At 46.3% G+C, this 57671-nt stretch carries 58 protein-coding genes, 1 tRNA gene and 2 pseudogenes (1 of these 61 running past the window's edge); 21 read left to right on the top strand and 40 right to left on the bottom strand.

Features of this window, described 5'->3' with window-relative positions; all coding sequences use genetic code 11:
* On the bottom strand, positions 1-627 hold the 5' portion of the coding sequence (pfkA, locus tag PAEAM_RS24515) for a 6-phosphofructokinase (protein ID WP_100529303.1). Its footprint begins 345 nt before the window's first position; the window shows 627 of its 972 coding nt (coding positions 1-627); its start codon is at positions 625-627; its stop codon lies beyond the left edge, outside the window.
* A 53-nt stretch (positions 628-680) separates the two neighbouring features.
* Positions 681-1760: a tetraprenyl-beta-curcumene synthase family protein gene (locus tag PAEAM_RS24510; protein ID WP_017689390.1), complete on the bottom strand. Its 1080-nt coding sequence runs from the start codon at positions 1758-1760 to the stop codon at positions 681-683.
* A 179-nt stretch (positions 1761-1939) separates the two neighbouring features.
* Here PAEAM_RS24510 and PAEAM_RS24505 point away from each other — a divergent pair, with 179 nt between their 5' ends.
* A complete protein-coding gene (locus PAEAM_RS24505; protein WP_100529302.1) occupies positions 1940-3280 on the top strand; it encodes a polysaccharide biosynthesis protein in 1341 nt (446 codons plus the stop codon).
* 40 nt (positions 3281-3320) lie between these two features.
* Positions 3321-4493: an MFS transporter gene (locus PAEAM_RS24500; RefSeq protein ID WP_074094449.1), complete on the top strand. Its 1173-nt coding sequence runs from the start codon at positions 3321-3323 to the stop codon at positions 4491-4493.
* A gap of 155 nt (positions 4494-4648) precedes the next feature.
* Here the strand turns inward: PAEAM_RS24500 and PAEAM_RS24495 are convergent, their stop codons facing one another.
* Positions 4649-4846 (bottom strand): cold shock domain-containing protein, encoded by a 198-nt coding sequence (locus PAEAM_RS24495; RefSeq protein WP_017689394.1) that lies wholly within the window; start codon positions 4844-4846, stop codon positions 4649-4651.
* A 162-nt stretch (positions 4847-5008) separates the two neighbouring features.
* Here PAEAM_RS24495 and PAEAM_RS24490 point away from each other — a divergent pair, with 162 nt between their 5' ends.
* From PAEAM_RS24490 to PAEAM_RS24470, 5 genes are all read left to right on the top strand, one after another.
* The gene (locus tag PAEAM_RS24490) at positions 5009-5242 is read left to right on the top strand and encodes a hypothetical protein (protein WP_017689395.1); all 234 of its coding nucleotides are present in this window, start codon (positions 5009-5011) and stop codon (positions 5240-5242) included.
* 3 nt (positions 5243-5245) lie between these two features.
* The gene (locus PAEAM_RS24485; RefSeq protein ID WP_036609669.1) at positions 5246-5431 is read left to right on the top strand and encodes a hypothetical protein; all 186 of its coding nucleotides are present in this window, start codon (positions 5246-5248) and stop codon (positions 5429-5431) included.
* Positions 5432-5644: 213 nt separating this feature from the next.
* Positions 5645-7435 carry an oligoendopeptidase F gene (pepF, locus tag PAEAM_RS24480; RefSeq protein WP_036609671.1) on the top strand — a complete coding sequence of 597 codons (1791 nt, stop codon included), beginning with the start codon at positions 5645-5647 and terminating at the stop codon, positions 7433-7435.
* 132 nt (positions 7436-7567) lie between these two features.
* Entirely contained in the window at positions 7568-7948 is a 381-nt protein-coding gene (locus PAEAM_RS24475) for a LapA family protein (protein ID WP_100529301.1), read from the top strand.
* A gap of 113 nt (positions 7949-8061) precedes the next feature.
* A complete protein-coding gene (locus tag PAEAM_RS24470) occupies positions 8062-9102 on the top strand; it encodes a M42 family metallopeptidase (protein WP_100529300.1) in 1041 nt (346 codons plus the stop codon).
* Positions 9103-9221: 119 nt separating this feature from the next.
* Here the strand turns inward: PAEAM_RS24470 and PAEAM_RS24465 are convergent, their stop codons facing one another.
* From PAEAM_RS24465 to PAEAM_RS24425, 9 genes are all read right to left on the bottom strand, one after another.
* Entirely contained in the window at positions 9222-10163 is a 942-nt protein-coding gene (locus PAEAM_RS24465) for a hypothetical protein (RefSeq protein WP_100529299.1), read from the bottom strand.
* 161 nt (positions 10164-10324) lie between these two features.
* The gene (locus tag PAEAM_RS24460) at positions 10325-12256 is read right to left on the bottom strand and encodes an ABC-F family ATP-binding cassette domain-containing protein (protein ID WP_100529298.1); all 1932 of its coding nucleotides are present in this window, start codon (positions 12254-12256) and stop codon (positions 10325-10327) included.
* A 60-nt stretch (positions 12257-12316) separates the two neighbouring features.
* Positions 12317-12895, bottom strand: a complete 579-nt coding sequence (locus PAEAM_RS24455; protein ID WP_036609680.1) for a TetR/AcrR family transcriptional regulator — start codon at positions 12893-12895, stop codon at positions 12317-12319.
* A gap of 12 nt (positions 12896-12907) precedes the next feature.
* Positions 12908-13717 (bottom strand): DUF92 domain-containing protein, encoded by an 810-nt coding sequence (locus PAEAM_RS24450; protein ID WP_076326951.1) that lies wholly within the window; start codon positions 13715-13717, stop codon positions 12908-12910.
* Positions 13718-13945: 228 nt separating this feature from the next.
* Positions 13946-14719 carry an ABC transporter permease gene (locus tag PAEAM_RS24445; RefSeq protein WP_100529297.1) on the bottom strand — a complete coding sequence of 258 codons (774 nt, stop codon included), beginning with the start codon at positions 14717-14719 and terminating at the stop codon, positions 13946-13948.
* A gap of 17 nt (positions 14720-14736) precedes the next feature.
* Entirely contained in the window at positions 14737-15513 is a 777-nt protein-coding gene (locus PAEAM_RS24440) for an ABC transporter ATP-binding protein (RefSeq protein WP_100529296.1), read from the bottom strand.
* Between the two features lie 27 nt (positions 15514-15540).
* Complete coding sequence (locus PAEAM_RS24435; RefSeq protein ID WP_100529295.1) at positions 15541-16596, bottom strand: ABC transporter substrate-binding protein; 1056 nt, start codon at positions 16594-16596, stop codon at positions 15541-15543.
* A 12-nt stretch (positions 16597-16608) separates the two neighbouring features.
* Positions 16609-18057, bottom strand: a complete 1449-nt coding sequence (locus tag PAEAM_RS24430; protein ID WP_100529294.1) for an aryl-sulfate sulfotransferase — start codon at positions 18055-18057, stop codon at positions 16609-16611.
* A 59-nt stretch (positions 18058-18116) separates the two neighbouring features.
* Positions 18117-18674: a MarR family winged helix-turn-helix transcriptional regulator gene (locus tag PAEAM_RS24425; RefSeq protein ID WP_074094440.1), complete on the bottom strand. Its 558-nt coding sequence runs from the start codon at positions 18672-18674 to the stop codon at positions 18117-18119.
* Between the two features lie 386 nt (positions 18675-19060).
* Between PAEAM_RS24425 and PAEAM_RS24420 the strand changes: the two genes are divergently transcribed.
* Positions 19061-19468: a hypothetical protein gene (locus tag PAEAM_RS24420; RefSeq protein ID WP_100529293.1), complete on the top strand. Its 408-nt coding sequence runs from the start codon at positions 19061-19063 to the stop codon at positions 19466-19468.
* Positions 19469-19590: 122 nt separating this feature from the next.
* Here PAEAM_RS24420 and PAEAM_RS24415 read toward each other — a convergent pair whose 3' ends face one another.
* From PAEAM_RS24415 to hemE, 6 genes are all read right to left on the bottom strand, one after another.
* The gene (locus tag PAEAM_RS24415; protein WP_100529292.1) at positions 19591-20223 is read right to left on the bottom strand and encodes a fumarylacetoacetate hydrolase family protein; all 633 of its coding nucleotides are present in this window, start codon (positions 20221-20223) and stop codon (positions 19591-19593) included.
* Positions 20224-20269: 46 nt separating this feature from the next.
* Positions 20270-21022, bottom strand: a complete 753-nt coding sequence (locus tag PAEAM_RS24410; protein ID WP_047842367.1) for a glycerophosphodiester phosphodiesterase — start codon at positions 21020-21022, stop codon at positions 20270-20272.
* A gap of 24 nt (positions 21023-21046) precedes the next feature.
* A complete protein-coding gene (locus tag PAEAM_RS24405; RefSeq protein ID WP_100529291.1) occupies positions 21047-22468 on the bottom strand; it encodes a CapA family protein in 1422 nt (473 codons plus the stop codon).
* 185 nt (positions 22469-22653) lie between these two features.
* Complete coding sequence (gene hemY, locus PAEAM_RS24400) at positions 22654-24078, bottom strand: protoporphyrinogen oxidase (RefSeq protein WP_100529290.1); 1425 nt, start codon at positions 24076-24078, stop codon at positions 22654-22656.
* Positions 24078-25028 (bottom strand): ferrochelatase, encoded by a 951-nt coding sequence (gene hemH, locus PAEAM_RS24395; protein WP_100529289.1) that lies wholly within the window; start codon positions 25026-25028, stop codon positions 24078-24080. The genes hemY and hemH overlap by 1 nt, the downstream gene beginning before the upstream one ends.
* On the bottom strand, positions 25021-26085 hold the full coding sequence (gene hemE / locus PAEAM_RS24390; RefSeq protein ID WP_036609707.1) for a uroporphyrinogen decarboxylase: 1065 nt from the start codon (positions 26083-26085) through the stop codon (positions 25021-25023). Before hemE ends, hemH begins: the two co-directional genes overlap by 8 nt.
* A gap of 204 nt (positions 26086-26289) precedes the next feature.
* Between hemE and PAEAM_RS24385 the strand changes: the two genes are divergently transcribed.
* Positions 26290-27501: an MFS transporter gene (locus PAEAM_RS24385; RefSeq protein WP_036670103.1), complete on the top strand. Its 1212-nt coding sequence runs from the start codon at positions 26290-26292 to the stop codon at positions 27499-27501.
* A 105-nt stretch (positions 27502-27606) separates the two neighbouring features.
* On the opposite strand, the gene PAEAM_RS24380 is transcribed toward PAEAM_RS24385, so the two are convergent.
* Positions 27607-28809, bottom strand: coding sequence for a cytochrome P450 (locus tag PAEAM_RS24380; RefSeq protein ID WP_100529288.1), 1203 nt, complete (start codon positions 28807-28809; stop codon positions 27607-27609).
* 486 nt (positions 28810-29295) lie between these two features.
* On the opposite strand from PAEAM_RS24380, the gene PAEAM_RS24375 reads away from it, so the two are divergent.
* Positions 29296-30507, top strand: coding sequence for an asparaginase (locus PAEAM_RS24375; protein WP_100529287.1), 1212 nt, complete (start codon positions 29296-29298; stop codon positions 30505-30507).
* A gap of 520 nt (positions 30508-31027) precedes the next feature.
* Here PAEAM_RS24375 and PAEAM_RS24370 read toward each other — a convergent pair.
* On the bottom strand, positions 31028-31660 hold the full coding sequence (locus PAEAM_RS24370; RefSeq protein WP_036670998.1) for an O-methyltransferase: 633 nt from the start codon (positions 31658-31660) through the stop codon (positions 31028-31030).
* A 239-nt stretch (positions 31661-31899) separates the two neighbouring features.
* On the opposite strand from PAEAM_RS24370, the gene PAEAM_RS24365 reads away from it, so the two are divergent.
* The 4 genes from PAEAM_RS24365 (at position 31900) to PAEAM_RS24350 (ending at position 36581) form a co-directional block, all read left to right on the top strand.
* Entirely contained in the window at positions 31900-33054 is a 1155-nt protein-coding gene (locus PAEAM_RS24365) for a THUMP domain-containing class I SAM-dependent RNA methyltransferase (RefSeq protein ID WP_076249918.1), read from the top strand.
* Positions 33055-33267: 213 nt separating this feature from the next.
* The gene (locus tag PAEAM_RS24360; RefSeq protein WP_100529286.1) at positions 33268-35268 is read left to right on the top strand and encodes an LTA synthase family protein; all 2001 of its coding nucleotides are present in this window, start codon (positions 33268-33270) and stop codon (positions 35266-35268) included.
* Between the two features lie 76 nt (positions 35269-35344).
* Positions 35345-35773, top strand: coding sequence for a cytidine deaminase (locus PAEAM_RS24355; protein ID WP_100529285.1), 429 nt, complete (start codon positions 35345-35347; stop codon positions 35771-35773).
* A gap of 82 nt (positions 35774-35855) precedes the next feature.
* Entirely contained in the window at positions 35856-36581 is a 726-nt protein-coding gene (locus tag PAEAM_RS24350; RefSeq protein WP_076318403.1) for a DsbA family oxidoreductase, read from the top strand.
* A gap of 335 nt (positions 36582-36916) precedes the next feature.
* Here the strand turns inward: PAEAM_RS24350 and PAEAM_RS24345 are convergent, their stop codons facing one another.
* Positions 36917-37747, bottom strand: a complete 831-nt coding sequence (locus PAEAM_RS24345) for an aldo/keto reductase (protein ID WP_017689419.1) — start codon at positions 37745-37747, stop codon at positions 36917-36919.
* 174 nt (positions 37748-37921) lie between these two features.
* Positions 37922-38203 carry a hypothetical protein gene (locus PAEAM_RS24340; RefSeq protein ID WP_076326962.1) on the bottom strand — a complete coding sequence of 94 codons (282 nt, stop codon included), beginning with the start codon at positions 38201-38203 and terminating at the stop codon, positions 37922-37924.
* Positions 38204-38352: 149 nt separating this feature from the next.
* Between PAEAM_RS24340 and PAEAM_RS24335 the strand changes: the two genes are divergently transcribed.
* Positions 38353-38751 (top strand): hypothetical protein, encoded by a 399-nt coding sequence (locus tag PAEAM_RS24335; RefSeq protein WP_100529284.1) that lies wholly within the window; start codon positions 38353-38355, stop codon positions 38749-38751.
* A 100-nt stretch (positions 38752-38851) separates the two neighbouring features.
* On the opposite strand, the gene PAEAM_RS24330 is transcribed toward PAEAM_RS24335, so the two are convergent.
* The 10 genes and pseudogenes from PAEAM_RS24330 to PAEAM_RS24285 form a co-directional block, all read right to left on the bottom strand.
* Positions 38852-39073 carry a YuzB family protein gene (locus PAEAM_RS24330; RefSeq protein WP_017689421.1) on the bottom strand — a complete coding sequence of 74 codons (222 nt, stop codon included), beginning with the start codon at positions 39071-39073 and terminating at the stop codon, positions 38852-38854.
* 21 nt (positions 39074-39094) lie between these two features.
* Positions 39095-39397, bottom strand: a complete 303-nt coding sequence (locus PAEAM_RS24325; protein WP_036609727.1) for a heme biosynthesis protein HemY — start codon at positions 39395-39397, stop codon at positions 39095-39097.
* A 142-nt stretch (positions 39398-39539) separates the two neighbouring features.
* Positions 39540-39797 carry a hypothetical protein gene (locus PAEAM_RS24320; protein WP_036670081.1) on the bottom strand — a complete coding sequence of 86 codons (258 nt, stop codon included), beginning with the start codon at positions 39795-39797 and terminating at the stop codon, positions 39540-39542.
* Between the two features lie 196 nt (positions 39798-39993).
* Positions 39994-41205, bottom strand: coding sequence for a M14 family metallopeptidase (locus tag PAEAM_RS24315; RefSeq protein WP_100529283.1), 1212 nt, complete (start codon positions 41203-41205; stop codon positions 39994-39996).
* 228 nt (positions 41206-41433) lie between these two features.
* Positions 41434-42243 carry a glutamate racemase gene (gene racE, locus PAEAM_RS24310; protein WP_076249991.1) on the bottom strand — a complete coding sequence of 270 codons (810 nt, stop codon included), beginning with the start codon at positions 42241-42243 and terminating at the stop codon, positions 41434-41436.
* 221 nt (positions 42244-42464) lie between these two features.
* Positions 42465-42842 carry a YtxH domain-containing protein gene (locus PAEAM_RS24305; RefSeq protein WP_017689426.1) on the bottom strand — a complete coding sequence of 126 codons (378 nt, stop codon included), beginning with the start codon at positions 42840-42842 and terminating at the stop codon, positions 42465-42467.
* Positions 42843-43025: 183 nt separating this feature from the next.
* Complete coding sequence (locus PAEAM_RS24300) at positions 43026-43940, bottom strand: DUF4261 domain-containing protein (RefSeq protein ID WP_076249925.1); 915 nt, start codon at positions 43938-43940, stop codon at positions 43026-43028.
* A gap of 10 nt (positions 43941-43950) precedes the next feature.
* A complete protein-coding gene (locus tag PAEAM_RS24295; RefSeq protein WP_100529282.1) occupies positions 43951-44412 on the bottom strand; it encodes a DUF86 domain-containing protein in 462 nt (153 codons plus the stop codon).
* A gap of 173 nt (positions 44413-44585) precedes the next feature.
* The gene (locus PAEAM_RS24290; RefSeq protein WP_017689429.1) at positions 44586-44873 is read right to left on the bottom strand and encodes a Dabb family protein; all 288 of its coding nucleotides are present in this window, start codon (positions 44871-44873) and stop codon (positions 44586-44588) included.
* A gap of 285 nt (positions 44874-45158) precedes the next feature.
* Positions 45159-45542 (bottom strand): annotated as a pseudogene (locus tag PAEAM_RS24285) (phage holin family protein); the annotation flags it as partial.
* A gap of 448 nt (positions 45543-45990) precedes the next feature.
* Between PAEAM_RS24285 and PAEAM_RS24280 the strand changes: the two are divergent.
* Complete coding sequence (locus PAEAM_RS24280) at positions 45991-46587, top strand: helix-turn-helix domain-containing protein (protein WP_017689431.1); 597 nt, start codon at positions 45991-45993, stop codon at positions 46585-46587.
* 223 nt (positions 46588-46810) lie between these two features.
* On the opposite strand, the gene PAEAM_RS24275 is transcribed toward PAEAM_RS24280, so the two are convergent.
* Entirely contained in the window at positions 46811-47965 is a 1155-nt protein-coding gene (locus tag PAEAM_RS24275; RefSeq protein ID WP_100529281.1) for a sn-glycerol-1-phosphate dehydrogenase, read from the bottom strand.
* A gap of 158 nt (positions 47966-48123) precedes the next feature.
* On the opposite strand from PAEAM_RS24275, the gene PAEAM_RS24270 reads away from it, so the two are divergent.
* Positions 48124-48309 carry a hypothetical protein gene (locus PAEAM_RS24270; protein ID WP_036609735.1) on the top strand — a complete coding sequence of 62 codons (186 nt, stop codon included), beginning with the start codon at positions 48124-48126 and terminating at the stop codon, positions 48307-48309.
* Positions 48310-48416: 107 nt separating this feature from the next.
* On the opposite strand, the gene PAEAM_RS24265 is transcribed toward PAEAM_RS24270, so the two are convergent.
* Positions 48417-48500, bottom strand: a tRNA-Leu gene (locus PAEAM_RS24265).
* A gap of 225 nt (positions 48501-48725) precedes the next feature.
* On the opposite strand from PAEAM_RS24265, the gene PAEAM_RS24260 reads away from it, so the two are divergent.
* The gene (locus PAEAM_RS24260; RefSeq protein ID WP_100529280.1) at positions 48726-49718 is read left to right on the top strand and encodes a Gfo/Idh/MocA family protein; all 993 of its coding nucleotides are present in this window, start codon (positions 48726-48728) and stop codon (positions 49716-49718) included.
* A gap of 223 nt (positions 49719-49941) precedes the next feature.
* Entirely contained in the window at positions 49942-50304 is a 363-nt protein-coding gene (locus tag PAEAM_RS24255; RefSeq protein ID WP_036609739.1) for a winged helix-turn-helix transcriptional regulator, read from the top strand.
* A 51-nt stretch (positions 50305-50355) separates the two neighbouring features.
* On the opposite strand, the gene PAEAM_RS24250 is transcribed toward PAEAM_RS24255, so the two are convergent.
* The 5 genes and pseudogenes from PAEAM_RS24250 to PAEAM_RS24230 form a co-directional block, all read right to left on the bottom strand.
* Positions 50356-51867 (bottom strand): sensor domain-containing diguanylate cyclase, encoded by a 1512-nt coding sequence (locus PAEAM_RS24250; RefSeq protein ID WP_347707911.1) that lies wholly within the window; start codon positions 51865-51867, stop codon positions 50356-50358.
* A gap of 272 nt (positions 51868-52139) precedes the next feature.
* Complete coding sequence (locus PAEAM_RS24245) at positions 52140-52877, bottom strand: spermidine synthase (protein ID WP_100529279.1); 738 nt, start codon at positions 52875-52877, stop codon at positions 52140-52142.
* A gap of 159 nt (positions 52878-53036) precedes the next feature.
* Positions 53037-53939 carry a LysR family transcriptional regulator gene (locus tag PAEAM_RS24240; protein WP_017689438.1) on the bottom strand — a complete coding sequence of 301 codons (903 nt, stop codon included), beginning with the start codon at positions 53937-53939 and terminating at the stop codon, positions 53037-53039.
* Positions 53940-53998: 59 nt separating this feature from the next.
* Entirely contained in the window at positions 53999-54736 is a 738-nt protein-coding gene (locus PAEAM_RS24235; protein ID WP_100529278.1) for an SDR family oxidoreductase, read from the bottom strand.
* A gap of 24 nt (positions 54737-54760) precedes the next feature.
* Positions 54761-54877 (bottom strand): annotated as a pseudogene (locus PAEAM_RS24230) (Atu4866 domain-containing protein); the annotation flags it as partial.
* Between the two features lie 203 nt (positions 54878-55080).
* On the opposite strand from PAEAM_RS24230, the gene PAEAM_RS24225 reads away from it, so the two are divergent.
* Complete coding sequence (locus PAEAM_RS24225) at positions 55081-56016, top strand: AraC family transcriptional regulator (protein WP_100529277.1); 936 nt, start codon at positions 55081-55083, stop codon at positions 56014-56016.
* 64 nt (positions 56017-56080) lie between these two features.
* Here the strand turns inward: PAEAM_RS24225 and PAEAM_RS24220 are convergent, their stop codons facing one another.
* Positions 56081-56518 carry a MerR family transcriptional regulator gene (locus PAEAM_RS24220; RefSeq protein ID WP_100529276.1) on the bottom strand — a complete coding sequence of 146 codons (438 nt, stop codon included), beginning with the start codon at positions 56516-56518 and terminating at the stop codon, positions 56081-56083.
* A gap of 169 nt (positions 56519-56687) precedes the next feature.
* On the opposite strand from PAEAM_RS24220, the gene PAEAM_RS24215 reads away from it, so the two are divergent.
* On the top strand, positions 56688-57554 hold the full coding sequence (locus tag PAEAM_RS24215; protein ID WP_100529275.1) for an SDR family NAD(P)-dependent oxidoreductase: 867 nt from the start codon (positions 56688-56690) through the stop codon (positions 57552-57554).
* The last annotated feature ends 117 nt before the right edge of the window (positions 57555-57671 follow it).

Below are 57671 nucleotides of genomic sequence, written 5' to 3'. Positions count from 1 at the left end.
TTTCATCCGATCTGCTACTTCGTCCATGTCAAACGGAACTTCTGGGACAAGAATCGTTTCAGCACCCGAAGCAAGTCCGGCATGCAGAGCGATATCTCCACAGTGACGACCCATAACTTCAACGATGGAAGAACGTTCGTGTGAAGACATCGTATCACGCAATTTGTTTACTGCATCAACTACTATGCTTACAGCTGTATCAAATCCGATGGTATAGTCGGTGAATGAAACATCGTTATCAATCGTTCCTGGCAGACCCATGGTGTTAATGCCCAGCTTGCTGAGTTTGTTTGCTCCGTTGTAGGAACCATCCCCACCGATCACAACCAGACCGTCAATGCCACGCGCACGCAGAATGTCCGCACCTTTTTGCTGACCTTCAGCGGTGTAGAACTCCTTGCAACGTGCCGATTGAAGAACCGTTCCCCCACGTTGGATGATATCCCCTACACTCCGCAAATCCATTGGGAAAATGTCATTATTCAAAAGACCCTGGTATCCACGTTGAACTCCAAATACTTCGAGACCGTGAAACAGTCCGCTGCGAACAACCGCACGAACAGCTGCGTTCATCCCCTGTGAATCACCACCGCTCGTTAATACTGCGATTTTCTTTACTGCTGTCATGATGTTTCTTCCTCCTCTAGTTTCACTTCAGGCTCCGCAATATCACACCTGACTTACATATTTTTCCGTATCCAGCGACTGAAAATGAAGAAAAATATTCTTGTGATCGGACTATTTTTCAGCAGACGTTTGGATACAACGCGAACTTCCTGTTGTTCGCTGACTTTGGGATCAGACAGGTAAATGGCAATCAGTCCTTCGATGATCATCCGGTGAAAGGAGCTACCCGGAATCTTCTGCACATCGCTGCGTGCCATCTCCACAATAAAAGCAATTCGGTCCAGCATTGTCTCTACATTCTCATAATAGTTGCAGAAGTTGAGATCTCCCCCGATGCGGTCCTCATCCTGATCAATTAAATAATCGAGCATAATGTGCAATGCGCATACATGTGGGAAATAGGCCGTGTGGATCGAGGCCGCTTGCTCTTCAGTCAACTGATCGTCACTCGCAGCCAGAAACAGCATGAAAACGCCCAGTGTAGAGCCAGTTGCAGCAGCAAATTCGTTCCAACGAAACTGAGGTGTGCGATGACGATGCTCCGACCACCATTCGAGCAGTGCCGTTTCTCTCAGTTCCGGCTTGATATGCTTATATACCTGCAGGTCCGTGTATAGGCCTGCCAGATCCTGAATTTGGGGCTTGGCGGACGTATAGCCTGGTAACTGACGGGTCAGTTCCTGACATGTGGTCACCAGATTCCGCAGATATCCACCGTCATCCTGCTCCTCACGGAGGGCATAATAATTGACGGGAATTGCTTCGGGATCTACCGCATCAAGCATGGATTGATGGAGAAGACGAAAGTCATCCGGGTCCATCGACGTGCTGCGGTCGCACAGATTGTCCAAATAATCACTAATAGTTTGATATGAAACGATCAGCGGAATCAGAATGTGTCTGTTGGGCAAATCAGCCAATGCGTAGACGGTTCCGCCTTCACAGTGAAACTGTTTATCCTTCAGACTGGCAAGTGCCTGTGTACGCAACTCCTCATTCGGAATCGCCTCAGCTTGAGCACGCCATCCATTCAGTGCCTTCCGTGTTTCCGGAATGGTGTATTTGTACACCCCTCTCATCAATGCCAACGGTCCACGCGGATATTGATGACGTTTTCGATTTGATTGGCTCAAAATAAATGTGCCTCCACTTGGTTGAATACGTATTAGAGCGATTTTTAACCATTCCTATTATAATATGATCCCCTTAATTGTACAAATGATCTGCCGCATATTCCGCATAAAAAATCGCATCCGCGCCCAAAGCTTTGTGATATACTAGGCATATTTCATCCATCAAAGGAGTCGTTGACATGTCGTCAAGTGAATCACTTTCGTGGAGACGGTTATTTTCTTTTTTTGTGCCACTTGGCATTTCCGCCTCTCTCGTCACCATTTCTCACGTCATCATAAACAGCACATTAGCACGTTCCGCTCATCCCGAGACGGTTATTGCCAGCTATGCCATCGCCGGTAGCTTGTTAACCCTCACGGAACGCCCCTCCACCCTGCTGCGGCAAACCTGTTCCGCACTGGTTCGCGATCGCCTTTCCTTTCAGGCCCTCACGTTTGTGACCAAAATATTTCTTGCCTGTGTGCTTCTCATTGGGTTTCTTATCGTATACTCTCCCGTTGGTACCGGGGTGTTCAAATACTTGTTTGGTGTAAGTCCGGATTTGCTGAACAAAGTCATCGACGTATATGAAATTCTCATGTATGTAAGTATCTTTTCAGTGATCCGCAACATCTATCAGGGGATCATCATTACGAATAACCGCACCAAGTGGTTAACCATCGGGATGGTATTCCGTTTAGCCGGAATGTACGGCCTATCCCTCTATTTCATATACACAGACAGCATTGACAGTGGACGTGTAGGCGCTATCATTTTTGCTGCTGGCATGATGATTGAAGCGCTTGTCAGCTTTCTGGAGGGTAACAGCATCAAGCGCAAGATGCCAGCCAAGCTTGAGGATCATCCCGTCGAGAGCAAGGGAGACGTATTTCGCTTTTATAAGCCACTGCTTTTATCCAGCTTTGTAGCGCTGTTCATAGGACCGGTTATTAACATCGTACTTGGCAAAACGACCGGGATCACACTAGCCATTTCATCCTTTGCCATAGCAAGCAGTCTGATGCAGTTGATGCTAAGCTTCTTTACATACATCCATCAGATCGTGCTGAATTTCTACCTTGTGGACGCCAAACTGGTACGAAAATTCGCACTTGTCACCGGATTTATTCCGTTTGCGATGATGGTGTCGATTGCCTATACCCCCTTGGGACCATGGGTACTCGAGAATGTCATGAGCGTTCAGGGCGAACTTTTGCAACAAAGTCTGTGGACGCTGCGTGCGTTCGTCTTATTTCCGCTGATCTTCCCTTTTCTGGATTTCAGCAATGGCCTCATTCTGCTTCGCGGTCAGACAAAAACGATGTTTCGTTCGCAAACGGCGAATGCAATCTGCACGGTAATTGTGCTGCTTATACTGGTTAGTATCTTCCCTGCGTGGAACGGCATGATTGGCGCTGTTGCCCAATCCCTTGGCCTGCTCGCCGAACTCATCATTGTCTGGCTTGTCATCCGGCGCACGAAGCAAGAACCTACGATGTCCGTGCCGAAAGCCAATAAATCAACATCCCTGAAAGGGTAATAAAATCATTGAATTGTTATCAAGATTGGAGTCTCTCATCATGAAATTAAGTCACAACGCCCGCCCGGATCAGAACTGGTTGCGGGCTCTCATGTTCACCATCTTTGGTTCCACCGTTCTGGTGGTATCCTACTTCCAGCTTTACTTCAGTCATCTGGGCTTCAGTCGGGCTGAGATTGGATATCTCTACGGAATTGGCCCCCTCATCTCTGTGTTCTCCAATATGTTCTGGAGCATGGCCAGCGACCGCTACCAAACGGTACGCAAAGTGATGATCATTCTGCTTGGTGGTCAATTGATCACAGGAATCATGCTCGCCAATGCAACAACTTTCGGTCAGGTATTTGTACTCGTGACCCTGTTTTACTTTTTCTATTATCCGGTCTATCCACTCTCCGATACGATGGCTATTACAACGGCCAGCAAGTACGGCCGAAATTTCACTTCCATTCGAGTCTTCGGATCGATCGGTTATGCCTTCTTTGCATTAAGTATCGGGTATTTCCTTGGATCTTTTGGTCCAGCATGGACGATTTGGGTCTGCGTTGGTCTTGCTGCAACTACACTATTGATCAGTTTTCAACTGAAGGATCAACCTTCGGGAAGCAGTAGCAAAATGGATCTATCGGGGTTATGGGCTATTTTGAAACGCAGAGATGTGCTCACCTTTTTTGGCTGTGTATTTTTGCTTGCCATGGGACATCGCATGAACGAAGCATTTCTTACCATCACGCTAAAAGATCTGGGTGCCAGCGAGGGGCTGATCGGCTGGTCTTTGCTGATCTCTTCCGTAAGTGAAATCCCCATATTTCTACTGCTCAGCAAGTATGGAAACCGTTATAAAGAACTGCCGCTAATTGCTTTTGCTGCACTGATGTATACGGTTCGTTTGCTTCTCATGTCCATATCCGATACACCTGCAGCCGTTGTTGCAATTCAGACGATGCACAGTGTTACCTTTGGTATTTTCTACGTTACGGCGGTCCGCTACATCATTCGCCTAGTTCCGGACGGCTACAGAGCTACAGGTATGGCTTTGTTCACCATTGTCTGGTCCAGTGCTTCGGGACTTCTTAGTGGAACGTTGGGCGGACTGCTGCTGGAACATGCAGGCAGACAAACCTTCTATCTCACCGCTATGGCTTTCTCCCTGGCTGCACTAATCGGTTTCGGATTGAAGTTATGGTCCAGCATGACCAACCGTGTCTCGTGAACACACAGGGAAACTTACATCGTATTCAACCGTTATATACACTGAAAATTTTAGAATCAAAAAAAGCACAGCCTCCCATGGGGGACTGTGCTTAGGTTCTTAATATTCAGCTATAAATTTATAATATATAAGAAGTCCGTTAGCCGGATAAATTCTTACAGTTTGTTTACGTTAGCTGCTTGAGGACCACGGTTTCCATCAGTGATTTCGAATTCTACCGCTTGACCTTCTTCCAATGTTTTGAAGCCATCTCCTTGGATTGCGGAGAAATGTACGAATACGTCCTCGCCGCCTTCAACTGAAATAAAGCCATAGCCTTTTTCTGCGTTAAACCATTTAACTGTACCTTTCAAATGAAAAACCTCCTAAAAATATCGCCATCTATGGCGAATACCCTTATTATACTGTATGGGCTTCCATTTTGCAATTTAACTTTCCATAAATGTCGAAAAAATTTGCTTTGAATCGTAGGGTACGGTATCATTTTACCAAAACCGTTAGTTTGGAGACTACCTATGATAAAAAAACATGAAATATACAAAACAGACAAGTGGAATATGATGACCGTAGAAGTTCAAGGCAAATATCTCGTACTGCGAGAAATTTCGGAAGAGTGGGGCGAAGAATGCCATACATTCCTTAGCCGTCCTGCATTAATGCACTGGGCTGAACGCCGTTTCCCAAAAGCAGATTTTGAGAACCGTGAGGATGAATGGCGTCAATTGATGGCTGCCTTCAAAGGGGTCTAACCCATGCAGCTTGACTCAAGCAATGTCGTCATCTTTATTATCCTTGCCTTCTCCCTTGGTATTGTGCTTATTCTGGGACGCAATTCCATCCCGGATCGATTAAGACGGGGAATGGCGCTTATTGCTACCCTGCTCATTTGTTTCGCCTTTTTCCTGATCGTTTATTTTCTGTATAACATGGGAGCCTAATCACGGGGACCCAGATGCTCAAATATTTCAACGTGCCTAAGGTCATACTATACGAGATTATTCGTATCGTAAGGAGGAAGGCCGTTGAAATACCAGAAATCGCTATCTGTTATCCTGGTACTTAGTCTGATTCCTTCGTCTCTCTCCGCACAGGCAAGCGAGACGAAGGCAGCTTCGTCCATACATTCATCAGATCATCAAAGGAGGATTTCCATGAGTCAATTATTGAAACGTTCCGAGGTGCCGGCTGAACATAGCTGGAAACTGGAAGATTTATTTGCCGATCAGAAAGCCTGGGATCAAGAATATGAAGAAGTATCGTCTTTGACCAAGAAGGCCTCCGAATTCCAAGGCAAACTGAATCAACCTGATGTACTCAAATCTTGCTTCGAATTCGAAGATGAGATCAGCCTCAAAATAGAACGCCTCTTTGTGTACGCACGTATGCATCAAGATGAAGACACAGCGAATCCTACATATCAAAACCTGTCCCAAAAAGCCCAGAAATTAGGCGTACGGGTTGGTGAAGCACTTTCTTTTGTCACACCGGAGATTCTTTCCCTGCCGGATGATCAGTTGGACGCATTTATTGCAAACGAAAAACTTTCTGCTTACACATTTACGCTGGAAGAGATGAAACGCGAAAAAGCCCACGTTCTTAGCCAAGCAGAAGAGGCTTTGCTTGCACAGGTAGGCAACCTTTCACAAGCACCACAGACAATCTTCAGCATGTTGAATAACGCCGATCTCAAGTTCCCAAGAATCAAAGATGAACATGGTAACGAAGTTGAGCTGACACACGGCAGCTACATTCAGTTCCTGGAGAACCCTAACCGTGAAGTTCGCGAACGTGCCTTCAAAGCGGTATACGAAACGTATGCCAAACAGAAGAACACAATTGCGGCTGCCCTGAATGCAAATGTAACCAAAAATATGTTCTATGCTAATGTTCGGAAGTACCCTTCCGTGATGGAAATGTCCCTATATGGAGATAACATCCCAACGGATGTGTATACCAATCTGGTAGACACCATTCACGAGAGCCTTCCGTTATTGCATCGTTATATGGACCTGCGCAAAAAGTTGCTGGGTGTGGATCAATTGCACATGTACGATCTGTTCGCTCCACTCGTAGACGAATACAAAATGGATATTACCTATGAGGAAGCGAAACAAACGGTTAAAGACGGTCTGAAACCACTCGGCAAGGACTATGCTGACGCATTGCAGACTGGATATGATAACCGCTGGATCGATATTTATGAGAATGAAAATAAACGTTCAGGCGCATATGCCTGGGGCGCTTACGGCACTCACCCGTATGTCTTGTTGAATCACAAAGATAACCTGAACAGCATGTTCACACTCGCACATGAAATGGGTCACGCTCTGCATTCACATTACTCGGATACAACACTTCCGTATCGTGATGCACAGTACACCATCTTCCTGGCTGAGGTTGCATCCACAACCAACGAAGCGTTGCTGATGGATTATCTGCTTAACAAATCAACAGATCCAAAGGAAAAATTGTATCTGTTGACCTATTATGCCGACCAATTCCGTACAACGGTATTCCGTCAGACCATGTTTGCTGAATTCGAGAAAATCATTCATGAACGTGCGGAACAAGGTGACGCATTAACACCACAATTGTTATCCGAGATCTATTATGATCTGAACGTTAAATATCACGGAGAAGGCATGGCTGTTGACAAAGAAATTGAAATGGAATGGGCTCGTATTCCCCACTTCTATAACAGCTTTTACGTTTACAAATATGCTACAGGCTTCTCCGCAGCAACAAGCTTTTCCAAGCAAATCCTGGAAGAAGGCCAACCGGCTGTTGACCGTTATCTTGGCTTCCTGAAGAGTGGTGGCAGTGATTACTCCATCAACATTCTGAAAAAAGCAGGTGTGGATATGTCTACACCACAGCCAATTCGTGAAGCTATGAGTGTCTTCAAGGAACTGATTGAACAGATGGAGCAACTAACCAAATAAGGTTGTCTTTCCATGTGACCTGCATCCCTTGCCCGTTTGGGCAGGGGATTTTATCATCATTGCAAGATGCAACATACCCGAATATGGGTAATGCATATCTAGTTCTCAATTGTTCAACAAGGAGGCAACACCATGAAAATGCAATGGGCACTCATAGCAGGTCTTGTTTTTGCACTGCTCACGGGAATCTTTGCGGTTATTAATGTGGATTCCGTACAAGTCAACCTGTTATTTAACACGGTACAAATCCCGCTGATCTTGCTGATTCTCGGCTGTACCCTGATCGGTGGAATTATTGTAGGGTCATATGGCATCTATCGCCAATACAGACTGCAACGCGAGAACAAGCAATTGAAATTGCGTGTAACTGAATTGGAAAGTTCCGCGACAAGCAAATCTACGTTGGATTCTTTCAAATCGATGGATTCGCTTGACTCAAATGAATCCGACAGCCTATTGGAGAATGATTCGATCCAGAGTCAGCGCAAAGGAAACCCTACGGGAACACTGTAACCAATCAGAGACAGCCTGCTGGCGAGTCAGGAATGGTAGTATCACATTCTCCCCCCCAGACAGGCTGTATTTTGTTTCACACCATACCCATGATCCGAGGAGGAAATTACACAATGAGTTTTACAATTGATGAATCATACGTTTTGTCTTTTCTGAAAAAATTGCTGGACACACCAAGCCCAAGTGGTTACACACATCATATTATCGAGATGATCCGGAAGGAAGCAGCCGCACTGGGCATCGCCTGTGAGCTGAATAACAAGGGCGGTGCGGTGCTTACATTGCCTGGACAGGACTCTTCCAAGACAATCGCTTTAAGCGCCCACGTGGATACGTTAGGGGCCATGGTACGCTCGGTTACATCCTATGGAACATTGAAGCTTACCTCTGTCGGTGGCTTTTCGATGCAAAGTATTGAAAACGAATATTGCAGCATCCATACTCGGGATGGAAAGACATACACAGGCACCATTCTCTCCCTTCATCCATCTGTCCACGTTTATCCGGATGCACGTACCTTTGAACGGTCCGAGAGCCATATGGAAGTTCGAATCGATGAGGTCGTCTCCTCCAAGGAAGATGTGTTGAAACTCGGGATCTCTGTCGGCGACTTTATCTCCTTTGATGCTCGCGCAGTCATCACGCCGAGTGGTTATATCAAATCACGTCATCTGGACGACAAAGCCAGCGTGGCTGCCCTCTTTGGCATCCTTGAGTCTGCACATCGTGAAGGCTGGAAACCATTACATAACGTCTCTCTGCTTATCTCGAACTATGAAGAAGTTGGACATGGCGCATCATATATCCCTGCGGAAATCAGTGAAATGATCGCTGTAGACATGGGAGCTATGGGTGATGACCTGAGCTGTAAAGAAACCGACGTTTCCATATGTGCCAAAGATTCTTCTGGCCCGTATGACTACGATATGACCAGCCGTCTCATTGAACTGGCCAAACAAGATGGAATGGATTACGTCGTCGACATTTATCCCCACTATGGCTCAGATGGCAGTGCAGCATTACGCGGAGGAAATAATATCCGAGCAGCACTGATCGGTCCTGGAGTTCACGCATCTCATTCCATGGAGCGTACGCATAAGGATGCTGTCCTGAATACGGCACGATTGCTCGCATCCTACATTACAACCAAGTAAAACAGAATCATTGATCGACGAAATTATCATGGATAACATCCACATGTTCGTCTAAGCAGAAGGCCCCTTCCAAACACACAATTCGGTGTGCTTGGAAGGGGCCTTTGTTGTCATATCTCTTAATCTTCTGCCTGTTCCACATATGCATGATATTTACGATCCAATATCTCTAACTCTGCCTTATGGTCACGCATTTCATTTCTTAACACATGCATGGTTTTCCGAACGGCACTCAGTCCATCCTTCACCTGACGTTCGGCTTTGCGAATTTTGTCCTGAACCATCCAATCTACGAAGAGGTTATCGAAGAAATAGTCTGCGAATGAAAGCAGACCTCCCAGATGCAGATCCGCGTGTACAGCCATCTCTACATCCTCCAGTTCCTTCTGAAAACGTCGTAGACGCTTACCTGCATCCATGATAGCGACCTGAGCGTCATCCATTCGTCCTCGCTTGATATGTGTGGAGATCACCCCACCGCCCATCATGTCATATACACCCCAATTGCCTGCCGAAGCCAAAGCCTTCTCGGCACGTTCAAGGGCATAGAGCAGGTATTCCCCCTCCCGGAAAGCTTCATCCAGTTCCTGAAGCTCACTCGCCAGATGTTCCCGATTCTCAGCCATGTGTTGCAATTCCGCATCTTGGTCCAGCAGACGACCTTCCTTCTTCCCCCACAGCGCGTTGTAGTCGCTCTGCCAGTACTGATACTGCCGCCCGCCCTCCAACTCCTGCTCCACATGAATTCGTTGCTCCTGTACGTCTTGTAACATGCGACAAGCGGTGTCGTATGCAGCCTTGCTCTCCATGAGTTCCAGCTCTTCCTTCTCCAGACGTTCTGTCTTCTTGCCAATCAGTTGATAGAAAAATGCCGACAATGTCATACTGTTCAGTCGATCAACGTCCTTCTGCTCCTTCTGGAGATGCTCCAGACGACTTTTTACCTTTGCTTCCCATTCGCTTTCCTCCGTTTGAAGCTTCTCCAGACGTTTGGTCCATTTCTCGTAAATTCTCCCCTTTTCCTTGAGCACTGCCAATTGTTCATTAATTTCCTTATACATAAGTGTGGTGTTCTCTCCCTTCTATGGAATTCTTTACTTATAAAACGTTATGAACATACAGAACGTTTCACTTTAATGCGCAAATTTGCAGACAAAAAACACCCTCTCCTCCTATGCGACATAATGTCACGAAGGAAAAAAGGGCGATGTTTAGTTATAAATTAAGACTTGCTCTGTTCAATCTGCTCTGCAAGTTCATTCAGAACGGTCCAGCGTTCCATCAATTCATCCAGATGACGTTCAGCCTCAACCTGCTCCGTCATCAACTCCTGCAGACGGGCAGAATCACTAAACGACTCTTCCATCTCTTTGTTAATCCGGACAAGATTGGCTTCAGCCTTCTCAATATTTTCATCAATCTGGTCGTATTCACGTTGCTCCTTGAAGCTGAATTTCAACTTCGGTTTAGCCACTGACACAGCAGGAGTCGTTTTCTCCGATGACTGCTTCACCTTCACCGCTCCTGTATCACTTTCCTGAGTAACTCCAGGTGCATTTTTCAGCATCCATTCCGCATACTCACTGTAGTCGCCAACGTGTACACGTACTGCACCGTTGCCCTCAAAAGACAAAACTTTATCGACAGTACGATCAAGGAAATAGCGATCATGGGATACCACAAAAACAACACCCGGAAAATCGTCCAGATAGTCTTCAAGTACAGCGAGTGTCTGGATGTCCAGATCATTCGTCGGCTCATCCAGCAGCAATACATTCGGAGCAGCCATCAGCACACGCAGCAGATACAGACGACGCTTCTCTCCACCAGAAAGACGGGAGATTGGCGTCCACTGGGATGCCGGAGTAAACAGGAACCGCTCCAGCATCTGGGATGCTGTAATCAGAGAGCCATCAGCTGTTTTCACATTCTCGGCCACTTCCTTGATATACTCAATCACACGAAGAGATTCGTCCATCTCCTGATGTTCCTGTGTGAAATAACCCAGATTGACCGTAGGACCAACGTCAACCACACCTGCATCAGGTTCCAGCTTGCCAGATATCATCTGAAGCAACGTGGACTTACCACTACCGTTCGGTCCGACAATCCCTACCCGATCTCCAGGTACGGCAATATAACTCAGATCTTCGATCAGCGTGCGCCCACCCACGGATTTGGAAAGATGCTCGATCTCCAGAATCTTTTTACCCAAACGAGTGGAGCCAACGGATACTTCCAATGAACCCGAGCGCTGGACTCCTTGCTGGTCTTTAAGTTGTTCGAAGCGATCAATTCTCGCTTTTTGTTTCGTTGTCCGTGCCTTGGCACCGCGACGAATCCACGCAAGCTCTGTCCGAAGCAAGTTCTTACGCTTCTGTTCCGAAGAAGCTTCCCGTTCTTCGCGCTCCGCCTTCAGTTCCAGGAAACGTGTATAGTTCGCTTCGTATCGGAACAAACGTCCATGATCCAATTCCAACATGACATTCGCCACACGATCCAGGAAATACCGATCATGCGTAATCATAAGCAGTGCGCCGCGGCGCTTCTGCAAGTACTGCTCCAACCAAACGACCGAATCATTATCAATATGGTTCGTCGGCTCATCCAGAATGAGCAGTTCGCAAGGATGAATCAGTGCAGCAGCAAGTGCTACCCTTTTGCGTTGTCCACCAGACAATGTGCCCATCAGTGCATCGAATTGACGAATACCCAATTTGGACAAAATGCTCTTCGCTTCACTCTCCATCTGCCAGAGCTGAAGCTGCTCCATTTGCTGATTCAAACGTAATAATCGCTCTTGCAACGCTGGATCGGACGAATTCAGTTCCAATAATTCCATCGTTTCCGTATATTCACGCACGGTTTTCATTTCCATGCTGTCACCTTCGAATACTTGTTGCAGTACCGTATTATCCGGATTGAAGTCCGGATTTTGCGCCAGGAACTGAATACGTACGTCATTACCGATCGAGATCTGTCCCGCGTCTGCAGGTTCCATACCAGATATCACACGCAAAAACGTGGATTTACCGGTTCCATTTACCCCAACGACACCAATCTTGTCCTGATCAGCCATGCCAAATGAAGCATCCTTGAACAATATTTTTTCGCCATAACTTTTTGCAATTTGCTCTACCGTCATTATGTTCATTGCTCGTACCCACTTCTCTGTAAATTAAAATTCAATATTACGTACATCCGCGCACTTACTTTAAACTTGTAAAAAAGAACGGCATCCATCCAGAAACAATGCTGCTGCAAAAGCAATTCGTTTGTTCAGATGTTCCTCATTAAACTCCGGATTCAACATAATATCCATCTTCAGCCGGTCCAGAATTCCGATATATGCTTCAGCGAGCAATACAGGCTCAGGTACACTTGCACTTTCCAATACCTCACACACCATACTCATGTATTGATTCATGAATGCCTTCATGAATTTCATCAGATCCGGATCATTATTGGGTGCCATAAAAAAGAGCTTGGTATGATTGCGACGCTCATAATAATACGTAAGGTGGGTCTTGGCTATTGCTCCAAGTTTATCACCTGTGTTCTCATACGAGTTCAAAGCATATTCAAGACGGCTGATAAAACTGTTACAATCCCGCTTGGATACTGCGATAAATAATTGTTCCTTGCTTTTGAAATATAAATAAATGGTGCCTTTTGCGATGCCGGCTTCGTCTGCAATATCAGACATTTTGGTCTCATAAAAACCTTTCGAGCCAAAAATACCATAGGCCGCATCCAAAATAGCCTCCGATTTGTCTCCCTGTACAGTGCTCAAATGTACTCCCCCTTACAACGCCAAAATGTTACCTAAACCAATCGCCACACATCCGCCGATCACCGAGCTAAGCACGTTCACCAGGTCGTTACTCATCCATGCCCAGCCACGAGCCCGAACCGTTGGATGCCCGCAATGTTCATGTACCTCAACTTCACGGCCACACACAGTACAACGATACATCATCTGCACCGTTGCGCCCAGATAGGAATCGGCAAAAGCACCTGCCAACCCGCCTGCAAGACCGACAAAAGTCCAACTAAACAGACTAAGCCCTTCTATCCCGGCGATCCAGGAAAACAAGAATGCTCCCGCACCAATCAGACCCCCGCCTACGGCTGCAGCCACGGTGCCAAGAAGTGAGACACCTCCTGAAGCACCTGGCGTAAGTACCTTCCACGTGAGAACAGAGCGCGGCGGCTTGCGACTGAGACTCCCAATTTCGGTTGCCCATGTATCCGATGTAACGGTAGCCATTACACCAATGAAAGCATACACCCATGCCGGATGTGGAAATATCCAGTATCCCAGACATAGGAACATACCCATTCCACCATTAGCCATCACTTGTCCGGCATCCCGATTTCCTGACTTGGCATAGGATTTCTCCAGCTCCTGCTTCCGATCTTTACGAAACCTGGAGAGCAACGTTGAAGTAATGAAAAACAACAATAACGTGCCAAACCAGAACAGGTTACCCGCTCCGTAATATATCGTTCCCATCATGATGGCTGCCAGGCAGCCAGACAAGGTTAGCGACTTTTTCGCATAGGCAGCACCTGCCACCATAGAAGCGCATACGGCGCCAATAATCCAATCCATAATGTCTCCTGCATGCAGCGTATGTACAGCCCGCATGACGTTTATTGTATTTTTGAAATTCAATTATACCACGGTTTGATCCCAATGCCGAAACTCCTTACGCCAGCACATAAAAAACCCGTTTTGACCTCGTGTAGAAGTGCCAAAACAGGTTATTGATCAAACGTTAAAATAAGATAACTTCCCTCTTCAAGTAACGTCTGGAATTCGGTGTTCCCAGGTTCTGTTTCAGACCCGCTTCGCTCCTCCAATGACTCCATATCGGTAGAGTATTCTGCGACCAAACCAGTTGAACAATCGATCCGTCAGGAATCCCATAAAACCCAGGGAAATCAGTCCGACAAAGATCCAATCTGTTCGGAAAAAGAGTCTGGAGTTCCAGATTAAGTAACCCACTCCCTCATTGGAGGCAATCATCTCAGCACCGATTATGGCCATATACGAGGTTCCCATCGCCAGTCGCACACCTGTGAAGATATACGGGGTTGTCGCCGGAACAATCACATGCAGCAGAATCTGCCGTTCATTGGCTCCCATACTGCGGGCCGACCGGATTTTATCTTCTTCAACGGAGAGTACACCTGTCAGTGTATTCAATACAACAATGAAGAAGGTTGCATACATAATGAGCGCGATCTTGGATTGCTCACCAATTCCGAACCACACCAGAAATAAGGTAATAAAGGCGATCGGCGGGATAAAACGTATAAAGTTAAGGAACGGTTCCGCGAACAGCCGGATGAGATGAACTTTGCCAATAATCAGCCCTACCGGAATAGCAATGATGCTTCCGAGTACCCACCCCGCCAGTACACGAGTGAAGCTGATTCCGATATACTCCATCAGCGTACCGTCAGCAATAAGTTCGCGTGCTCCCAGGATCGTATGCCACGGACCAGGGATTACGTCAGGCCCATAGATAAGGGCACCAAGCTGCCAGATTAAGATGACCGTTACCCATAGAAGCGGGATAGACACCCATTTTTTCTCCAACCATTTCATCTTGTATATCACCTCAATTATTCTTCAAAGTGGCCTTGAATTCGGTCATACAGGGTGTTGAACTCAGACGAGGCGATGTTCCTCGGATAAGGTAAGTTGTTATTGTATATATCCGTTATATTTGAAGATGGACCTACGGACATAATGCCTATGCGCTCACCAAGCAATAACGCCTCCTGAATATCGTGTGTGACAAAGATAACGGTTTTATGGGTTTCTTTCCAGATATTCACCAGTTCCTTCTGCATGGTCCGTCTCGTCATCGCGTCCAGCGCACCGAATGGCTCATCCATCAGCAAGATCGCCGAGTCATTGGCAAGTACCCGGGCCAATTGAACCCGCTGCTTCATGCCACCCGAGAGTTCTTTCGGAAATTTGCCCTCATGAGCACTCAGTCCAACAAGCTGGATGTATCGATCAGAGATTTCACGCCGTTGTGTCTTAGGCACCTTGGACATTCGAAGTCCGAATTCAACATTCTCCCTCACAGTTAACCATGGAAAGAGAGAAGAATCCGCCTGCTGGAACACCATCGCCCGATCCCTGCCTGGTCTGTCGATCTCCTTGTTGTCTACCTTGAGCTGTCCGCCTGACTTGGAGATAAAACCCGCGATCATATTCAGCAACGTTGACTTCCCACACCCACTGGGACCAAGCAGGACAAAGAACTCTCCTCCCTTGATAACCAGATCGACATCCTTAATGATATAATGCACATCCCCATTGGTCGGGGCATGATACGTTTTCCGCAGCTGTTCAATATGAATGGTGTGCTGAGTTGCAGGTAAGGACATAACGGACACCTCCCATTTCAATAAGAATTATTTACTAAATGTCACTTTATCCGGCAGAGCCTGCTGGAGAGAAGTCAGATCGAGTTTGGTGTTGAGATCAAAATCCTGTTCGATGATTCCGGTGTCCACCATATATTGCTTCTGACCTGCCAAACTATCATAAGCAGCCTGCGTAAATCCAACTCCCCATGGATTGATCGGAAGGTCTTTCAACGTGGCATCTTTAGGCTGTTTGGTCTCTTGATACATCAGATCGGCAACTTCTTCAGGATGCGCTTGAGCATACGTGGATGCTTCATCCAGCGCCGCAAGGAAGTCACTTATCTTTTCAGGGTTTGCCTGGATGAATTCATTACTCGATACCAATCCCATACCAAGGCGTATAGGGGTCTGAGACATATCCGTCAGCTGATGTACTCCTTCGAGTGCATCGAATTTATCGGTTAACGCGGAACCTATAACCCAAGCGGCATCAAGGTCTCCCTGTTTCAGTGCGATGTAGGCTTCATCAAAAGCCCCCTGACCAATTTGCGTCACATCACTCAGCGCCACCCCCTGATCTTTCAAATATTCATCCCATAGATATGGAATAAATGTGCCTCGAATGAAACTTACTTTCTTGCCCTTCAAATCCGCTCCATTCTGAATATCCTCCCTTGCATACAGCTTCCAGGCGGCTGCCGCTTCATCCGTAGTCTGACCTGCAGAAGCGATGACTGAATATTCCCCTTTAGACAAAGCATTTAATACAGGGAAGTCCGCCCCGTACGCAATATCTACCTGTTTGATAAATAGTGCATTTACACCTTCAGCCGGTGAGCCAAACGTAATACTCTCTGCATCAATGCCCCGGTTTTCAAAAAAACCTTTGGCAATGGCTACCCTGAACGTTGGGTTCGTACTTGTATCTGCGATTCGAATTTTTACATTATCGGTATTCTTGCCGGTAGCGTCTTTTGCTCCAGATCCTGCTGCGTTTGAACTGCATCCGGATAATAGGAGTGCCGTTGCCAGAAATAATATCAATATGCCAGTTACTATGGATGGTTTTCTCACAATATACACCCCATTCGATCTAGTCATGATTCTTGACGCTTAACCGCCTGACTTGCCTTCATCCGACGTTGCCACACAGGCTGCACCCTCCACAAATGGAAGAGTTGTCTCTACGCTCACGATGGATGCAGAACCTTTGGGTGCTGCTCCCGGGACCCTGTAGGTGGAGACATCAATGGCTTCGATGGCAACTTCCTGCGGTTTCTCCAACTGTGGAACCCACTGATAAGGAACTCGATATGAGCGATAGACCATATTGGTATTCCGCCCATCTGTGTACGGGGAGACATACTCCCAGACCAGCTCATGCTCCGCTGTCACTTCGAACAATCTGCCATTGGAACCCTCGGTTATTAGGGTGTTGCCGTTAGGTAAACGCTGGGCGGAACTGATGTATGGGCTATAAAATTTATAAGAATCCGTCGGAACCGAGAAACCTGCTTCTGCCGATGTATACTGCCAGACAATCTCCAGGGTGACCGGGTTAATCTCCAGTACACGCGAGTGATCCCGAATCGCATGTTTCAATCCAAATGGAGAAGCCGAATTTGGGAGGCCGTAACCTGCCCAGCCGCCATTGTCGAATACGAGCAAGTTCCCTTCTCCCGGTAGACCTTGGGGAATGATATGTGCATGATGCTGCCCGATAATTATGCCGATGTGTTTCGCTTCAGGTGAAGTATAGTCTGGCCCTAATCTCCACACGATCTTTCCGCTCTGTCTGTCTGTAATGGCGATAATGTTGGCCTCTCTGGCATCCCAGATAATATTGTCGGGGTGGAACCGTTCGTCTCCTTCCTCATAGAAACGGTTGGGTCCGACATAAGAAGCAGAATTAATATGTAACCAGTCACCAACACCACCACCCAGATGACCGAAAGAACGTGTATTCGGATCACGGAACAGGACATTTCGAGCAGCTTCATCAAAACCTAATTCTTCAAAATGTTCGTTAGGCAGCCACTCCCAGAGTACCTTCCCCTCCCAATCGACTTCGATAATGGCATCATCAAGCAATGGCTTATCTGAAATTTGCGAGTTACTCACATTTTTGTGTGCCAGAATAAGTGTTCTACCACTCTTCGTCTTTGGCGCAAGGCCAGGTGCATAATAACCTACCGGATTCCCTTCACGCTGATAATCATGATGCTGGCGGGCATACCATAGCGGCTCATACCCCGGATCTTCGATGTGTTCGTAGCTATTGTATTTCCATACAATGTTGCCGTCCCAATCCACTTGGACCAAATCGACATTGTCCTGAATACCGAACTTCGGATCTCTCCGACCCGTGCTGCCCAGCACGTAGCCGCCAGGTAATATTTTGGCCGGAAAACCTAACAATCCTTTCCACAGGTGAACCTCCTTGCCATTCATATCGATCAATACTACGCCTTCTTCACCTGCCTGATAAACGGTATAACCGCCCCAAGCCTTATCCGGATTGTATAACGTCGCTCCAGTTGGATATATTGTTGAGTGTCCCATTGATCATCTCTCCCCTAGAATGTTTGTGGTATATCAAATGTCGTTACTTTGACCCAACCTCAATAACTGAGATAGTTCCTCTTCCCGGTATTTTCCCGTTGCTTCTGCTCAAGGTCACTTGCGGAGGACCGATCATGTTCTTGTATCCCGTTGCTCTCCGCCAATTCCAGCACCGTATCCGAGAACCCCTCCAGATTCGCTACTACCCGCTCATAGAATTGACTTTGCTGCTCCAGTTCCTCACTCGTAAAACCCTCAAACAGAAGCGTGATACATCGGGCACCTATATTGCTGTTTCTCGCATACATCTCCCGACCGCTGGATGTGATGTCCAGTAAAACCGTCCGGCGATCGTCTTCCTTTCGTCTGCGGATGGTGAGTCCCTTTTTTTCCAACTTATCGGTTAGAGCAGTAATGGCACCGGATGTAAAGTCCAACTGTTCTGCCAGATCTCCAAGCCGCTGTTCTCCCTCACGAATGATTTTGTGCAGGATAAGCATGCCTGGCAGGCTGATACCTTCTACAGAGATGCGATCCCGCTCTTTGACAAATCGTCTGACCATTTTGCGAAATAACCAATCCGTCCGCTCCAACGCTTCCCAGTCTCTATCACTCATTTCATAACCTCCCTGATCGTTTGAAGCTTCAATAAAGATACAAAAAAAGGCCCCCGAGGACATTCCTTAGAGGAGTAGTCCCGGGAGCCTTTGGTGGTCCAATCAGCTCAATGCAGTTTTCAGTTCAAATTAGTTCACTGTTCATTTAATGAGTATTAAAATAATTGAGATTATCATATAACCAACTAACCCAACCTGTCAAGTGAGAATTAAAATATAGATCTACTTTTACCGTCATTACCCGCTGGTTTGAAATTACTTATCCTGTTTTAAGTTTCACTTCAGGTTTCCCGTTTACACTATTCTCAGATCGAAACATCAACAACTACATCTACGACAAGCTACGATTCAGTTCGTACTCAACTACAGAAATGAGGATTATCCATATGAATATGAAAAGAGTCATTATTATAGGCACAATGATTGTCACCATGTCCTTCGCCGGAACAGCATGGGGCCAATCCGCCATCTCTCCCATACCTACTGCTAAATGGTCCATCGTTGACTTGGACACTCGTGAGGGAAGCAGTGATGAGCTGCTCGACGCTCTGAATCAGGCTTCAGAAGCGGATCTGTATCAGGAACTGTACAGCGGCAAATCACTGAGGACAATTACGGAAGAAAATAACGGGAATTTGGATGAGGTCATTGCTATACAAGTAAGACAGCTCAGAGAGCAGTTGGATGAACGGCTCTCAAATGGAAGTATCAGCTCGGAGCAACATGCTGCACAACAAGCTGAACTGGAAGAGTTGGTCACACAGAGCGCAAATACAGCATACAGCTTGGCGTAAATTAGTAGCGTATCCGTACGATGAAGGTATAAACCTATATCCACGATAACACAGCAAAAAGGAGCGTATACACGCCCCTTTCTTGTAACCTATTCATTTCAAGCAGGTATGATGTGTAATCCTTATTGCACTGCCCCAATCGTGCAGGCACCCAAGGATTCGCCGTCCCATGCCAGTTCGAGCACATCTCCTGCTTGTGTTGGTCCAACACCTTCCGGTGTTCCTGTAAAAATGACATCGCCCGGCCCCAAGCCGTAATGATGACCTACATAATCCACAATATCCTGTAAACTAAAGATCATGTTACGAATATTACCACGCTGGACTTCCTCACCATTTTTGGTCAATGTAAAGTCTTTCTCCAGTAATGCTGCCGCACCCGGGAATGCCTGAAATGCAGTAACCGGAGCGGAATTTCTGAACCCTTTGGCCGCTGTCCACGGGTGGCCTTTTTTCTTAATCACGGTCTGTACGTCACGTAACGTAAAATCAATACCAAATGCATACGCATCCACCAGCTCATCTACCGCCATACCTGGCTCATAACTCCGGCCGATTTGCACGACCAGTTCAGCTTCATAGTGAACTTCACCCTTGGTAGCAGGCAATCCAAGGGTTTCACCATTCAAGGGCACGACTGCATGGGAAGGTTTCATAAAGATCATTGGCTCATCCGGAACCGCGTTACCCAATTCTTCCGCATGAAGTTTATAATTGCGTCCTACACAGTATACATTGCGAATGTTAGTCAACATGGGTATATTACCACCTTTATCGGATTCATTAGTGCATATAGTAAAGTTAAGGTCTGAAAAATCGGCTGCTCGTCTCCTGAAATGCCAGCTCCCATACGTCAGGACGGTTCGTACATAACATGAGTTCTGGATCAACCGCCGCCAGTTTCTTCATAATGGTCTTGTCATCCACTGTCCAAGCCATCACCCGAATGCCTGCACTCCGCATCTCGTTCATTAAGGATTTGTCTACATTGGTGTATCCAATCGAGAGGAATGTACAATTCATCTGCCGCAGGGCGGTTAACAGATCGCCTGGTCGTGCATCGATAATCAGCCCTGTCTGGATCTCCGGTGCAAGTTTCTTCACTTCGATCAGAGCGGCTGGTTCAAATGAGGTGATCACAACATCATTTTGCATATGTCTTTTTCTCACTTCATGTATAACAGCCGCAGGCAGACCCGGGTACATGTCTCCCTGCGTTTTCAGTTCAATGTTCAAACGTACTCTGCCGCACGAGCGATCTAACAATTCACTCAGCGCCGGAATCCGTTCGCCTTTGTAAGACTTGTTTTTCCATGCTCCGGCATCCAGACGTTGCAGATCAGCCCAATCAGTTTCCCGAACCAGACCCTTGCCATTTGTCGTGCGATCCACTGTAAAATCATGAATGACCACTGGTACACCATCACGCGACAACTGCACATCCAGCTCCATCCACTGAACTTCAGGCCGCTCCATGGCCATCAGGAATGCAGCCATCGTATTCTCTGGTGCAATAGAAGAAAATCCACGGTGTGCTACACAAAGGTTGTTCATTCGATTCCCTCCTCAAAAAGGTTTTTAATTAGGCGAAGCGACTCCATTCCCATCATATCGAATACCCGGGGAGAGCTTTGCCATCTGTTCCAACAGCAGTTTGTTCGCCTCATCAATCATTGGAATGGCCTGACCTAGCCCGGCCTCATAAGGGATAACTTTCATGCTGCAAGCTGCATCTTGACTACAGCGAGCCTGAAATACCGCCGTTTTCCAAGTCTCTTCGGTTGTTGATCTGGAGAAAATGAAATTTCCCGTACTGTATGCAATCCACTTCCCCTTATAGTACTCCAACCCTTGCAACACATGAGGATGACCACCTATGACCAGATCAGCGCCAGCATCTACAAACTCATGAGCCAATCGGGTCTGGTCACTATTCGGAGTACTTACACGTTCTTCTCCCCAATGTGCAACCACGATCACCAGATCAGCCTTCTTACGGGCCTCCTGGATCGCTTTGACTGCTCCTGTAGAATCATAGGCTTCAGCCACGCCAGCCCGATTGCCTTCCGCCTTCCAACTCGTTTCCGGTACAACTCGGGAGAACCCAAGCAATGCAATCTTCATGCCTTTGCGTTCCAGATATGCTGGTGCATAGGCCTCATCCCTGTTCATACCTGCCCCGGTGTGAGCTATGCCATATTCCTTGAGATAAGTTAACGTATCCACCAAGCCCTCTACGCCCTGATCCAAAATATGATTGTTAGCCAAATTGACAGCATCAAAACCCGCAGAGGCCATTGCCGCCAATGCTTTGGGCGAAGATTTGTACACATAGGTTTTGTCAGCTGCACTGGTACCACCATGAGTTATTGGTGTCTCCAGGTTACCGATGGTAAGATCATCATCCTTGAATAATCTGCCGAGTTTGGCAAAGGGATAATCATAACCGTTCTTATCCAGCAGTTCAGCAACTTTGCCCGAGAATTGAATATCACCAACAAAGTTAATCGTGACATCCTTCGCTGAATTGGAAGGTTTCGACGTCCCTGATTGCTGATCCGCACCTGCATTTCCCTTTGTGCCGGACGGTGTCGAATCTGCCGTAGGTTTTTTCGTTCCGGATTCTACTTTCTCACTATTGGTATTGCTTGAAGTGTCAGGTGTCGCTACTCCAGATGTCTTATCTGCATCCGCTGTTGTCTCTTCATCCGTAGCTTGGGGTTCTTCTTCCGAAGTCTCATCAGATTCCGAGTCTGGAGAAGTTACTTGATCGCCGCCTTTGGCATCGTCTCCAATGGAAGGCTGATCCTGATCGACGATTTCTTGTTTCACCGGCTGGTCTGCCTGTTGCTGACGTGTATTAATGACATAAAAAATGCCCACCAGACCAATTGCAATGATCAATACAATATTAACTGTCCAGATGATTGTGATTGTATTGCGGGTGCGTTTACTACCTTTTTTCTTCTTTACACTTCGCTCTGATCTTGGGGGATACATAAGCAACTCCTCTTCTTCTTCACAGCCATACATACCATTATATCAGGCATATTCTGGATTTCCATCATTCCTTGGAACTGTATCGATTGAAAGGGTATGAACTCAGTTAGCTTCCAGATCTTCACATAAAAAAAGCCATCTCTCCAGTAGATAATTCTACGTTTGAGACAGCTCTCTTGCTGTACTTAATCTGCTGCAAGCTCTTGTGTAGCCTGAACAGACATTTCCTTCGCTTGTCTGATGCAATCAGGCAAACCTACGCCCTCATAACCTGCACCTGCAATGTACACACCCGGTAATTTGCTGCCAAGCTCCTCACGGAGGGCAGCAATATGTTGGAGGTGTCCCACCGGATACTGTGGCATGGATTTACGTAGCCTTGTAATCTCGGAAAAGATCGGCACTGCTTCAATACCCATCGTCTCTCTTAGATCCTTGAGAACGAGATTCGTCAGCGCTTCATCCGGAAGCTCTACGTTCTGTTCGTCACCGGAGCGACCAACATAACAGCGAAGCAGCACCTTATCATCCGGGCTCGTATGCAGCCATTTCGTCGATGTCCACGTGCAAGCCGTAATATTACGGCCCTCTTTCCGCGGAACGAGGAAACCCGATCCGTCGAATACATGCTCCACCTCTTTTTTCTCAAAAGCGAGCACTACATTGGCTACAGACACATAGTTAATCGCATCCAGTGCCGCTGTATCGACGTGAGGCTTCAGCAGCTCCGACGCAACATATGTTGGCACAGTAACCACTACATCATCCGCTTCTAGCTGTTCACCATTCTCCAGTTCAACACGGTATCTGGTCTCCGCTTCGTCAAGACGTTGCAACGACTTCACTGCGGTGTTCAGACGTTGATCCACATCCTGCAGTTCATGTACGAGGGCGTGAACAAGGCTCTGAAGTCCCTGGCGAAAGTTCAAAAAAGCGCTCCGTTTTGTTCCGGTATGCGTCTCAGCCGGTTTGCGCCCCGTCATCATGCCCCGGATCAAGCTGCCGTAATCGCGTTCTACTTCTCCGAACTGCGGGAAAGTAGCCTGGAGGCTCAATCGCCGCATATCACCTGCATAGATTCCTGCGAGCAGTGGTTCCGTCAAGTTCTCCAGCACTTCTGCTCCAAGACGACGTTCAATCATATAACCGAGCGATTCATCCTCTGTTGTACGACGCGGCGGGATGACAAAATCCATCAACGCCCGCAGTTTGCCTGCCGGAGAGACCAGACCACTTCTCAAGAATGGTCTTAGTTCTGTCGGAATACCGAGAACAAGTCCTGCTGGCATAGGATGGAGCTTGCCACGCTGCATGATATACGTTTTCTTCGACTCCGGATTCTGACTGACCAATTCATGATCAATCTCCAATTCTTTGGCAAGATCAATCATTGCTGTTTTGCGAGCCAGGAAAGAATCGGGCCCTTTTTCAATCACAAATCCATCCCGGTGCAGTGTCTCAATCATGCCTCCCATGGACGAGCTTTTCTCGACCAAAGTAATCACGGGCTCAACTCCTGCTTCCCGGTAATGCTTGCGGATATAAAATGCCGCGCTGAGGCCGGTAAGGCCACCGCCGACAACAACAACACGGCGTTTCTTATCACCCATTACTCATCCGACCCTTGCTGCCATTGGCTTATAATAACGTCGCTTAACGTCTCCATGTATAGAGGATCGCTATTGAGAGAATCAATACGCATCAGGCGCATATCGATCTCTTTGGCAATCGATTTGGCCTCAATATCAAGATCATAGAGCACTTCGAGATGATCCGAGACAAACCCGATTGGTGCCACAAGCACATCCTCTACCTGTTCACGAGAAAGCTCCTGTAACGTATCCAGAATATCCGGTCCAAGCCAAGGCTCAGCTGTTCGTCCGGCACTCTGCCACGTAAATTGCCAATTGGTTATGCCTACACGTGATGCAATCACTTCCGAAGTCTCCAGCAATTGTTGCGGGTATGGATCACCCATCTCCACAATACGCGCCGGCAGACTGTGCGCACTAAACAACACCTTCACATCTCCGCGTTTTGCTCCAGCTTCTTCGAACGCATCCAACTTGGCACTGACACGTGTGGACAACGCCTGAATTAACTTCGGATGCAGATGATAACTCTCAATAAAGGACATATGAACGCCCAGCTCTTCTGCTTTTTCACGCGCACGTTTGATATAACTGCCTACACTCATCGTGGAAAAATGAGGAGCCAGTACAATACCAATCGCTGTCTGAATTCCATCCTTCGCCATCTGCTCCACGCCATCCTCAATAAACGGATAGGCATGCTTCAGTCCTTGATAACAACGGAATTCCATCTCAGTGCCACGCTCATCGCGGTTTAATGTCTCTTGAAGGGCCTTGACCTGATTGTCTGTGTTCTCCCGAAGTGGGAAAACACCGCCAACAATGGCTTCATAACGATCCGTCAGTTCTTTCAATTGCTCTGGTTCAGGCGGACGTCCTCTGCGGATATGTGTGTAATACGCTTCAACACTCTCCATATTTTCCGGTGTGCCATACGACATCACCAGTACACCTACAGTATTAGTCATTGGTTACCGTCACCCCACTCTTCATTGCTTCGGCAGAATATTCATGAATATACGCCGTTAGTTCTCTGAGCTTTTCTAGCGATGCTTCAGGAAATAATCCGTGTCCGAGGTTGAATATATAACCCGGCTCCTTGATTCCTTCGTCAATAATCACTTTGGCTTGCTCTTTAATCAGTTCCATCGGGGCAGTCAGCAAATATGGGTCCAGGTTACCCTGTACTGCAAATTTGCCGCCAAGACGTTGACGCCCTTCCGAAATGGATACTCTCCAGTCCAGTCCAATCACATCGGCTTGCAAATTATGCAGTGCTGGCAACAACTCACCGGATGCAACACCAGGGAAATAAATCTTCGGTACATTCAAATCCGATAATTCGGTAAAGATACGGGTAATCGTAGGCAACACATATGTTCTGAAGTCTTTGGGAGAAAGTGCTCCAACCCAGCTGTCAAACAACTGGAATGCCTTACCGCCATTCGCAATATGCGCACGGACATATGTAATAACCATATCACCAAGCTTCTGCATCAACTTGTGCCACACCTCAGGCTCGCTGTACATCATCGTTTTGGTGCGGATATAACCTTTCGAAGGTCGTCCTTCAATCAGATAACTCGCAATCGTGAATGGTGCGCCCGCAAACGTAATCAGAGGCACATCAAGCTCCTTATCCAGAATTCGAATGGTTTCCAGAATATGTGACAGATCTCCTTCTACGTCGATGGGACGCAGCCGATCCACATCTGCAGCGGACCGAATAGGATTATCGATAACTGGACCAATATTTTTTACAATGTCAAAATCAATGCCCAGAGAGGCAACCGGATTCATAATATCGGAATACAAAATAGCCGCATCTACACCAAGTTTGCGTACCGGCATGAGTGTAACTTCAGCCGCCAGCTCGGGTTGTTTGCAGATTTCTAGCAAGGAGTACTTTTCTTTAATTTTGCGATATTCAGGATCGTAACGTCCAGCTTGACGCATGTACCATACCGGGACACGGTCTACCTGTTGTTTAAAACTTGCCCGAATCAGTCGATCATTATAGCTCATGTAAGAAGCCTCCAATAGTTTTTGGACTCATAATTACCATTATGCCCTTTTTAAACAGCCGTAACAACCACATGCAGATGCGTTCTACGTGACAATACTATGACATTCCTTACACCCATCCCTCATATGCCAATTATGTTATAATGAAAGAATGGTGTTTTTTTGAGAATTACAGAAATATCTTTGAAAGGAAGTGAAAGCACTTTGAAAACGTGGAAAGTAAACCTCATTGTGCTTTGGTTCGGACAATTTTTGGTCAATTCGGGCATGACCATGATTACCCCATTTTTGTCTCTTTATCTCGCAAGAGATCTGGGCGTTGTTGGCGAACATGAAATTGGCATTTGGGCGGGATTTATTTTTGCAGCCAATTTCCTCACCTCATTTTTGTTCCAACCGCTCTGGGGCAAGTTATCGGACAAGTATGGCCGTAAAGTTATGCTGCTGCGGTCGGGATTCGGGATGGCCATCGTAATTGCCCTTATGGGTCTGGCACAGAATCCTTGGCAGCTTCTCTTATTGCGTTTGCTTAACGGTACCATCTCCGGTTTCAATCCTGCAGCTGTTGCACTGATATCGGGTACCACTCCGAAAGACCGCATGGGTTTTGCCATGGGAATCAGTCAGTCCGGGCAGGTTGCCGGCACCATCCTGGGCCCACTCATTGGTGGCTTGTTAGCGGATGCGGTAGGCTTCCGCCCCATTTTCTACATTACAGGTGGACTGATCTTTGTTGCTTCCATGCTCGCCATGTTCCTGGTGAGAGAGAAGTTTGACCGTCAAGAAGCAGCAAAACTACCGGCACAATCCGTATTATCCGGTCTGAAGGAATTGAACAAGTCACCTCAACTGCCCGCACTGTTTGCTGTGACGTTTCTGTTGCAGTTTGCGATGATTAGCCCCATGTCACTCTTGCCGCTGTATGTGCAAAAATTGCATGCTTCGGATGTAAATGTGGCCTTCTGGGCAGGACTTGTCGGTGCAGTTACGGGACTATCCAATATGGCCATGTCTCCGATTCTCGGGAAGCTGAGTGACCGGATTGGTCCTCACAAGGTGCTGACGTTCTCTCTCATAGGAACAGGACTCATGCTTATTCCGCAGGCATTTGTTCAGACCGTGTGGCAGCTCATTCTTGTTCGTTTCATGATGGGTGTGTTCATGGGTGGCTTGCTTCCGAGCGTTAATGCCCTGATCCGTTCCTATACATCCGATAGTATGATCAGCCGTGCATTCAGTTTTAATACGAGTACTCTGGCGCTGGGCAACATGCTTGGAGCGATCATCGGAGGATTTATGGCAGGATTCATCGGGATCGAAGGTTTGTTTATCGTATCTGGCGGACTGCTGCTGCTTAATATGGTTTGGGTCCGATTCAAATTGTATAACAAACCTGCTTCTATTCGGGAATCCTGATTCCCTATCATTTCTTAATGAGTCCATCTTACTGTTTCATTTGAAAAAGCCGCTTCCAGCGCCTAATTGGCCTGAGAGCGGCTTTTGTCATTCATGCGCCATTCATCATTTATTTATTAGATTGAATTCTATCGGATAATGTTTCACACCAAACACAAAAGCACTTTGTATCGGTTGCAGAGCCGTTCCAGGCACAAGTTGAATGTTTCCCATGTGCTGAAGCAATGTATGAAGAACTATCCTTGCCTCCAATCGAGCGAGTGGTGCACCCAAACAAAAATGAATGCCAAAACCAAAGCCCATATGCCTGTTAGGTTTGCGATCAGAGATGAAGTCTTCCGGGTTTTCAAATTGGGCACTGTCCCGATTGGCTGCTCCAACCCAGGAAATCACCTGCTCTCCAGCTTGAATCGTCTGACCATTCAACTCTACAGTTTCCTTGGCGACCCGCCCAATCGCCACAATTGGCGGATAATATCTCAACGTCTCTTCAATCGCAGAAGTAATCCGCTCAGGATGTTCGCGCATCTCCTGTTGTAGCTCGGGTTGTTCAGACAGAATACGAACCGCATTGGTAATCAGGTTGGTTGTTGTTTCATTACCGGCAGCAAGTAAGAGAATACAGAAGCCTACCACTTCATCTGAAGTCAATTGCTGACCATCAATCTCCGCAGCAAGCAGTAATGAGATCAGATCATCTTTTGGCTGCAACCGACGTTCTTCCATAATGCCAGTGAAATAGATATGCAACTCCTGCATATTTCTTTTTTTCTCCTCCAATAACTCCTGGAAGGCCTGCTCACTATCATCACGCGCGCCTTTCACCAATACATCAGACCAGTCTTTGAACTTTTGACGATCCGTCGCAGGGACTCCGATCAATTCCGCAATGACAATGACGGGCAATGGTGTTGCAAGGTCATCGATAAGTTCCATATGTCCTTCTGACAGGTGTGGAGCAATTAACTCATCTGTGATTTCCTGAATACGCGGAGCCAATGCTTCAATTGCCTTGGGTGTAAACGCCTGGTTCACCAGATCACGCAGCTGTTTGTGTTTGGGAGGGTCTGTCGTCAACATGCTCGTATTGGCACGATCACGTGCAGAAGAGAATAGTTTCGGATTTTTCAGAACATACTTCACATCTTCATAACCAAAAACATCCCAACATTCTCGATGCTCATCATAGCGGACTGGAGTGTTATCACGAAGTTCTGCATACACCTTGAAGGGAGATAACCTCTCTTCCAAAGTCTCCAGTTCCCGAATCGGAATGTAATTTGCATACTTTCTCGGTGCCTGTTTCATCGTTTCTCCTCCAATCAATATTATATATTTATTTACATATGGTGATCACCCCTATTATAAACATAACTCTATTACGAAACCACTCTTTAGACCGTAATTGATCCCCATTACCTAATATGCGTTACTATCATCCTCTCATTCTGTTACCTACTTCTGATATGAGTCCCAATTCGACATTCTTTTATTGAAATTCTTCATTTTATCAGGACAAAAGACTCATTATGTAATGTTAACTAACATTAAAAGGGTTTATTTTCCTTCAAAATTACTAAAACCAGCTCTTATATATCTCTAGCAAAATGAATATTCTTTCGTAATTCCTCATAAATAATCATTTTACTCTCATTATCTACGAATGTAATCGATTACTCTACCATTATCTATGCTTGTCATATTATTTAACATGAAATACAATCAATTTGAAATGGTATACATATTCTTCTTAACAAACTTAACATCACACTTACTTGAAGGAGAGTGCTATTCATGAGTAAAACATCCAATCTTCGTCCCTGGGCCGTATGGAGTACCGCAGCTTTAACAGCATTGACCATCTCGTTGTCCCCCATTGGAACCTACGCCGCGCACGCAGCTACGGTAGAGGTGAAAGGCACAACAGGTGCTGTTCAGACAGCAACTACTACTCCAGCTCGCAATACTTCCATCCCTGCAATACCAGACTCTTCCAAACAATCTGCACTTCCTAATGTATTGGTGATCGGAACTGGCGGAACGATTGCTGGTCAATCCGAGGATGCCACCAGCTTCCAGAATTACAAGGCAGGCACACTTCCCATTGGAGAGATGGTAGATGCCTTACCGGATAAACAGAAGATTGCTGATGTTAGCACACTCCAATTCGGAAACTCAGGTTCAGGTTCCTATAGCATGACCGACCTCTATGACTTGTCGCAGACGGTAGACAAAGCTCTGGCAATGTATGACAGTGTTGTCGTTACCACGGGTACAGATACAATGGAAGAAATCGCTTATTTCCTCGATATGACTGTTCAGAGTGACAAACCTGTCGTGATCACAGGCTCCATGCGTCCATGGACCGTCATCGGTTCTGACGCTCAAGCCAATCTGTACAACGCCATCAAACTTGCAGGTAGTGGTCGTACCACTTCATTTGGCACAGTACTCATGTTGAATGACACAATTCAGCTTGCTCGCGGTGTAACCAAGACAAATGATTATCGGACAGATACGTTTGAAACGCCGATGCTCGGAGCTGTAGGATATATTGATGAAGAAAACATTCGAATCTACCGTGCTCCTGCACGTGCCTTGAAACCTGAAGGCACAGCAAAGCCCGTATTTGATCTAAGTAAAATCACAAAGGCAGATCTGGCCAAAGTAGAAATTGCGATCTCATATCAAGAAGCTGGCGGCGGAGCCATTGAAGGATTCGTGAGCAGCGGTGCCAAAGGAATCGTGACTTCCGGTACCGGAGCTGGAGGTATCTCCAGAGCTATGGGACAAGCTCGTACCAAAGCCATTGAAGAAGGTGTCATCTTTGTGACCACCACTCGGACGGGTTCAGGAAGTGTATATGGCGGTGGCAAAGGTATCATTGCAGGCGACAACCTGAGTCCACAACAAGCTCGTGTATTATTGATGCTGGGCCTGTCCTTCAGTGATGATTTTGACACCATCAAAAAATGGTTTGAAACGTACGGAACACCTGAAGTATAAATAGAACTACTATAACGATATCTGTAAACACAAAGAAAGAGACGATACTCCCTGTGATTCAAGGTGTGTCGTCTCTTCTTTGTGTGTTTTCAGATTTTATGATTATTTTTTTAGTTAAATAAAACCTGAACAGATAAACAACAAAGAAAACTAGGGTTGCAATAAGTACAATATAAACTGGCAGTATTAAAAAGGGCGTGTATACGTTAAGAAAATGAAATACGAAACCTGAGATCAGAAGCAAAGAAAGAAAAATAAATAAAGGTCTCAATTCAACACCTCCATATATAGAAATTTATAACTTCTTATATACAATGTTACCATAAATTTGCCTGAAAGTTAGTTATGATCTCTTCTTCGCTAAAAATTCAATTCATTTTAAGATAATCCTCAATAAAAACTCATTCTCAACAATCAATATTTTTTACACTAAAAAAACTCCGATGGAACACGCCCCTCACAAACACAAAAGCGTGAGATCGTGCTCCATCGGAGTTTTATCTTTAGGAAATTTTCCCTTTCACTTCACCCAGGCAAGTACCAGCCCATCGTAATCCGGCAACATGGTCGTCACCAGACGCGGGTCACTTGCCATCTGTTCATTGAAACGACGAACAGCAAGCACGGCCGGGCCCTGCTTGTCCGGATTCAGTGTACGACCACGCAGGAAACAGTTATCACCAACAATAACAGCACCTGGCCGAGCCAGCTTGATGGCATAATCGAGATATACCGGATAATTCTCCTTATCTGCATCAATAAAGAAGAAATCAAATGTTCGACCTTCCTGCTCCAATTGCTCCAGGCTGTCTGCCGCCGGGCCAATGCGGTACTCCACCTTTTCGCCAAAACCGCCTTCCTCCAGATGACCACGCGCCATTGCCGCATATTCCTCTTTCAGTTCCAGCGAAGTCAGGGTTCCATTCTCACGCAAACCACGCGCAATGCAGATCCCACTGTAACCGCCCAGCACGCCGATTTCGAGCGCAGCTTCTGCTTTGGATGTCTTCGCTAGAAACGTGAGCAATCGTCCATATGCCGCCGCAACCGAAACTTCCGGCATACCGTTCGAACGGATGGCCTCTTTCACTTTCAGCAAAAGCTCATCCTCTTGAAATAATTGATTTACATATTCATCAGGGGTCAGATTCACCACTAAAATCCTCCTCGGACACTTGGACTGCTTTCCATATGGATGCCAATGTTCTATAATAAATGTTTGTTATCAACACAGGCGGTTGACTGGTGCATCACCTTGAAAGAGGAGTGCATACGTTCACCGCATTTCTCATTGTAAGTTTTTTCACGGAAAGCGGCAAGGCCGCACCGTCACTATACAGCAGAGAGAAGGATTTCCCTTCTCCAGCTTGAAATGGAGTTGAAATGAATCACATGGCTCAATTGCAATTGATTGCAACCTCGGCGATGGGACTCGAGGCTGTTGTTGCCCGGGAACTGAAACAACTGGGGTATGAAGATGTTACGATCGACAATGGCCGGGTTTTCTTCACAGGAGATTATATTGATATTTGCCGTTGTAACCTGTGGCTGAGAAGTTCGGATCGTGTATTGGTGAAAATGGGTGAATTCCCTGCCACGACTTTTGACGAATTGTTTGAAGGCACCAAAGCGTTGCCTTGGGAAGAGTGGATTCCTGCCGACGGCGAATTCCCTGTAGAGGGTCGTTCTCAAAAATCCCAGTTAAGCAGTGTGCCTGCATCACAAGGGATCGTGAAAAAAGCAATCGTAGAGAAACTGAAGCTGACTTATGACACAGAGTGGTTCCCAGAGGATGGATCTCGTTATGTGATTGAGGTCATTCTGCTGAACGATCGCGCCCTGCTTACTTTAGATACAACGGGACCAGGTCTGCATAAACGGGGTTATCGTAAACTCGTCACCGAAGCGCCACTGAAAGAAACGCTTGCTGCAGCTCTTATTCAGCTCAGTCGCTGGAATGTATCCCGTCCATTTTATGATCCATGCTGTGGATCAGGCACAATGCTAATTGAAGCCGCTATGATCGGCTGGAACATTGCACCAGGACTTCGTAGGACCTTCAACTCTGAGGACTGGGCTGTCATTCCTGAAGAATTGTGGGAACAGGCGCGCGAAGAAGCATTTGATGCTGTTCGTGACGATATCCCATTACAGATTTCAGGTAGCGATATTGATCCTGAAGCGATTGAAGTTGCTATGGCAGCGATCAAAAGTGCTGGGTTCGCCAAAGATATTGAAGTCAGCGTCCTGCCCGCTCATCGCGCAAGACCACAGGGTGAATATGGTGTCATCATTACCAATCCCCCATATGGTGAACGTTTGAGTGAAGAAAAAGAAGTTCAGAAGTTGCTCCGCTCATTAGGGCGCAGTTACCTCGATATGCCAACATGGTCCTTTTTTGCAATCACGTCAACCAAAGCTTTTGAGGAGTATTTCGGTCATAAGGCAGACAAACGTCGCAAGTTGTTCAACGGACGAATTGAAACCCAGTACTATCAGTATTTGGGCCCACTGCCCCCGCGAAATAAAACACCACAATCTTCATAATTGTTCCGAATCTAAAGTGCTCCTGCCATCCATGGCCGGAGCGCTTTTTTTGTGCGCTTTTCTGGTCATATGAATTCACCGACTTCGGTCTTCGCTTCCGCAGAAATCAATTCTCCTGAGGCATAGTTGAAAACACATGAGGCCACGCTATAATGGATGGAGCCCTATTTTACATTCCGATTACAATACAACGAAAGCAAGGGGGACATACATATGGTTGTCACTCGGCCTACGCGCAGCTCCATGCCACGCGGGCTTCTGAATCATCCACTAACGTTATATCTTATTTTTCTTGTGCTCATGCTGCTCAAACTCATGTGGCTCCATCACAATCTGCACGCCTATAACATTACGATGGGACTGTTGGATAAAGTCATTGCTATTGGATCACTTCTGCTCCTCTCCTTCTGGACCTGGTGGCTACCACGTAGAGGCATGATCGTGTCTCTCGCCGTGCTTAACCTGATGCTTACCGCACTAATCTATGCCGATATGGTGTATTATCGCTATTTCCAGGATTTCTTGACCATCCCGGTATTGTTGCAGGCCAGACAAGTTGACGCATTGGGTGACAGTATTGCTACATTGATCTACACAAGCGATCTCTGGTTCTTTGCTGATTGGCTTGTCGTCATTCCATTCGCAGCTATCGTACTGTTCAGCAGACGTTACCGTTCGAAGCACTCCAGTGCGTCTGTTCAAGGTTATGGGAGTTATTCGTACAACGATGGCAAGGCGCGGATGCGCCGCCGTCTCACGGCTGGCAGCATTGCCCTTGTGCTGGGACTGGGTCTCGCAGTCGGCCCGATTTATTTTTACAGCAAAACATGGGCCAAGGGCCTGTTCGATAACAACTGGTGGAATGTATCCATGTACAATGTGACCGGACTTCTCGCTTTTCACGGTTATGATCTGTACAACTATGCCAAAGACCACATTGGCTCCGGGCCGCAGGCTGAACCCGCAGATGTTGAACAAGCAAAGGCATTCTTCGCTGAAAGGCAAGGAGCTGAACCGCAGAACGATGCCTTGTTCGGCAAATATAAAGACAGCAATGTGATCATTGTTCAGGGTGAGGCTTTTATGAACTTCATGATTGGCCAGAGCATTGGCGGTCAGGAGATCACACCGCATTTTAATGAACTGATGAAGGAAAGTCAGTATTATAGTCACTTTTACCACCAGACAGGTCAGGGCAGAACGTCAGATGCCGATTTTGGCGCAAATATTTCCCTACATCCACTTCCGGTTGGTTCAGCGTTTGTACGCTATGCAGACCATACGTATGATTCCCTTCCTTCCATTCTGAAGGATAACGGGTACAGCACCAACGTATTTCATGCTTATGAGAGTGGCTTCTGGAATCGGTATACGATGTATCAGAATATGAAGTACGACAAGTTTTATAGTAAAAATGATTTTGCACAGGATGACCCGCTTGGTTGGTCCCTGTCTGACGAATCCTTTTTCCGCCAATCCGTTGAGAAAATGAGTAGTGAGGTGACCGAACCGTTCTATTCCTTCCTCATTACACTCAGCAGTCACCATCCATACGCCTTGCCTAAAGAGAAACAGCAACTGGATGTAGGCGAGTTCCAGGGGACCATGTTTGGTAACTATCTGCAATCCGTTCATTACGTGGATTCAGCACTCGGTAAGATGGTGGAAGATCTGAAAAATCGGGGATTATGGGAAAATACCATTTTTATGTTCTACGGAGACCACGACAACTCAATTAAGGAACAATCACAATACGAACAGTTCCTGGGACGTTCGCTGAACGAACTGGATATGACACAGATCATGAACGAGGTTCCCCTGCTCGTGCATTTACCGGACGGAGCAGCTGCCGGAACCATCAACGAACCTTCGGGACAACTAGACATCACGCCTTCCGTACTGCATTTGCTAGGCTTATCCGACCAGTCCTATTATCACATGGGTAACGACGTATATGACGGGTCTGGGCGTACGGTGGTGCTGCGTAATGGCACATTCTCGGATGGTTCTGTATTCTATATTCCATCGGATGATTATATCTATGAGAGCGGTGCTTGTTATGACCTGTCCACACGCGACAAAACGGACATCAATGCTTGCCGCCCCGGTCATGATGAAGCAACCAAGCGATTACATGTCTCGGACACCGTAATTACCTATGATTTGATTCAGCGCTTTCGAGAGGAAGACAGTGGAGCAGCAACGTCGCAATGAGCAATATCGTAATGACAAGCTAAACAAATACACGAAATGAATTGAACTGGATTTAAAAAAGGGGAACTCTCATTACATGACATCAAATACAGGACCATTTAATATTGAACAACAATTGTTCGACGCAGCCGCAAAATTTGTGAAGCAACGTTATCCTCAGGGATGGGGCGGTGCGGGTGCCGTCTATACCGAAGCTGGCTCCCTGCTGATTAGTGTAGCTCCAGAGGTCATCAACGATGCCACGCATCTATGTATGGAAACAGGAGCTTATCTGGAAGCCCACAAATTGAACGAACGCGTCACCCACTCCCTCTGTATCGCTCGTGATGACGAGCATTCAGAATTCAAGGTCCTTACACCTTGCGGCGTGTGCCAGGAACGATTATTTTACTGGGGTGAAGAAGTCAAAGCTGCCATATATGATCCTTCTGGCCAACTGGTCTTCAAGAGACTGGATGAGATTCAACCTTACCATTGGTCCAAAGCATATCGGGATAAAAAGTAATCTCCTTGCGAATTATAGAAAGTGGCTTTATAATTGTAACCATATTAGTTTCAACTAAAAGGATGATGGAGGTTTTAATAAAATGAATATTGAGATATGGTCTGATTTTCTGTGCCCTTTCTGTTATATCGGTAAACGCCGCCTGGAGAATGTACTGGAACAGTTCCCACACCGTGATGAAGTGAAGCTGCAATTCAAAAGCTTCGAGCTTGATCCAAACGCTGCATTGAACCCAGGCAAAACCAATTCGGAATATTTGGCTGCCAAATATAATATGAGCGTGGAACAAGCCAAAGGTATGAATGCCCAGATGAATGCCAATGCTCGTACGGCAGGACTGGAATACAATATCGATGCCATGATCCCTACGAACTCCTTCTCAGCTCACCGATTAACGCACTGGGCAGATACACAAGGTAAAGCGCTTGAACTGAGTGAACGGATATTCCAAGCTGTGTTTATTGAAGGCAAACACTCCGGCGACACTGAAGTGTTGGCTCAGTTAGCAGAAGAAGTCGGCTTGGATCATGACGCAGCTGCGGCAGTGCTGTCCAGTGATCAATTCACCGACAATGTCCGTGCTGACCAAGCAGAAGGAGAGCAACTTGGTATCCGCGGTGTACCGTTCTTTGTATTCGACCGTAAGTTCGCCGTATCGGGTGCTCAACCTGACGAGGTGTTCCTGGATGCCATTCAAAAAGCATGGGACGAGCGTTCCCCATTCACCATGGTTGAATCCAACACAACAGAAACAGACGGCAGTGGCATCTGCACAGATGACGGATGCGAAGTCCCGAAAAAAAATTAAGCCAATTCACACACAAAAAGCAGCCGGATCAGGGATATTTCCCGATCCGGCTGCTTTTTTTATATACTACACACCATTCTAGCTCATTGTATATTTTTGTGTTTGATGGACAGTTACTGTGGAGGGGACGGAATCGATTCTGAAGAAGCGAAGCGTTCGCCTGAAAGCTTTCTGCAAGAAAGCTGCATCGGAAGCATAAGCTGTATCCAAATTTTATCCTCTGAAAAGAGGAATCAAAAAAATTTGGAGACAACAGCGATCAAAAGAACGATTCCGTAACCGGAACAACTACAAGTAGTTCATCAAACACTTATATTCAATTAGCGTCTACCCACTTAATCCCAGAACAGTTGATCTGGATGTGGACCCGTCCGCTTATCGGAATCAAGTGCATCAATCTGTCTCAACTCATCTGGTGTCAATTCAAAGTCAAAGATGTCCGCATTCTCACGAATACGCTCCGGGGTAACCGACTTCGGAATCGTCACAATCTGATTCTGAATGTCCCAGCGTAGAATGATCTGTGCTGGCGTTTTCCCATATTTCTGGGCCAGCGCTTTGAGGGTAGACTCTTGGCTCAGCTTGCCTTTCATGATCGGGCTCCATGCCTCCAGCTGAATTCCCTGCGCCCCACAGAAATCCTGAAGTTCCTGCTGGATCAGACCTGGATGCAGCTCTACCTGATTAACCGCAGGCACGGTGCCACCTTCATCTATGATATCTTGCAAATGATGTACTTGAAAATTACTCACACCAATCGCACGAATGCTCCCTTCGCTATAAAGACGTTCGAATGCTCTCCACGTCTCCTTGTACTGATCTCTGCCAGGCCAGTGAATTAAATAAAGATCAATCACATTCAGTCCAAGTGCCTTCTGACTGGCTTCAAATGCTCTCAACGTTGAATCAAACCCCTGATCCTCATTCCAGAGCTTGGTCGTCACAAACAGTTCGTTACGGGCAACACCACTGCTTGCAATAGCTTGTCCCACTTCTTCCTCATTGCCATAGATGGACGCGGTATCAATACTACGATATCCAACCTCCAAAGCGGTCTCAACCGCCTGTTGTACTTCCTTACCTTTTGCTTTATATGTTCCAAATCCTAGCCATGGCATCGTTACTCCGTTGTTCAGAATCGTACAATCTGTAATATGTTTTGTCATTCTGTACCTCCCGTATGGAATTTTGCCTGCTCTTGTTCTATTAACCTTCTCACAGAATTTTAAGCGACCATTCGACATACTGTCGGAGTAAACCCATAGACCCAGAGTCTTTGCAAAAGATATGAAAAACCCGCAAAGCATTGCTGCCCTGCGGGTTCTGATGTGACAGGAACGTTATATATTCCCTTGACCGTGCTGACTCTGGATTGAATTCAATCGTCTCTTCTCCTCGATGAACATTTCCTCTGCCAACTCAACACCTTGCCCTCCGAGTGAAAGCTCTGCTTGTCGCATCGCCTGCTCCGTGTGTGCCAGACGTCGTTCCGCCTGTACAATGGTCTGTGCCGTCGGATGAGACATGGCCTGAGATACAGCATAATGAAGCTTGTTCACCGCATTTTGCGCCTGAGATACGGTGGTATCGGCTTGCAAACTGGAATCATAACGCTTCGGCATGAGTATTCCTCCTTGGGATTATCATGTTCCTGTTACCCCTTTAGGATGGATAACACAAGCCTTCCTTATTCTTCTTTTGTGTTTTTATCGTAACTTTAGTTGATCACGCTACGTTTATTAGATAATCATGTGAGTCGGGAGGAATTTATTTGAAGAAAATATTACTGACACTTTGCATGTTGCCCTTGCTCATTTGGGTACAGGGCTGCGCTCCTGCAACATACGAGATAGAAGGATATACAGCGTCATCCATGAACCCAGACATCCCGGTTCCAACCAATGCAAAACTTATTGAGAACATAACTTATTCCGATGATCCAAATCTTAAAAAAGGCGCTAATTACGAACTGAAACATATTGGGGGTGAGCAAGGACTCTACCCACCAATGGATTATTTTCAGAAGTTAGCGGATACAGGTTGGGTAGAATTGGAGGAAAAACGACTGGGAAATGTACATTTTCTGAAAAAGGATACTACCGTCATCGCCATTGAAATTCGAGAAGATACCTTCCAAATTACTGAGTTGGTCGAAGGTGCTATGGAGTAACACACCCTTTCACTTCTACCCAAACGCAAAAAAGGAGAGGCACGTAGCCCCTCCTTTCTGATGTGTGGACAGTTTTCTCCACTCACCGTGTTATATCCTATTACTTCACGAACTTTGCAACTTTGGCGAGCACTTCTTCTTCTGTCGGCGCACTGATATACCGACCATTAATAAAGACAAACGCACGTTTCGCGCAAGGACCGCAATAGGATTTGCACCCAATCTTAATCTCCGTGTCTGGAGCCATTTTTTGCAACTTGGGCACAATCGATTTCAGTCGGACATGATTACATTTTTCGCATACGCGGATATCGTTAGCCATGGGTTCCCCTTCTTCGCACCCTTAGTGGTCGCCGTGATTACCTTGGGACGGATTCGTAATAACAAATCCCTCTTCCGGGAAGTAGAGGTAGTCAATTTTAACACCGTTCAACAAAGGCTGGTCATTTGCAAGAATGACATCAATCTCTTTATCGGTAGATACAACTGTATCATTTTCTTTTGGTGTGTCGATATCAAGCCCGTAGTGAGCATGGTCACCATGTGCATGGGTGATGACAACGCGCAGTTTTTTCCCTTCGTTTTCCGGCTTGTCCAATTCAAGCTTCAATACTTTAGCAGCATTACGCGTAATTTTGCAGTTCATTCTCTTCATCTCCTATATTGTAATTGCAGGTTTCAACAATTTCAGCATTCTTAAACTACAGCATCTATTGTAAAGAAAGTTACCGCTCTTCGCAATAACATTGATGCGAATTCAATGTTAAAATGATCCATCGGGCCGCAAATTAAGAAGGTGTCCCCTCCTGAAGCACAGGATATTTACGTTCTGCCCGGCTTACAAACCAGTTCATCAGAATCAAAGTGACCCCGATATCATCGATGGGCATAAACGGCATTACGTCAGGAAGTACCCAGTATAACAGCGCCGGAATAATAAACAACAACTTTTCTCCCAAAGGAATCTGCGGAGCCCGGAGCAGCCGGGGGAGCCTTTTGAAAACTTGTGTCCATCGTTTGAACGACAGCAGTCTTCTCCACTTCATTTGAATCCCTCCGTAACATTATATATGTCGCCGAAATGGCACATCCATCATTACCCGTTCGAAAACCATTCAGAACGAATGATGTAGACTGTCATTATCAAAAATAATAAAAACGGAACGTCGCTCATAGCGTCCGTTCCTGTTATACGAATGATCTTCTGTTAAGTTTCACACCATCATAATTCAGGGTCTTGCCTCATTGTCCATTGGATAACAGTTCAGCCAGCAACATTCCCACTTCTATACAAATATCATCAAACTGTTCTACGGGAAGCGGATTAACACCCAATCCAACTTCTACCGTGAAGCCCGGTCTACCGAAATCTTGAATAAACCAGTCCTTGTATCCGGCATCACTGCCACCGAGCTTCACCGCCTTGTAGCCGGAAGCTTTGGCGAGTCTACGCGACAGCGGTCCACTCTCCCTGGGTTCCAGATCACGGTAGTTCCAATAGATCTCCTGTCCCTGACTATGCAGGGATACAACCGCATCAAATGTGTGTTGCCGCGTCCACTGCGCAAGCGCCTGTGCCTCCGGTTCTGTCAATGGCGCTGTCCCCGCATAATCCCTGGGGCCAGGTGAGGTCATACCTCTTCTCGCTGCCTCTTCATCCCAATGGGCTGGAAATTGATCATTCAGATCCACCCCTCTGATGTTGGCCTTCCAATGGGTAAAATGTGATCTGTCCGCATTCCAGGCTAACAACTGCTGTGCGTGTGGGTGCTGATTGACCACACCTTCCTGAACCAGTTCGACCCCGTCCGGATTAACCATCGGCACGGCCCAGAGTGTCGTCTCTTGCATCCAGCGTTCTGTCTGATATTGATGCCATGTCCTATGCGCACTATACGCCTCGGCATACTCTTCGATAAACTTCATCAGAACTGCTGTTGTCAACCACTCATTCGCATGAACGGAAGCGTTAACATGGATATGTCTCGCCCCTTGCCCAATACGCATATAAGGTAGCGACTTCCCCATGACACTTGTTCCAATGGACCCCTTTTCAATAAACGGGTATTGATTCTCCAGCTTGTCTATATCCCTGATTAATTCTCGATAACCATACTCTCCCTGAATCTTTACAATAGTTTTTCCATTCGAAGCCGGAATATGAATACAGCGACCAACCCAGTCGGTTATATTGGTGATTTCGGGATTAGCCTGGCGCAACACCTCTTCGTCCAGACCAAATCTTTCTGCAATCTCCCCTACACTTTCTCCAGGCGGTACAGCGTATCTGCGACCTGTCCCGGGGACAATACGCAGCATCTGACCTGCCAGCAAGTATGGCTGGGAAGCCACTTCCGGGTTTAGTGCAGCAAGTAACTCTTTGGTCATATGGTGTGCTGACGCAATTCGCGGCAACGTATCTCCCCGCTGAACAATAATCCACTGTAGATCCATGTTGTTCTCCTTTCCACAGGAAAAGACAGGTCTCCTGTCCAGTTCTGACCAATTTCGTGTCTGTAACATATGTATGCAGGTCAGGTTGTCCGTCATGTGACAAGAATCATGTTTATCTCCTGTTAATGCATAATGACGACAAAAAATCCCGGAACTTCACAGTTCCGGGATAGTCCACAACCAAAATACATTAATTAAAAGTCTTATTCATGCATAATTTGAGTATAACTATGATAATTGCGTAACTTGCCAGACAACAGGGGTCTTGGAGATCTGCTCCCCCAACCATCGGCGGGTGATATTCTGGAACATACGCGGGTCACCCGTGCAGAAAAATTGATGCACCGGAGTCTCATCCCCACTGGCCAGCTTTCGTTTGTCATATAAAATCGTACTGATTTCACGTGCCGTTTCATCTGCTGAACTGATTAACTTCACTTCCTGTCCCATAACTTCCTGAATCGTGTCCATGAGAAAGGGATAATGCGTACAACCCAGAATAAGACAATCGATTGGCTGTTGTTTGATCTCGCCCAATGATTGTTCCACCGTATGTGTCGTGTGCTCGGAACGAAATTCACCTTGTTCCACCAACGGCACCAGCGCCGGACAAGCCTGACTGACCACATCAATATAGGGGGACAACTGTTTGAGTGCCGATGTATAAGCCCCACTACCTATGGTACCCGTGGTACCAATCACACCAATACGTCCTGTACGTGTCGCTGTGATTGCGGCCCGCGCACCTGGATGTATAACACCAATGACAGGCATATTCACCTTGCCACGGATATACTCCAACGCGGCTGCTGTTGCTGTGTTACAGGCGATAACGATAACCTTCGGATCGAATTGGATCAAGAAATCAACGATTTGTTCCGTAAATTGTTTTACTTGTTCGGACGAACGGGGTCCGTACGGTGTCCGGGCAGTATCCCCAAAATAAATGATCTTTTCCCGCGGGAGCTGACGCATCACTTCCTTGGCGACGGTCAATCCCCCCACACCGGAGTCTAATATAGCGATTGCTTGCTGCACGAACACACCGCTTCCTTCTTCATTGAATTGGTTCTCAAAACGATTGTTTCTCAGAGCTTTCTTCCTACCGTATGAACATTCCGGCAAAAAGGTACCTACATCTTACCCGATTTCATTGCAGGGTTCAAATTAAATCCACGCGCTACGTCATCTATGTGTGGACACGCAACAAAGCAGGCTCTCCTCTAAATAGAGGAAAGCCTGCTTATCCCAAGCTTTGCTTAGTTGTCGTCCTTGGACTCATCCGCAGGAAGCTTCGCTACGATGTCAATTCCGGGTTCATCCACTGTTTTATCGATATCATTATCCACAATGGCTGCCGATATGCGAATTTCTTTCCCTTCAGCGCAATTGCGCCAGGATTGAATATCCTGAATCACGACATCTGCGGTCTCTTTAACTTTGGATACGATCTGCGAACTTTGTTCTCCCACGATACCAGCCAGTTCCTGACCTTTCTCCGATACCTGACGAGCACCTTCTGTAATATCCTGACGAAGTTCACGGCCCGATTTTGGTGCCAGCAATAATGCCGTTACTGAACCAACCACGGAGCCAATAAGAGCTCCCCACAACAAACTTTTGTTAGAATCCTTCACGTCACATCTCTCCCTTTACTATTGTTTAAGTACCGGATCAGAAGCAACGGTCTGTCGCTCAGCCATCCGGGCGAATGCCTACTCTGTTGATGCATTATAAGCAGCACAGGCTTGACTTGACACTCCAGATGTTAAAAATAATCTGAACGCCCTTTTTGAATGGATGCAAATGACGGCTTAAACTCAGTTCTGACGAGCCGGCTCGAGATCAGCCGCGGCATGCTCATCCCCCGGGTCCAAATCAATCACATATCGTCCAGGTGCAATCAATGCCGCCTGATGTTCACAACGCCAGCGACGTCCACCTGAAGAACCCAGCGTCTGTCCATCTTGCAGAACATCCCCCTGATCAAATATGTAATACGCTGCACCCAGTAAGGTCTGAGCCACCGTATCGGGATCAAGACCGACGAAGTGACACTGGACATCAGGTACACCCAGCGCAGATAATCCCACGGTATCCATGACCAACCCGCGCTGTTCCTCTGTACCTCCGGCTTGATACATTCGAACATTCATGGCTGCATACAGATGTTCCTCACGTTCCTGAGCTTGCGTATATGCTTCCGGTTCAACCAGCTTATCACTGCCATACCAATACAGTGCGTCACAGGTCACACTCTCCATAATTGCCAGTACAGTCTTCTGAAACAGCTCCAGGCGCTGTTTACGAGGCATGGCAGCCGTGAACATATCATGTATCCGAATGGAGTAACGCGCAGCTTCCACAGCTTGTCCTGCATCCGGCCAATGCCATGCTTGTTGCAGAGCACCGCCAAAGCGAGCACGATCTGCGATTTCATTCACAGGAAGCATGCAAGTCTGAGCAGGGATATCCCCTTCCTGGAAGGATACCTTGTGGTCCAGATGATAGAAGACAAGCATCTCATGCTTTTGCCCTCCGCTCTCTTGTTTCACATCCAGTCGGACTTGTCCTGTATGACGGATCATAGCTTCCTGCAAACGCAGGCGATCCACCTCTGGACGTTCCCGGAACAAAAGTTCAACCATATACACCGGATGGAACCCGGAAGGTGTTTCATTTGTTTCGTTACTTTCAGTATTTACTTCATTGAATTCTTTTGATTCATTTGTCATGCGATTTCCCTCATTCCTTACGCTGTCCCTCGGCCTGTGCCGTATTGAAAGGACCAAGTTCTTTTTCCACGTAGGCGCTAACCTGAGTAGTAAAATGTTCAAGTATACTCGGCAACTCTACGCTAAGTGGATGGAGCTCAGACCGCTCCCAAGTGTAATAATCCTGCACCAGTGGCTTGCGTAACGTGACAAGCCGACGCAATATCTCATAGGTCGGATTATCAAAAACCTTTTCTTCATAATTAATCTGAATAATATCATCATAGCTGCTTGCATCTCTCATGATAAAGCCGTCTATCAGATAACTTCCCACATCGGTAACAATCTCGATCGCCAGGTGAAGACAACGTTCCTGTACCATACCCAGCATGAGACTCCCATCCCAAGCTTCTGCTGCCCCGCGAAGCCCTTCAGCTACTTCTGGTACAGCAGCAAGCCGGCGGGCAATCTGTTCTCTGTTCACATAATACATTCGTTCACTTCCCGTTCAGTGAGTTATCGGTTCCGTTTCCCTCTTCGCTTAAGCCAGAATATCATCACAGGACAAGCGATTAGAAACACAACAAAAATATATAGAAATTCCATAACGTCTCTTAAATCGCTCATGCAGAGTCCCCTTTATCTCAACGTAGTTTGAATGAAAGATCAGATTTCGTAGTCCACTGCAATTGACTGTTCTCTGACTTCGTTCATGTACTTGATAACTTCCTGATGAAGCGGGTGTACCTGATACGCCTGGAGATCCTCCAGTGACGCAAACTCCGCTGTGAGTGAAATGTCGAACGATCTCTCCGAGCGAAGCACATCAATCCCGATTTCAAGTGAAACCAGGACATCAATTTTACCTTCCAGATTGCGAAGCACCTGAGCTGCAGCTTCAATGCTTTCTGCTGAGCGATCTTTCATTTTGAACAGGACAATATGTTTTATCATCTGGGCAAACACCTCGTTTAATATAATAGTAGAAATGAATGAATTTTCATGTATCCAAAATATATCATAACGTTCTCTATTACGAAAGGATACTTGGAAACGTTCTCTTGATAAGAAAAACTAATCCGAACCGTTTCCTTTCGATTCGGATTTCTTTTGAGATCCATCCTCTGTCTGTTTCACGGAGTCATCCTGCAAAGTTTGTCCTGTTTCAGCCTGCTGTTTGATGTTGTCCGGGGTTTGCTGCGGTTTGGACCATTCACGATTCGTCAGATACTCCTGATCCTCCTGTTTCTTCAACACTGCAATGGCCTGTCTGAGCTTTGCAGGCAATGGAAGACCGATTTTGGCATAATTCTCGGTAATCGAAATGAGTTCATTCACCAGATAGAAATAAATAGCTCCGCCTTTGATAAAATCGGTTCCCATGATCAGATCAATTCGATGAGCAAGCAAAACAACGGTCAGCATGAGCCCTTTGCGGGCAATCCCCCAGAATCCAATGTTGCTATTCAAGCCGGTACCTGTTCTTACCGCCGCTGCCAAACCTGTTATATAATCCACAGCCATCGCGACCGCGAGCAGGCTCAGCAATTGATCCCATCCGCCAAAAGCAAACGTAACAAATGCTCCCGAGATGACAGCAAAGGTATTCACAGATAGATGCACGTTCCTCACCTCTCCTTTACACTTGAGTATCATACAATATATGTAAAAGTAAGAGATTTGACAGGTCACATGTCATGCTGAACATGCGGATTTATCATTTCAGATTTGTGCACATCCTCTTCACAACAGGGGAACGAAAATCACATGCTTTTGGGGAATTCAGGGAAATAAACCGCATCATATCAACAAAAAACAGATAAAAGTTCTTTAGACCTAGTAATAAGTAATTAGAACTATATTATTTTTATTCCTGTCCAATTTCTCCCCTCATTTTTAGTGAAACATTGTAATCTAGGAATATACTAGGATGTGAATTGCGCATAGTCTAGTTCGTAGTTCCCTCTTTATCGTGAATTGACGCATTGACGCATTTGTAACCGGTAATCCCGGCACTTGAAAGTACCCCGTTGTTTATTGTAGTATTTGGTTAAAAAAAATCGGAGGAAATATGCCTAATCAACCAGAACAACATTCCATCCAGGCGTGGTCTCTGATCAACCGTAAATACTTGGGAAAAGGCGTCCGTGTTAAACGATTCCGAAAACCGACACGCTGTCAAATCCGCAATCGTGTTCTTCTTGCCGTGCTGATGGCCAATGATATCAAGTTGTCCCAGCTTGCTGAAGACCTCTCCATCTCTTCACGCAGTGTCAGTGCGTGGGTATATGAAGGACGGATACCCGGCAGTACCAATTTGGACAAGACTTGCCAATTACTCGGCTACCCGCGTCATATTCTCTTCAATGAAGAAGTTGTGCGTAATAGCCCTGTCATATGTCAACCCGAGTCATCTCGCTTCATGAAGCGTACGGTGACCCGTTCTCCGGTTAGTAACCGTATTTTGACAGGCTTGTGTATGGTCCATGATCTGTCGGTGACAGATGTCAGCCACTGGATCGGGGTTCATCCCGGCACTTTCCGCAAATGGCTGCATCAGGGAACACTGCCTTCTGCTGCATTTCAGGAACAAGCGGAGCAATTTTTCCGTATCCCGAAAACTATTTTGTTCGCAGATGTCATCTTGAAAGATCGTCGCAACAACTAAATAAGCGAACAGCCAAAAGGCTCTGATCTCCCCATAGGGAGGCCAGAGCCTTTTTTAAAATAAAATGTATGCCTCGTCTCTCGGATTTGAAGCACTGTTCTGGCTACTCCATCAGAAATGTCAGATAACGTACCCTTTTTCACCTTTTGCTCCCAAGGAGAGCCATCACAGCCCGTTACAAGCGAAGTTAAAGCATTTCATCATGATCATTCTCTCTAAAAGGTCATCCTAAACTCGTGTTTAACACTTCATTGATATATCTCAATCCGGTATATCGAGGACGAAGCGTATGCGCTGTGTTGAATGCATGTTCCACCATCTCAGGGGTTACACCGAGTTGCTCAGTAGTCACAGGTCCACCTACTTGTTCCAACCATGCGATGAGCTGAGAAGCCTCCGGCAATTGATCATATATCCCAAACACTGGTTCACCCGATGTCTGTGCAAGTTCTTTATATTTCACTGTAAGCAATGCACATGCTACACCAACTTTGGCACCATGCAGAACCGGTCTTTCTCCCGCTTGCATCAGATCCATCTCCAAAATATGGGACAGATGATGCTCACCTCCGGATGCCGGACGGGAATGGTCGATGATCAGCATGGAGATACCGGAAACAATTAATGCGTCCATTAATACAGCTACTCCCTCTGCTCGCCCCTCCGCAATCGCTTGTACATGATCTATGCAGGTATTCAGCGCTTCTTCTGTCATCCGATAAGCAACCGGACAGAACGGTTCCCCGCCCAGATCACGAGAAACAATCCAATCTGCAAGGGAAGTATATTTGCCAAGCATATCTCCGAATCCGGCAGCCGTCATCACTTGGGGAGCTTGCTCCAGGATATTCATATCGGCAAAAATGGCTTCAGGCGGAACAGCCTGAAATGTCTGTTTGATTCCGCTTACAATTAAGGGTGCACCCGCAGAGGTAAAGCCATCTACTGAAGCCGCTGTCGGTATCGACAGAAAGGGCTTATTCATTTTGGAACAAACAAATCTCACCAGATCATGAATGGTACCTGAACCCACCGCAATTACAGCCTGACTTTCGAGTCTCACACCCAACATAACCTGCACAATAGCTGCTTCATCCGCAATGATATCCCCCGTGCGATTCTCCGGTAGAGCGATCTCATCCACATGCATTCCCGCTTCGCGAATACTACTCAGCACATCAGATCCGGCGGCCCGAAACGTATGTCGATCATAAACAACCGTCACCTGACGATATCTTTTCTCAGACAAATAACCCGGTAACCTCTGAATGGCCCCAGCTTCCAGATGTATCAGCATATCCACCACTCGGTGTTGATGACCGCAAGCACACTGCTGTGCTTCCTCATTCCATGCTGCAATTCGTTCGTTCATATTCATTCGCTCTTACCCTCCCATATGAGATATCATGCATAATAAACGGGTTAAAACCACAAGATAAAAAAGGAAATAAAATGTGATGATTTTCCTGATCACACTTTACTGCCTGTACCCAATATTTGCAAATCCATATCTCACATTTCCAAGTAGGTGAAGCAATGAAATTAACGAAAGAATTAGGAATTTCGCTCGGATTTCTCGCCGGAACCACTTTTGGCAGCGGTATCGCTTTTTTGTTTCGTCTCCAGTCGGTTGAAGTGGTTGCCAGTGTAACGCTATTTGGTATTGCAGGAGCCATTGCCGGGATCATCACGGCAGTCATTCTGCGCCAGCGGCAACATTAGCATTGGCATGCTGGTAGCAAAATGTAGGCTTCACACGAATGTTCCACAAAATAAAAAAAGGTTCGTGAATTGCCCTAGAGCAACTCACGAACCTTTTTTTTGTTAGATGCGGTCGAGAGGACTCGAACCTCCACGGGGGTTAGCCCACACGGACCTGAACCGTGCGCGTCTGCCAATTCCGCCACGACCGCATAATATGTATCTCCTCATCCATCGATGAAAAGCGTTCCGGTGAAACAATTCCTTGTTTTACCGTAATTCAGAGTATACATGCTCCAAAATAAAAATGCAACTTCTTTTTTATTCATTCAAGAAAAGGACATATGTCCTTTTTTCTCAACTTCAAACACCCTATCGTAGCATTAAACAACAAATATACCATCCATAAGAATGCAAAAATGAAGGAGAGATCCACCTTGAAAACAACCCATCTGTGCTTTATCGGTGCCGGGTTTCATGCGTCCACGAATATTTACCCTTCTGTTGTTGAAGCCGGAGCGCAGATCCAGGCCATTGCCACACGCAGTATGGAACGCTCTGAAGCAACTCTGCTGCGATTTGGCAGCAACGGACAAGCGTATGATAATGCTCAGCTTATGTTGCAGCAGGAAATCTGTGACGGAGTCGTTGTGGTCGCCCAGCCTGTAGATCAGACCGCTCTTGTTCTCGAATGCATTCGGGCTGGCAAGAATGTATACGTGGATAAGCCGCTCGGATGGAACGCAGCGGAAGCCGCCACTGTAGCAGAAGCTGCCGAGCAGGCTGGCGTCGTTGTCATGGTCGGTTTTATGAAACGTTATGCCCCCATATACATGAAGCTGAAGGAGCTAATTGATAGTGGTTCGCTAGGTAAGGTACGTTCATTCCAGATGAAATTCGCTGTAGACAGTACCCCATTTTGCAAGGATGAGGAACAGTTCATGAAGCTCGCTGCCATTCATATGGTCGATCTGATGCGTTACTTATTCGGAGAAGTAATACGAGTTACAGGTACAACCGTGAAGGATGGGGAACACATTAATCAAAGCATTTCCCTTGTATTTGAAAATAACGTAGTAGGTAGCGCTTATTTTACCGGCATGAGTGCTTGGTCACGGGAGAGTGAAAGTGTACTCGTCACCTTTGACAACGGATTTGCGTCAGCTGAAGAGATCAACATACTTACTGTTCATCAATCCCGGAGCTCGACCAGCCTTCCCTGGAAATCTCTCGAGGAGCAAGATATTGTATATACACCTTCCGGATCTCCCATGTCAGGAGCTTATCGTGACCTTTATCTACGCGGGTTTGTTGGTGAAATGGCGCACTTCATCGCGTGTTGCCAGAATCAGACTGTCCCACATTCCAGTGCCAAGGATAATATTGCAACGATGGCTCTATGTGACTCCATTCTATCGTCACTGAAGTAGCGTATATACGCTCATCATCATATTTTATACATCCAGCGAAGAGCCTGAAACCGGGGCTCTTTTTTATATTATAGACATCAGCACATCTGCCTTGCCCTAGAGTTAGGGTTTATAATCTGCATCATAAGTGATATGCTCATTCATGAACTATACGTACTTTATGTAATATAACCACCCAAATAGATACTATAGAAAATCACCGTAAAGTGGAGGTGTAGTTATAATGAAAAAGGACGCAACCAAGCTATGTCCCGCGCCATACGGCTGTTCCGTGGAAGTTACCCTCAGTGTGATCGGAGGCAAATGGAAAGGTGCCATTTTGTATCATTTATTCTCCGGTCCTTTGAGATTTAACGAGATCCGAAAATTGTTTCCTGACATTACCCAGCGTATGCTCACCCTGCAACTTCGAGAGTTGGAAAGCAGCGGAATTGTTCATCGTGAAATATACCCCCAGATCCCACCTAAAGTGGAGTATTCCCTCACACCATTTGGTGAAACGTTACGGCCGATTATCTTCAGCATGCGAGATTGGGGAGAAACGTATACAAATGAGGTTCTGGCCAGATCCTCACAAGAGGTATAGTACACAAAAGAAGCTGTCCCTGGTTTTTAAGGGAACAGCTTCTTTGCTTGCTTATTTAATAACCGATTGGATCGTAACCGTACGGTTACGTCCCTCTTCCTTCGCTTGATACAATGCATTATCCGCCAGGTGAAACAGTTCTGTGGATGTTGTGGAGTGCTTGGGATATTCAGCAATTCCAGCCGAGATGGTCACGGAACGATCTATAGGCAATACGCTTTCTTCGACCGTTATTCGGATACGTTCAGCAATCTCAAAAGCGACGTTAGACTCGGAATTTCTTAACAAGACTACAAATTCCTCTCCACCAAACCGGGCGCAGACATCTTCTGGTCGAACAGACAATTGAATGATATTGGCAATGTGTTTCAATACTTCATCCCCAGCATGATGCCCGAATGTATCATTAATGGACTTGAAGCGGTCGATATCCAGAACAATAATGGAGAATGGCGCCTCATCCTGAATCCATTCCTGAATGACTTCTTCGAAGGTTCTGCGATTGTTCATGCCTGTTAAAACATCTGTTCTGGCATCATAGACAAGTTGGTTTGTCTGTTTCCTAAAGTTCGCCAATGCGCCAACAACTGCTCTTGTTAGAAGGTCTGCCTCTCTATTCCAGTGAGGTTTCATCACAGGCAGTTCTACTTGTCCCTTATCGACCTGATTCACCAAATCAGCCAGCATAGCAAAAGGACTGGCCAGCTTGCGTGCAACCCGAACCACAATAAGGGTCAGGATCAGGAAAGGCACTGAGGTGTACAGTAACAACATACGGATATGATGATTCAACTGATCGTACACCGTTTGGGTTGGAGACACGATTACGACGCCCCAATCTGTTGATGGAACTTTGTAATAACCTGCAAGCGAATCCACACCTGCCAGGTTTTTGTATTGTTCTTTACCGTGCTTGTTTACTAGCAGCTTTTGCACCACTTCATTTTTACTGACATTTTCACCAATTCGGTTGGTGTTAGGGTGAAATAACAAAGTGCCCTTCTTATCCACAATAAAAAAGTAGGACCCATTACTTGTCTTGAGCTGACTGCCAAAAGACAGACTCAATATATTATTTTCCTGTAAAAAGATATTTCCACCAATCGTTCCTTGGTACTCCCCTGCCGAATCAAAGATCGGTTCACTGACAAATACAATTCTGCGTTTGGTTCTGGGTGTCTGGTACGCTTCGGAGATATACGAAGTCCTCAAGCTAACCGCTTCTTTTGCTGCATTGGAACTAACATGGTGACCTACGCTAGCCTGTGAGTAAGGTGAGGTAGACCTAACTACTCCCGCTTTATCTACCAAAGAAACGGAATTGAAAAAATTACTGCTATTGCGAACCAAATCCAATGTGGAATTCAACTCTTTTGTATTGGAGTGATCCATATCCGGGAAATAATTGGCTGCATATTTCAAGCTCTCCTGCATGGAATAAAAAAGCGAATCCAGCGTTTGGCTCATTTGCACAGCGCTTGCATAGTTTAGGGACAGGGTGTTATCAATGAGTGACTGTTTCTGAGATGTATAAGATGAGATGACCATGAGGGTCAATGTCATTATAACTGAAATAGTGACCAACCCGCCGAGTAAAGCCGTGAGGCTGATCTTCTTGATGTTTTTTATTTTTCTTCGTAATCTTCTAGATCTCTTGATCTGTGCAATCATCGTTTACTTCCCCCGGATTTTCATGAAAAAGCATATTCCTTCTATCTTATACGAAAGTTGTTAAGATCAAATAAAGAGACTGAGAAATCTTAACAATTACATCGTAAGATTGACGATTTAATGACATTTTACTTTCCCTGGAAGAATCACTGTTCAGGATCGCCCTAATCGACAATGATATATCCTTCTTCTGGCTCTTGTTCAACAAACCCTGCCATCTGACGAACCTGAAATTCGATCGGGTGATGACTACCCATTAAAATGCGATTTTGAACTTCATCCGCTGTTTCTGTAGGTAATGCGAATGCACGTGTATAGGCAAACTGTGCCTGAAGTGTCGTATAGATCGCATTGACAAGCCGATCATTGCCCGCACGCCCGAACACATTAAGGATCACAGCTCCGTTCGAGTCCAGCTTGTCCTTGACCATGGCAAAAAAATCACTGGATATAAACTGCTCGGGTGTACCCGTTGCCGTAAAGGCATCAATAATAATATAATCATATGACGCAGCAGGTTCCTGGCCCAATAATTCACGACCATCCCCAATAAGCACAGGACTTCCCTCATATCCAAAAAAGGTCCGGCTCAACTCCACGACCTCTGCGTCAAGCTCAGCCACCTTTACCTGACGATGAGACAAGTAGGTTGGCAATGTGCCAATACCATGTCCCACCACAAATACGGTATCAAACTCAGGATCATTCCGTTCCATTAGATGCACTATCGCTCTCGGATACTCCAACACCATCCGGTTAGGCTCATCCAGATCCATGGCTCCCTGCACAGCTGCGTTGGAGAATTCTAATACACGAAACTGGCCCTTCTCTCCATAAAGCTTTTTGGTATCATATACCGTCAGCTCATGCTGTTCACTTTTATTCCGATACAGAACTCTCACTAACCGTTCTCCCTTCAATCTATTGCACACATTCGACATATACCTTCATTCTATTACACGGGATGACAACATACCACCCTATACTTTAAAGATCATAGTACAACAAAAAACCGTTCCGACTCATTCGGAAACGGCCTTTTGATGAACGTTTTAACACTTCTAAGACCCTATGGCCTCATGCAGAGCCTGGACATATGCTACACCCAGATTAGAGAGAGAAGTGCTCTTGTGGCTTATCCACCCTACATTAATGGACTCCTCACATTCCAGCGGTACAGGAATGATCTCGTCTCCGTTCAGATCAGCGCTAAGTACACCTGTAGAGATCGTATAACCATTCAGACCAATCAACAGGTTAAACAATGTTGCGCGGTCATTGACCTGTATGCTTTTGGGGTGAGATAACGTACTTAGGATCTCTTCGGAAAAGTGAAAGGAATTGTACTCTCCCTGATCAAATGACAAGTACGGATAATCCTGCAGTTGCTCGATTGCAACCGACTCCTGCTTCGCCAGCGGGTTCTTCACACTGATAAAGATATGAGGCTTGGCTGTGAACAAACTCGTGAAAACCAATCCCGCATCTTTTAACAATTTGTTAATCACCTTGGCATTGAACTCATTCAAATACAGGATGCCAATTTCACTGCGCAGGCTTTTCACGTCCTGAATAATCTCGTAGGTCTTTGTCTCCCGAAGCGCCAACTCGTATTCATCCTGACCATACTGCTGTACCAGACGAACAAAGGCATTCACTGCAAACGCATAATGCTGCGTCGATACGGAGAAGTGCTGCGGGGATGGCTTGGCGTTCAGATAACGATTCTCCAGCAATTCAGCTTGTTCTACCACCTGACGTGCATAACTCAGAAACTCAACGCCTTCTTTAGACAGAGATATTCCCTTATTGGTACGTTCAAAAATAGTAATTCGCAACTCCTGCTCCAGATCCCGAATGGCATTCGAAAGGCTGGGTTGCGAGATAAACAACCTTTTGGCTGCTTCATTCATGGAACCGCGCGTGGCAACTTCGATCACATATTTTAGTTGTTGTAATGTCACTGCACTATTCCTCTTTTCGTATCAATTGAATCTATTATATACCAAAAGAGGATCTGAACTTAAGCCATGCTTGCTGTCGGTCTCACTACAATCTCATTTACGTCCACCTCTGCCGGCTGGCTAATGGCGAACAATATACTTTGCGCAATCGCCGAGGCGGGAATCGATATGCGCCGATACTCTTTCATGAGATCACGTGCTTCTTCATCAGAAATCGTATCCGCGAGTTCCGATTCCGTCACGCCCGGTGATACAAGGGTTACACGGATATCTCCGCCTACTTCCTGTCGCAACCCCTCCGAAATGGCGCGGACCGCGTATTTGGTTGCACAATACACCGCTGCCGTTGGTGACACGGCATAGGCTCCAATAGAGGCGATATTAATAAACTGGCCGAAACCCTGCTTTTTCATGACGGGCAGTCCAGCCGCAATGCCATGCAGAACACCACGAATGTTAACATCTATCATGCGATTCCACTCATCTACTTTTAACGATTCAAGGGGAGATAGCGGCATAACTCCAGCGTTATTTAAAATAACATCGACACGTCCATAGCGAGTTTGAGCGAGGTCAACGATGGTTTGCATCTCTTCCAATCTGGTAACATCCAGCGAATGATACTCCACCGATCCGCCCTCCAAACGAATGGAGGAGGCCAATGCCTCCAAACGTTCCATACGTCTAGCTCCAATAACTACATGTGCTCCATGCTGTGCAAGCAATCGAGCTGTTGACTCGCCAATTCCACTACTCGCACCGGTAATGACCACAACTTTTCCTTTTACATTGGACATATTAAATCGCTCCTTATTTGGTTGTTATTGTACATTTTCTCTATACAAAACCATGCCTGCATGGTACAAAACGCCGTCCCTGAAGTCTCCATCCGCTGTAAATCCCGTATCATCCACGTATTCTATATGTTTCCCACATACGGGTGTTTTGGTTCTTGTTGGTCTCCCATTGAATTGCGCTCCATTGTTTCTCACTCCTCTCTGCTTCAAAAGATTCCGTTGCTTCTCTCCATTATGTAGAGGATCAGTCGTTGTACGATAGAAAAATCCCGCAATATTCTTGCCTATTCCTCCAGCGCGTTTTAAAATAATAGTAATCGTGGTTTACAAGGGGGCTGCAATTCATGCTTATCAAAACAAATGAAGCGGATACGAGCATCACGGAACAGCAGCAACAATTGGCTCAACTTATTGAGCATTTCACCCCAAGTGACGGGATACATCCAACAGCAATTCCATCCCTTGCCTTAATCCGTGCCTCCGAGATCTCACAACCCATATATTCCGTTTATCAGCCTTCCCTCTGCATTGTCGCCCAAGGTTCCAAATTAGTTATACTCGGCCGCGAGAGCTACACCTACGACCTGTCACAATATTTGGTAGCTTCCGTAAACTTGCCTATTTCAGGACAGGTTGTACAGGCTACAACCGAACATCCCTATCTATGTATTCGACTGGATTTTGATTCAGGGCAGATTTTCGATCTGATTCACGCTACCCCTTCTGCTCAACCCAAACCTGACCATTCAACACGGAGAGGATTGTTTGTTAGCTCAACCAAACCTTCCCTTCTTGAAGCCGTGATCCGATTGGTTCGGCTGCTGGATACACCTGAAGACATTCCCGTCCTTGCCCCTCTGTTTATCCGCGAAATTCTATATCGTATTATCCAGGATCAACATGGACATTCCATCAAGCAGTTTGCTATTCAGGACAGTCATGCACAGCACATCGCCGAGGTGATCGAAGTCATCCAATCTGATTACGCTAAGCCACTTCGGATTGAACAACTTGCTGCCATGATCAACATGAGTTCTTCCTCATTACATCATCATTTCAAAGCCATTACCGCCATGAGCCCTTTGCAATTCCAGAAACAAATTCGATTGCATGAAGCCCGGCGAATGTTGCTTGCAGGTTCAACCGATGCCGCCGACGCTGCGTTCCAGGTTGGCTATGAAAGTCCGTCTCAATTCAGCCGGGAGTACGCCCGCATGTATGGTCTCCCTCCAAAAAGCGATATCAAACGACTTCGTCATACACTCGATATTAAATACTAGAAACAGCAAAAAGACCCGCGTCCTCATGACGTGGGTTTTCGGATTCAAATAGGCAGCAACGCGATCAAGAGAATAGGTTCTGTTTTTCAAAAACAGACATCTGGTTCTCCCCGGTAATAGGACATTCATCAGGATACATACTTCGTTTCTCCAACTTCTCGTCGATAAAATCAACCACCTGCTGTAGCGAAGCAATCTGTGCTTCAACTTTCTTCCGGTAATTCACCAGCATCTCCCGTTCCTCCGGGAAATCTGCGAGATCGGAATCCATGGACATCTGCAAATAAGGCTTCATTTCTTCCAGAGACATTCCTGTTTTTTTCAGGCAAGTGATCAATTTCATCGTATGGATATCCTCCGAGCGATATACCCGATGGCGATTGGCTTTGCGTTCCGCTCGGGGAAGCAGCCCAATCTTCTCATAATAACGAATTGTATCTTCTGATAATCCGGCCTGTTCTGACGTTTCTTTAATGGAAAACACTTCATTCTCACTCATCATATGGGCCTCCTCCACATTCATTTCTCTCCATATTACAACTTGGAGCTGACTCCAAGTCAAGCATGATCCATTCCATCCCAACACCCCTTGACTTGGAGTCGACTCCAAGTTATAGAATGAGCGCAGCATACAGATTCGTTCTGTAATCCCATTCTATCTGGAGGTATATATGAATATACAAAATCAGCTTCGCACCGCTCTCATCACAGGTTCAACGTCAGGAATTGGTCTTGAACTGACACGCAGGTTACTCGCTGAGAGATGGCAGGTAATCGGTCTCAACCGTTCTGCTTTCCCATCCGAGGATACCGATATTCAGAACGCCTTACGTTCAGGCCAGCTCCGTTGGGTTCAGGCTAACCTGACCAACTATGACAGTCTGAGAACTGCACTGGATCAAATTAAATCCGATACCGATTCGATTGATGTCTTGTTTAACAATGCCGGGGGTAGCGCTGCCGAACTTCGTTTCTCTGATCAGGGGCATGAACTGCACTTTGAACTTCAGACGATAGTCCCTTACATCATCTACATGGAATTAGTTGAGCTATTACTCAAAGGACAGATGAAAACAGTTATTAATACTTCCACCACCTCGTTCAATATGGTCAGACAATTTGATATGAACATCCTGGAACGTCCAGCCGAATTCAAAAAGCTGTTTGGTCCTTATGCCACCTCGAAGCTCGGCTTATCCCTATGGACACGCGAGGTTGCCAAGTCTGCCAGTGCGGATGGCATGCAATTACTAAGCGTAGATCCCGGTGGAAATAACACGCTAAGGGGCAACAAAACATCCGGCCTGCCCTTCTATATCAAACCTATCATGAAATGGTTCTTTCCTCATCCAAGCCATGGCGCTTCGTTGCTCTACAATGCGGCCTTATCCCCAGCCAGACACGAATCCGGTGCGTTCCTGGTTAAAAATAAAGCGACAACGCTTCGTTTCACAGAGCAAGGCCCTGCTGTTTTAAAGCGGGTAAACGAGATCTACGAGCAGCGTTTTCGTACAACGAAGTCTGGAATAAAGACGTGACCGCATGCGGTCACGTCTTTTTTTGTCGTTTGTCCCTCATATTATCCAGGCCCTGATTCATAGGTGTAAACATAACGATACAATGTCGCGTGTGACATGTTATTGAATCTGGAGGGA

It is taken from the genome of Paenibacillus sp. GM1FR (genome assembly GCF_002803315.1).
GTDB classification, from domain to species: Bacteria; Bacillota; Bacilli; order Paenibacillales; family Paenibacillaceae; genus Paenibacillus; species Paenibacillus amylolyticus.
The sequence above is the reverse complement of the archived record's forward strand: the minus strand, read 5'-3'. Positions and strand labels throughout refer to the sequence as shown.

Excerpts from the sequence above, each read along its gene's own strand:
- PAEAM_RS24465 (WP_100529299.1), bottom strand. The coding sequence starts at position 10,163 with ATGTATAAGGAAATTAATGAACAATTGGCAGTGCTCAAGGAAAAGGGG.
- PAEAM_RS24460 (WP_100529298.1), bottom strand. The coding sequence starts at position 12,256 with ATGAACATAATGACGGTAGAGCAAATTGCAAAAAGTTATGGCGAAAAA.
- PAEAM_RS24320 (WP_036670081.1), bottom strand. The coding sequence starts at position 39,797 with ATGAAGTGGAGAAGACTGCTGTCGTTCAAACGATGGACACAAGTTTTC.
- PAEAM_RS24315 (WP_100529283.1), bottom strand. The coding sequence starts at position 41,205 with ATGGATCTACAGTGGATTATTGTTCAGCGGGGAGATACGTTGCCGCGA.
- PAEAM_RS24490 (WP_017689395.1), top strand. The coding sequence starts at position 5,009 with ATGATAAAAAAACATGAAATATACAAAACAGACAAGTGGAATATGATG.
- PAEAM_RS24220 (WP_100529276.1), bottom strand. The coding sequence starts at position 56,518 with ATGATGAGTGAGAATGAAGTGTTTTCCATTAAAGAAACGTCAGAACAG.
- PAEAM_RS24440 (WP_100529296.1), bottom strand. The coding sequence starts at position 15,513 with ATGTCCTTACCTGCAACTCAGCACACCATTCATATTGAACAGCTGCGG.
- hemH (WP_100529289.1), bottom strand. The coding sequence starts at position 25,028 with ATGACTAATACTGTAGGTGTACTGGTGATGTCGTATGGCACACCGGAA.
- PAEAM_RS24250 (WP_347707911.1), bottom strand. The coding sequence starts at position 51,867 with ATGACATTGACCCTCATGGTCATCTCATCTTATACATCTCAGAAACAG.
- PAEAM_RS24225 (WP_100529277.1), top strand. The coding sequence starts at position 55,081 with ATGCTTATCAAAACAAATGAAGCGGATACGAGCATCACGGAACAGCAG.
- PAEAM_RS24215 (WP_100529275.1), top strand. The coding sequence starts at position 56,688 with ATGAATATACAAAATCAGCTTCGCACCGCTCTCATCACAGGTTCAACG.
- PAEAM_RS24380 (WP_100529288.1), bottom strand. The coding sequence starts at position 28,809 with ATGAAACAGGCACCGAGAAAGTATGCAAATTACATTCCGATTCGGGAA.
- PAEAM_RS24435 (WP_100529295.1), bottom strand. The coding sequence starts at position 16,596 with ATGACTAGATCGAATGGGGTGTATATTGTGAGAAAACCATCCATAGTA.
- PAEAM_RS24475 (WP_100529301.1), top strand. The coding sequence starts at position 7,568 with ATGAAAATGCAATGGGCACTCATAGCAGGTCTTGTTTTTGCACTGCTC.
- PAEAM_RS24425 (WP_074094440.1), bottom strand. The coding sequence starts at position 18,674 with ATGAGTGATAGAGACTGGGAAGCGTTGGAGCGGACGGATTGGTTATTT.
- PAEAM_RS24365 (WP_076249918.1), top strand. The coding sequence starts at position 31,900 with ATGGCTCAATTGCAATTGATTGCAACCTCGGCGATGGGACTCGAGGCT.
- PAEAM_RS24405 (WP_100529291.1), bottom strand. The coding sequence starts at position 22,468 with ATGTATCCCCCAAGATCAGAGCGAAGTGTAAAGAAGAAAAAAGGTAGT.
- PAEAM_RS24280 (WP_017689431.1), top strand. The coding sequence starts at position 45,991 with ATGCCTAATCAACCAGAACAACATTCCATCCAGGCGTGGTCTCTGATC.
- PAEAM_RS24450 (WP_076326951.1), bottom strand. The coding sequence starts at position 13,717 with ATGGATTGGATTATTGGCGCCGTATGCGCTTCTATGGTGGCAGGTGCT.
- PAEAM_RS24275 (WP_100529281.1), bottom strand. The coding sequence starts at position 47,965 with ATGAATATGAACGAACGAATTGCAGCATGGAATGAGGAAGCACAGCAG.
- PAEAM_RS24325 (WP_036609727.1), bottom strand. The coding sequence starts at position 39,397 with ATGAACTGCAAAATTACGCGTAATGCTGCTAAAGTATTGAAGCTTGAA.
- PAEAM_RS24360 (WP_100529286.1), top strand. The coding sequence starts at position 33,268 with ATGGTTGTCACTCGGCCTACGCGCAGCTCCATGCCACGCGGGCTTCTG.
- PAEAM_RS24470 (WP_100529300.1), top strand. The coding sequence starts at position 8,062 with ATGAGTTTTACAATTGATGAATCATACGTTTTGTCTTTTCTGAAAAAA.
- PAEAM_RS24295 (WP_100529282.1), bottom strand. The coding sequence starts at position 44,412 with ATGTATTATGTGAACAGAGAACAGATTGCCCGCCGGCTTGCTGCTGTA.
- PAEAM_RS24290 (WP_017689429.1), bottom strand. The coding sequence starts at position 44,873 with ATGATAAAACATATTGTCCTGTTCAAAATGAAAGATCGCTCAGCAGAA.
- PAEAM_RS24410 (WP_047842367.1), bottom strand. The coding sequence starts at position 21,022 with ATGAACAACCTTTGTGTAGCACACCGTGGATTTTCTTCTATTGCACCA.
- PAEAM_RS24355 (WP_100529285.1), top strand. The coding sequence starts at position 35,345 with ATGACATCAAATACAGGACCATTTAATATTGAACAACAATTGTTCGAC.
- PAEAM_RS24445 (WP_100529297.1), bottom strand. The coding sequence starts at position 14,719 with ATGAAATGGTTGGAGAAAAAATGGGTGTCTATCCCGCTTCTATGGGTA.
- PAEAM_RS24500 (WP_074094449.1), top strand. The coding sequence starts at position 3,321 with ATGAAATTAAGTCACAACGCCCGCCCGGATCAGAACTGGTTGCGGGCT.
- PAEAM_RS24415 (WP_100529292.1), bottom strand. The coding sequence starts at position 20,223 with ATGTTGACTAACATTCGCAATGTATACTGTGTAGGACGCAATTATAAA.
- hemE (WP_036609707.1), bottom strand. The coding sequence starts at position 26,085 with ATGAGCTATAATGATCGACTGATTCGGGCAAGTTTTAAACAACAGGTA.
- PAEAM_RS24255 (WP_036609739.1), top strand. The coding sequence starts at position 49,942 with ATGAAAAAGGACGCAACCAAGCTATGTCCCGCGCCATACGGCTGTTCC.
- PAEAM_RS24345 (WP_017689419.1), bottom strand. The coding sequence starts at position 37,747 with ATGACAAAACATATTACAGATTGTACGATTCTGAACAACGGAGTAACG.
- PAEAM_RS24430 (WP_100529294.1), bottom strand. The coding sequence starts at position 18,057 with ATGGGACACTCAACAATATATCCAACTGGAGCGACGTTATACAATCCG.
- pepF (WP_036609671.1), top strand. The coding sequence starts at position 5,645 with ATGAGTCAATTATTGAAACGTTCCGAGGTGCCGGCTGAACATAGCTGG.
- PAEAM_RS24235 (WP_100529278.1), bottom strand. The coding sequence starts at position 54,736 with ATGTCCAATGTAAAAGGAAAAGTTGTGGTCATTACCGGTGCGAGTAGT.
- PAEAM_RS24270 (WP_036609735.1), top strand. The coding sequence starts at position 48,124 with ATGAAATTAACGAAAGAATTAGGAATTTCGCTCGGATTTCTCGCCGGA.
- PAEAM_RS24330 (WP_017689421.1), bottom strand. The coding sequence starts at position 39,073 with ATGGCTAACGATATCCGCGTATGCGAAAAATGTAATCATGTCCGACTG.
- hemY (WP_100529290.1), bottom strand. The coding sequence starts at position 24,078 with ATGGGTGATAAGAAACGCCGTGTTGTTGTTGTCGGCGGTGGCCTTACC.
- PAEAM_RS24340 (WP_076326962.1), bottom strand. The coding sequence starts at position 38,203 with ATGCCGAAGCGTTATGATTCCAGTTTGCAAGCCGATACCACCGTATCT.
- PAEAM_RS24350 (WP_076318403.1), top strand. The coding sequence starts at position 35,856 with ATGAATATTGAGATATGGTCTGATTTTCTGTGCCCTTTCTGTTATATC.
- PAEAM_RS24505 (WP_100529302.1), top strand. The coding sequence starts at position 1,940 with ATGTCGTCAAGTGAATCACTTTCGTGGAGACGGTTATTTTCTTTTTTT.
- PAEAM_RS24420 (WP_100529293.1), top strand. The coding sequence starts at position 19,061 with ATGAATATGAAAAGAGTCATTATTATAGGCACAATGATTGTCACCATG.
- PAEAM_RS24485 (WP_036609669.1), top strand. The coding sequence starts at position 5,246 with ATGCAGCTTGACTCAAGCAATGTCGTCATCTTTATTATCCTTGCCTTC.
- PAEAM_RS24300 (WP_076249925.1), bottom strand. The coding sequence starts at position 43,940 with ATGACAAATGAATCAAAAGAATTCAATGAAGTAAATACTGAAAGTAAC.
- PAEAM_RS24375 (WP_100529287.1), top strand. The coding sequence starts at position 29,296 with ATGAGTAAAACATCCAATCTTCGTCCCTGGGCCGTATGGAGTACCGCA.